Raw genomic sequence first — 55,764 nt, forward strand, 5'->3', positions numbered from 1 at the left:
GCCGGACCGATCAGGCGTTGGACGACATTGTCGGGTTCTTTGTGAACACGTTGGTGTTGCGGGCGGATACGTCGGGCGATCCGTCGTTCGGTGAGCTGTTGGGCCGGGTTCGGGAAGGTGATCTGGCGGCGTTCGCCCACCAGGATCTGCCGTTCGAGCAGCTGGTGGAGAAGCTGAATCCGGACCGGAGTACCGCCCGCCACCCCCTCTTCCAGACCATGCTGGTCCTCCAGAACAACGCCGAGGGCACCCTCGATCTCCCCGGCACCACCATCACCCCCCAACCCCTCGACACCGCCCCTACCAAATTCGACCTCGACTTCACCTTCACGGAGCGGCACGGCGCCGACGGCACCCCCAGCGGTATCGACGGCCTGCTGCACTACTCGGCCGACCTGTTCGAACGTTCCTCCGCCGAGGCGCTGACCCAGCGGCTGCTGCGTCTCCTCACCCTCGCCGGCGCCGCCCCGGACACTCCCCTCGGGGCGATGGAACTGCTCTCCCCGCAGGAGCGTGTCCGCGTCCTCTCCCGGTGGAACGACACCGCCCGTCCGCTGCCGGACGACCGGCTGGTGCACGAGATCTTCGAGGAGCACGTACGGAACAGCCCCGATGCTACGGCGGTGGTCGACGCCGACGGCACCCTGACCTTCGGGGAACTGAATGCCCGTGCGAACCAGCTGGCCTGGCTGCTGATCGGCCAGGGCATCCGGCCGGAACAGCGCGTGGCGACCCTGCTCCCACGGGCCGGCGAGCACATGGTCGCGCTGCTGGCCGCGTTCAAAGCGGGCTGCTGCTATGTGCCCATGGACCCGGAGTACCCCGAGGACCGGATCGCCCTGATGCTGGCGGACGCCGAGCCGGCCTTCCTGCTGACCGACAGGGAGAACACGGCCCGGCTCCGGCCGGGGGCCGAATCCTCGCTCGAGGTTCTGGTCCTCGACGATCCGGCCATGCGCCAGAGCCTCAGCCGGTACGCGTCGGTCGACCCGCGCCGTGCGGACCGGCCCGTACCGCTGCGCCCGGACCATCTCGCCTACGTCATCTACACCTCGGGTTCGACGGGCCGGCCGAAGGGGGTGGCGGTGGAGCACCGCAACCTCAGCAACCTGTTCCACGCCCACTTCGCGGTGTTCGCGCCACAGGTGGCGGCCGCCGGGGACCACCGGTTCCGTGCACTGCTGACCGGGCCGCTGACCTTCGACTCCTCCTGGGAACCGGTCCTGTGGCTGCTGGGCGGCCATGAACTGCATCTCGTGCACGACGAGGTCCGCCGCGACCCGGAGGCGATGGTCGAGTACATCGGCGCCGCGGGCATCGACTACATGGAGATCTCGCCGACGTACTGCCGGCAGCTGATGACGGCGGGCATGCTGTCCGCAGGGCAGCCCTCGCAACCGAGCATCGTCGAGCTCGGCGGCGAGGCCGTCGACCAGGCGCTGTGGAGCGAACTCCGCGCCGCATCCGGGACCGAGGGCTTCAACAGCTACGGCCCGACGGAGTGCACGGTGTACGTCTCGTACTTCGCGGCGGCCGAACACGAGCGGCCGGCGATCGGCCGGCCCATCGGCAACAACCGTATGTACGTCCTCGACGTGGGCCTGCGGCCCCTGCCCGCCGGGGTGGTCGGCGAGCTGTATCTGGCCGGGGCGGGGACGGCCCGCGGCTACCTGGGCAGGCCGGGGCTGACGGCGCAGCGGTTCGTGGCCTGCCCGTTCGGAGAGCCGGGGGAGCGTATGTACCGGACGGGGGATCTGGCGCGCTGGCGCGCCGACGGCGTACTGGAATACGTGGGCCGCACCGACGACCAGGTGAAGATCCGCGGCTTCCGGATCGAACCCGGCGAGGTGGAGTCGGTGCTCGCCGGACACGACGCGGTCCGCCAGGTGACCGTGATCGTCCGCGAGGACCGGCCGGGGGAGCGCAAGCTGGTGGCTTATGTGGTTCCCACGGTGCAGGGCTGGGCGGACGCCCCGGAGCTACGCCGCCTCGCGACGGCGTCGCTGCCCCGCCACATGGTGCCGTCGTCGTTCGTGTTCCTGGACGCCCTGCCGCTGACCTCGCGCGGAAAGCTCGACCGGCAGATGCTGCCGGCGCCGGGTGACGGGGCGGCGGCGGAGCACCGCCGAGGTCCGCGAACCGTGCGAGAGGAGCTGTTGTGCGGGTTGTTCGCGGAGGTTCTCGGGGCGCCCGACGTGGGCATCGACGACGACTTCTTCGCCCTGGGTGGCCACTCGATGCTTGCCACCCGGCTGATCGCCCGGGTGCGTTCGGTGCTCGGCGCCGACCTGGGCATCCGGACCCTGTTCGATGCCCCCACCGTCGCCGGACTCGCCGATCGGCTCTCGCAGGACACACCCGACGACTCCCTCGCCGTCCTGCTCCCGCTCCGCTCCGTACGCCGGGCGGGCACACCGTCCCGCACACGGGGCGCCACGCCGCCTGAGCCGCTCTTCTGCGTCCACCCGGCGGCCGGAGTCAGCTGGGTGTACTCCGGACTGCTCCGCCACCTGACACCCGACCAGCCCGTGTACGGCCTCCAGGCACACGGGCTCACCGAGCCCGATGCGGCTCCGGGGAGCATGGCGGAGATGGTGGAGGCGTACCTCGCGCAGATCAGGTCGGTACAGCCGGACGGCCCCTGCTCGCTCCTCGGCTGGTCCTTCGGCGGGGTGGTTGCCCATGAGATGGCGGTACGGCTCCAGGAGGCCGGACAAAAGGTCAACTCGCTGCTACTGATGGACAGTTACCCGCCGAGCACGGCCGTCGACGGTCACGACAAGGGCCGGGTGACGCGGCGGGGACCCGGGACGGACGGGGGTGACGCGATGGACGCGGAAGTACTGCGGCAGGCCCTGTTCGACTCTCTTGGGCACCAGGCGGACGACGCGACCGGCCCGCTCGCGCTGCTCGGGGAGCAAGGCCTGGCGGCCATGGTCCGGGTGTTCGCGCGCAACAGTCGCCTGGAGAGCGGATTCGCTCCGCGCCCGTTCCGGGGTGATGTGCTGTTCTTCGAGGCCACCGAGGGCCGTGCTCCGGGCATGCAGCGGCCGCAGGCGTGGCGGCCCCACGTGACGGGCCGGATCGCCGTGACACCCGTACGTGGCGCGCACGGCGAGCTGACCCGCCCCGAGCAGCTCGCACAGATCGGCCCGGTGCTGGCCGACTGGTGTGCCAGGCGCCGGGACTGAGGCCACACCCCGCGCAGTTGATCGCGTCCCGCCCGTATCCCAGAGGTGTCCGGGCGGGACGCGATCAGTGACCGACGACGGCCCCGGCGCCCGTATGAAGCCTGAGGAGCCGGTACAGTTCGGCGGCCTTCTCCAGATGATCCGCCGCTTCCCCGTCCTCCTGCGTGGCCCGCACCGCCTGCAGGGCTTTGCCGAGAGCCTGGTGACTGCGCGCCATCAGCAGGTGTTCCTGGAAGAGTTGAGCGCCTTGAAGAGCACGCCGCGCATAATCGACGGCGGCATCGGTGTCCCCGGTCAGCAGGAGTGCCTCGGCGAGCCGGTACAGGCACTCGGTCTCGTTCCGGGCATGTCCGCTGGTCCGGGTCCGCTCCAGCACCTGCCGGTAGAGCGCGGCCGCCTCCGCGGGACGGCCGCCGAACAACAGGGTGTCCGCCTCCGTCGCCCACACCCGGATCAGCCACTTCACGTCATTGCCACAGGTCAGCAGACCGGCCAGCTCCCGGCACTGTGCGCCGATCCGGGCCAGGTCCGTCCTGCTGTCGGGGTCCTGGGCCAGGATCTGGAGCAGGAGGGTACGCCGCCGCGTGACCAGCCCCTGATCGCCGGTGACCGCCGCCATCTCCACCGACCGCTCCGCATGGGCGCGGGCCGAGGCGAAGTCGGCGCGCATCACGTCGAGTTGGGCCAGCATCGCATGGGTGAAGAGAACCGTCAGGAAGGGCCGGTTGCCATCGGCGGGTGCGGGAGAATCGCCGAAGATCTCCAGCGCCTTCAGCAGATGCGCCCGTGAACGGTCGATGCAGTCGAGCGAGGAGTGCTTCTTGAGGATCACTCCGGCCGCGTAATGAGCGGTGCCCACCACGTCCTCGTCGCAGTGCGCCACCGCGGCCCGGACCAGAGCGGTGGCCGCCGGCGCCAGCGTCCCGAGGGGCACGGTCTCCTCGAAGCAGGGCATCAGCATCAGCCCGTCCACGGCGAGCGCCACCGCCTCCGGGTCTCCGCTGCCGGCCGCCTGCTCTGCCACCGCGGCCACGGTGGGCAGCGCGCCCCGTATCCACCTCACCGCCTCCTGACCGGTCCCCACGTCCTCGCCCGCCGACCGCCGCGGTCGCAGTTCAGCGGTCAGCGGGCTGCCCAGCGGCTGGGACGCCAGGACCGCTCCGGCGACACTGGCACACATGAAGTCGGCCGCGCGACACACCACGTGGCGGCGCTCCTCCTCGGTCAGCTCCACTCGGGCCGTCGCCCGCGCGTACGCCCCGACCAGATCGTGATAGCGGTAGCGGCCCGGTGCGCGGGTCTCCAGGAGCACGGCGTCGACCAGGGCTTCCAGGACGTCCTCCGTCTCCCGCTCCGGCAGTTCGAGAACCGCGGCGGCGCCGTTCACACCGAACTCGACGCAGTGCGGAAGGGACAACTCCAGAAACGCCCGGGCCCGCTGCGGGGAGAGTTGCGCGTACGACTGCTCGAACACCGCCTCGACCGTCAGCTCGCCCACCCGCAGTTCCCCGAGCAGCCTGGCCTCGTCGGACATCCGGGACAGCAGCGTGGCGACGGGCCAGGCCGGCCGGAGTGCGAGTCGAGCGCCGATCGCCCGCAGCGCCAACGGCAGGTAGCCGCTGGCGGCGGCGAGTGCCGCGACGGCGTCCGGCTCCTCCTCGATCCGCCGGGTACCGGCGACCTTGCCGATCAGGTCCATGGAATCGTGGGGTGCGAGGCCCTTCAGCGACACCTTGACGGCGGCCGGCAGCGCCGCCAGGGCGCGGGCGGTGACCAATACCGCGCACTGGTCGGCGCCGGGCAGCAGCGGTTCCACCTGGGCGACGCTGGAGGCGTTGTCCAGCACTACCAGCACGGCACGGTCCGACAGCAGGGTGCGGAACAGCGCCGCGCGGTTGCTCACCGAAGCGGGGAGGCGGTCGTGCGGCACGCCCAGCGCGGTCAGGAAACCGGCCAGAACTTCGGCCGGGTCACCAGGAGATCCGCACGGTGTGCGCAGTTCGGCGTACAGCTGGCCATCGGGGAAGGCCCCCATGACCGCATGCCCGGTGCGCAGTGCCAGTGAGGTTTTGCCGATACCGCCCATCCCGGTGATGACCGCGACGGGGTGCGGGGTATTCCCGCTGAGCGCGGCGACCAGCGTGCAGACCTCGTCGTGCCGCCCGGTGAAGTCGCACGGTACGGCCGGCAACTGGGCAGGCACCCCCAGCGCCGGGACGGCCCGCCGTACCGGCACGTCGGCCGGGGCGGCAGCGACCCTCGCCGTATCAGGAACCGCCAAGAGAGTCCGGTCACCCGCCAAAACCGCGGCGTGCAGCTCGTCGAGGGCAGGGCCCGTATCGATGCCCAGCTCGTCCGCGAGTACCTGGCGGGCGCGATCGTAGGCCAGCAGCGCATCGGCGCTCCGCCCTGACCGGTACAGGGCCAGCATCAGCGCACCGTGCAGCCGCTCCCGGTACGGATAGGCCTCCAGAGCACGCAGGATCTCCGGCACCACCTCCTCATGGCGCCCGCACGCCAGCGACAGCTCCAGGTGGTGCTCTGTCGCCGAGGCCCGCTGTTCGGCCAGTGCCCGGCGCTGTTCCTGTGCGTAGGGTCCGGGAAGCCCGGCCAGCGCCGGGCCCTGCCACATACCGAGCGCCCCCTGCAGGACGGATGAGGCGTATGCGGGATCGCCGTCTGCGGCCTCGCGCCTGGCCTGCAGGGCGAGTTGGCCGAAGCGCAGAGCGTCGATACGCTCGGCCGGCAGCCGCAGGACATAGCCGTCCGCCATGGTCCCGATGACGGTGGCTCCACCGTCTCCACCTGCTTGGGCGCCGCCCTCCCCGCCCGCGGTGTGCGCGCGGTCGAGGTATGTCCGCAGCCGATGGACATAGTTCACGATCACTCGGCGGGCGGAGACAGGCGGATCTTCGTCGTACAGACCGTCCACCAGCTGGTCGATCGTCACCAGGGTCCCCGCACGGAGTGCCAGCGCCGCCAGCACGGCCTGCGGCCCCGGCGCTCCGGGCCGTCCGGCCGTTCCGTGAGCCGAAACATATTCGACAGGACCGAGCAGCCGGAGATGGGCCACTCCGTGCAGTGCGGATAAGTATGACATTGCTCCTGTATACCAACTAACCGGTAAAAAACTTGTGTTGGCATACCAGCGCTCACGAGTACGGCCAATTGCCTACCGGAATACCGATCTTCGGCGGTGGCGGTGGCGGTGGCGGTGGCGCCGGCCAGGGCGGTGGCGCTGATGCGGGATGTGCGCATGCTGAGGTCCCCCGTGTGATCGTGCGGGGCGTGCGGAGTCGCTTTCCTGCTGTGAGACCAGCCTGGCCGGACCCGCTGGCGATTGGCTTACGCGCGGCTGATGTCTCGCTAACGACCGGGCCCGGGACGTTGCGGACTCAGCCAGTCGATGGAGCCCGTCGGCTTTGATGACCTTGGGCTTCTTGGACACTGAAGTCGGCAGAGCGTTGGTCCGTGCATGGTCCGGATCTTGCCTTCAGCTAACCGCATGCTGGGGGTAGGTAACTCGCGTTCAAAGATCTGGATGCTTCGTCGCCACCTGGTAGTACCCCGAGTGGAACACCAGAGGGGTGCCGCCGTCGGCCTCGTACTGTTCGACCTCGCCGAGGAAGATGATGTGGTCGCCCGCGTCGAGGCGTTGGACGGTGCGGCATTGGAAGCGGGCGACCGCGCCCTCCAGGAGGGGGGTGCCGGCGATGCCGGGGGTGGTAGGGGTACCGCGGAATTTGTCGTCGGCCGGGGTGGCGAACTGGCGGGAGAGGTGGTGCTGGTCGGCGGCCAGTATGTGGACGGCGAAGTGCGAGGCGTCGGTGAAGTCCGGGAGGCTCTGGCTGTTTTTGCCGGGGCACCACAGGACGAGGGGCGGGTTCAACGAGACGGAGGTGAAGGAGTTCGCAGTCATGCCGACGTTGCGGCCGTCGGGGGCGCGGGCCGTCACCACGGTCACTCCGGTGGCGTACTGGCCCAGCGCACGGCGCAGTTCGCGGCCGTCGAAGCGGGCGGCGTGCTGGGCGCGCTTCTCGGCGAGGAAGCGGTGCGCCTCGGCCTCCTCGAACCACCAGCGGTAGAGGGTGCGCGGGTCGTCGAATCCCGCGGCGAGCGCACCGGCGACAGAGGGGATTTCGCCCGCCGCTGTCAGGAGGTCGCGATGGTGGGGACTCAGTTCGGTCAGGAGGGAGTTGGTCCAGCCGACGGCCCATTGAGCCCAGCCGCGCCAGAAGTTGTCGAAGGTGCGCTGCATCCACTGCGGGGTGAATTCGTCGGTGCCGTGGCGGAGGATGCTGTCGAGGTAGTGGGTCGCGGCCTGGGCCGCGTTGTTCGAACCCTGGCCGGTGATGGGATCGTTGAGGACGACGGCGTCGGCCATGCCGAGGACGTGCCGGCCGGAGGCCAGGCGGGCGACGGGGTGCCGGACGGTCGGAGTGAGCCTGCCGCGCAACACACCGCCGCTGTCGGTGAGTCGGGAGTGCCGGTAGTGCTCGTATGCGTCGGGGAAGAACCGGTGGAGGATTTCCAGTGAGCGGGCGAGGTGGCCTTCAGACGTGCGGATGTCGTCCCAGCAGTCCATCGGGCCACCGGGGACTCCTTCGAAGACCATGATGTCGCAGGGGCCGGTGGTGGTGAGTGCCGGGAAGGAGAAGAATTCGCCGACGCCGGGGACCAGGCGGTAGTGGACGGCGTTCTCCCCCTCCCGCGGTGCCGTTCCCGTGACGTACGTCAGAGCCAGCGCACGGCGCGGCCGGTCGTACGGGGAGAGTTCGGAGTTGCGCGGGAAGAGTTGGCTCAGCTCGCCCTTGCCCGTGGAGACCACGACGAGATCGTGCGTACGGGCGTACCATTCGAGGTCGTTGACGCCCGCCTCGTGCAGCACGACCTCGCCGCGGCCGCCGTCCGCGAACTGCTCGATCCAGGCGGCAGACTTCACCCGCTGGTCGACGGAGTGCGCAGGGCCCTCCAGCGGCGCGCGCCAGGTGACGTCCGGAGTACCGTGCGGACCGATGAGAGAGAACGCGATGCCGGAGATGTCCGGGGCCTGGTCCTCCCAGTGATGCAGGCCGAGATCGCGCTCGCTCTGCAGCGCGGTGTCGAACATGCACTGGCTGGACATGACCGGGCCGCGACGTATCTCATCGGGGTCGCGGTCGGTGACCAAGGTGACGTCATAACCGTGCGCCTGGAGTCCCAGGGCGAGTTGGGCACCCGCCTGCCCGGCGCCGACCACCGCGATCCTTCTCATGTCCTGCTGTCCTGCTCTCGTGACGTATCTATCGCTGATTTGGCGTCCGTTTGCTGTGGTCCGCTCTTGACGGCCGTTCAGGCGCCGACCTCGGTCAGATAGTTCTTCGCGGCGACCGGGTCCATGAACCAGCGGAGCAAGTCGCGCGGGTCATCGAAGCCGTTGACGAAGCGGGCGGCGATACGGGAGTTGGCGCTCGCCGCGCCGAAGATCTCCAGGACGTGCTGCGGCGGGGCGCCGAGCATCGCGTTGGTCCAGGCCGTGGCGGACTCCGCGTTGTCCCAGAAGCGGCCGAAGGCCAGCTCCATGAATGCGGCGTCGTACGGGCGCTCGCCGTGGTCCAGGATGGTGGCGAGGTAGGAGGCCGCGCACTTCGAGGCGTTGTTGGACCCCTGGCCGGTGATCGGGTCGTTGAGGACGACGACATCGGCGAGGCCGAGCACCTGCGCGCCGGAGGGCAGCGTGGCGACGGGCTTGCGGACGGTGGGCGCGAAGCGGCCCGCGAGGGTGCCGTTCCCGTCGGTGAGCGTGATATCGGTGCAGCGCTCGGCCTCCCACGGAACGTACGTCCGCAGCAGCTCCTGGAACTTCGCCAGCTGCTGGTGGGGGGTGAGCCCGTCGAAGCAGTCGAGCGGGCCGCCCGGGATGCCCTCGAAGAACATGATGTCGCAAGGGCCGCTGGTGGTGAGGCTGGGCATGGTGAAGTACTCACCCACACCGGGGATGACGTTGAAGCTGACGCCGGGGCGGTCGGGCAGCGCTGCCATGCCGGTGACGTACGCCAGGGCCAGCGCGCGCTGCGGAGCGTCGTACGGGGAACGCATGGCGTCCCGCTCGAACAGCCCGGCGATCTCGCCCTTGCCGGCCGCGACGATGACCAGGTCGGACTCGGCGGCGTAGCGCTCCAGGTCCTCGATGCCGGCCTCGCAGAGGTCCAGACGGCCGCCGCGGCGCGCGAACTCGCCCATCCAGAGCGGCATTTTGACGCGCTGGTCGATGGAACGGGCGGTGGCATCGAGGCGGGCGTCGAAGGAGAGCGCCCGGCCACCCTGGCCGTCGGCGATGCTCACGCCGAGACCGGCAATGGACGGGCAGGCGTCGCCCCAGAAGTCGAGGCCGAGGTTGCGCTCGTGGGCCAGCGCGGTGCCGAACATGGCCTGGCTGGACATGACCCGGCCCTCGCGGATCTGGTCCCCGGTGCGGTTGGACACGAGGGTGACGTCAAAACCGTGGTTGATCAGGCCGATGCCGAGCTGGAGACCGGCCTGGCCGGCTCCGACGATGGTGATCTTGCGCATGAGGGGGATCTCCGGGGGTTGGGTGTGCGGTTTCTTGAGCGGGGCCGTGCAGTGCCGTGCGCTGTGCAGCGTTTCGGCACGTGGCGGCGTCAACGAGCGGGCGGCGGTGGTGTGGAATGCGGCTGCCCGCCGGAGGGGGGCCGGCGGGCAGCCGTGGGAGGCCGGGTCACCCGTAGGACCGGGGGATGGGCCCGGGTAACCCGGCCGGCTAAAGGGGCCCGGCCGAATCGGCGAGCCGGGGCAGCAGAGGCAAGGGTGCCGCGACGTGCGCGGGTACGGCAGAGGCGGCCCTCGCCGCGCCAGTCGCGCGTAATACGCGCAGCACGCATGCGACGGGCTGTCCACTGGGCGTGACTCCGCCTCTGACGAGCGCAGTCCGGCCCGGCACTCCCTGCATTGCTGATTCCCAGGATTTTCTCGGGGTCCGCGGTGGTCAGGGCTCAATCTTGGTATGGCAAGATCACCGTCGCTATCCGGATCACGCGGGTTGCTGTCCCGATCGCGCATCTCGGCGGTGGAGGTTTACATGCCCGCTGAAAAGTCCCCCCTCGCAAATCACCAGCGGTTCCATACAGCGGACATTTGGGAGGCACGGGCCGAGGTCGGCCGTGCCTTCTGTCCGCATGAGCTGCGCATCATGCGGCGCTCGGCGACGCTCGACGCCCGGCTGCACGGCGCACCCTTCGATCGGACAGGTCTCTATTACCTCGATTACGGAACGGAAGTCCGGATCACACCGGGCGATCTGGAGAGCTTTTTCCTCGTTCAGATCCCGCTCGCCGGTTACGCCGAAATCACCTGTGGCCGCGAGGAGATCATTTCCTCCCCAGAACTCGCTTCTGTCCCCTCTCCGACCGGAAAGTTGGACATGCGCTGGGGTGACGGCAATCCGCAGCTGATCGTGTGGTTCGACCGATCGTCACTGGAATCGCACCTGGGCAGTTTGCTCGGCCGCACCGTGCGCCGCCCGCTCTTCTTCTCGCTCGGCATGAACCTCACCACGCCGGGCTCCCGATCCTGGCTCAACATCGTCGACCTCATGCGCCGGGAGGCGGAGGGGCCTGGTGGGATGACAAGCCAGCCCCTCGTGACAAAGCAACTTGAATCACTCCTCATGACCCAGCTGCTGATGGCCCAGCCCAACAACTACACGTCGGCGCTGCTGGGCGAGCAGCCGCGCGTCGCACCGCCCGCGGTCCGCCGCGCCATGGAGGTCATCGAGGGACACGCCGCCGAGCCGCTCACGGTCGCAGAGATCGCGGAATGCGTCGGCGTCGGCGTACGGGCCCTTCAGGAAGGCTTCCGCCGGCACCTCGACACGACACCGCTCGCGTACCTGCGCGAGGTCCGCCTGGACCGCGTACGCAAGGAACTCCTGGCCTCCGACCCTGGTGCCGCGACCGTCACGGCCGTCGCCTCCCGCTGGGGCTTCCTGCACCCGGGTCGATTCTCACTCGCGTACCGCCACCAGTTCGGGGAGTCGCCTTCGGAGACGTTGCGGTCATAGGAGAAATCGATGAGGTCTTCCCGGCCCCGGGGCTGCCGGACAGCCGGTCGAGGTCGTGGCAGATGACGCATCGACTTTGACCCCGCTGCCAAGCGGTGGCGTCGCAACAGGCACCATGAAATCCGGGAGCCGGGCGAACGCCGGCTCCCTTTCGTACCGGTGCGCACTCGCCGACCTGGTGGTCACGGCGTCAAGTCGAGAAATTCCCAGTGCGCTTGGGGTTGCGCGCCGCTGAGCCATTTCCCGCAGTTCTGCAGGACCGTGGGGCTTGAGGTGATGTGCTGGGTACCGGTGCCGAGATCACGCAGAAACCGGTCGATCGGCCCGCGCCGGATCGCCGCCGTCCCCGCCCATCGGTGCACCGTCTGACCCACGTCCTGCACGGTCCACGTCGCGTGGTTGAGCGCCAGCCTGAGCAGAGTGTCCTGCTCGGTACTTGGCAACTCCCCTGCATCCAGGGTGCCTTCGATATCTCGCCATACCTCCATCGCCCACGCCCGTGCCGAACGGAGCTTGGCTTCGGCGGTCGCGTACGCCGCGTGGAACTGCGTGGTGTCGACGGCGGCGTTACGTGTGCCGGATTTGGCCGCGGCGACCAATTTCAGTTCATCGAGCAGGCGCCGCCCGACACCGAGTGCCCAACCGGTGTGTCCGATGGCGGACATGTTGACCAATCCGAGGCGGTAGATCGCGCCGCCGTTGGCCGGGTTCGTCGTCGTGGCGAGATAGGTGCACGTCGCCGGGACAAGCACATCGGCGCAGTGGTAATCAATACTGTGCGTCGCACGCAGCCCGAGCACATCCCAGTTGTCGACGAGTTCCACCTGCGACTTGGGCATCGCCAGCACCCGCAGCTCCCCGGTGCCCTCGACCTGGATCGCACTGTGGATATGGGTGGCGTGCGCCATACCGGAGGCGAACTGCCAACTGCCGCTCACCAGATAGCCACCCTCCACCGGGACGGCCCGGCCGGGCCGGGTGCCGTGCCCGGCCAACAACGCGTGGTCCCCACCCGCGACATCCGGGAACAAGTCGGCCGCCGCAACGGTATCGAGATAGGCCGCAGTGGTCCCGGTCATCAACTGCAGCGCCATCATCGTCCAACCGGCCGCGGAATCGTGGTAACTGACCCGCTCGACTGTCTCTATCAATTGGCGTGGGGAGAACTCGTAGCCGCCGAGGCTCTGCGGCAGTGCGGCCCCCACGACCCCAGCACCCAGCAACGCCCGCCCGATGTCCTCGGTGAGTCTGCCGAGTTCCTCGGCCGCTTCCGCCTCCGCCTCAAGTACCCCGCCGAGAGCGTCAATCCGCTCGAGCATCGCGGGAAATTCCGGGCTGACATGCAATCCGATCGAGACCGCCATGGATGGTTGCTCCTCGCTATCAGTATTGAGTCAGCGTCACCATAAGGGAGGAGGAGCCGCACAGTTCCTCGACCTGGCCAAGGAATTCGCGTACCGAGGCGAGGTGTTACCGCTCGATCTGCGCCGTGAGCCGCCGTTCGAGGTACGTGGCCAAACTCGGTGCCCGTGCGGTCCAGGTGGTCCAGGCCGGGGGTGTAAGCGCAGGAACTACCTCACGACCGACCCGAAGAACGTCGACCCGGTCCCCGGGTTCACCCGGGACGTGCCGGGACTCGGCCACCACGGCACGGGCAGTTTGGAGGTGCGGTTGGGGACCTGGAGGGAGCCCAGGACCTGTTCCGGCCCAGCTATGGCGCGGTGTAGCGGTGGGCGTTAGACCGCGGCGAGGAAGCCGCGGACCGCAGTCGCGAAGCAGGCCGGGTCGTTGGCGTATACGAAGTGGTCGGTCTCCAGCTCGACGAGGTGGGTGCCGGGGCGTCGGGTGACCATCTGTGCTGCCTGCTCCGCTGGCAGCACGCCGCCCCTGGCGCCACGCACCAGCAGCGCCGGGCAGGTGGAGCCGGTCCAGTCGGCCCAGTGGTCGCCGTGTACTTGGTCCTCGGAGTCGTAGATGTCCTGGGGGCGGAAGTGCAGGCCCCAGGTGCCGTCCGGCCGCTCGCGGACCGCTGACTCGAAGTGCGGTGCGAGCGGGCCGAGTTGCGCGACGAACGCCTCCCGGTCGGGGGCGCTGCCCTCCGGCAGGTTCAGGACGAACGCCAGCGGATTGCTGCCGTCCAGGCCGAGTTCGGCGCATCCCTCGGCATTGATCAGCGCGGTGACGCGCTCGGGGTGGCGGGCTGCGAACTGGTAGGCGTTGATCGCGCCGAGCGAGTGGCCGAGGAGGGCCGCCCGGTCCAGACCCAGGTGATCCATGAGGGCTTCCAGGTCGGCGAGGTAGCCCTCCCGGCTGTAGTCGGCCGCCCGGTCGGACTCGCCGTGGCCCCGCTGATCGGGGGCTACGACTCGCCACTCCGGGGCGAGACGGGCGGCGAGGTCGGCGTACGACAGGCCCTCGGACATATGCCCGTGCAGGGCGAGCAGCGGGCGGCCGGGGCCGCCGAAGTCCACGTAGGAAAGGGCGCGGCCGTCGACGGTGAGCGCGGAGCGCTTGGCGATGTCGGTGTCCATGGCTTCACCGTAGAGTAGATCTATACGCACGTACAAGACGCACGTACAAGACGCTCGTGTGAATCTCGGTGCGCCGCGCACACGCCGCCACCTATCGCGCTCGACTCGCCAAGCGCCGCGCTAATCCGCCAACTGAATTCCACATCAACCTCGTTGCGCGGAATCCGGCGGAGCTCCATCCCGTTGGAAGGCCCGCGTCGCGCGGGGATCCGCAATGCGGGCCCTCGGAACGCACCCCGAGAGTGGGGTGGCGTGTAGTCGGCGTCCCCCAGGCCGACGGCTGGGGGGTTGTTGCCGTCAGCAGCGGGTGGGGCTCTCCGCGGGTACTCTAGACCGAACGGATCGGGAAGCCAGACTGGGCCTCGATGGCGGATGCGTCGACGAAGCCGAGGGGCTGAGGGGGGCGACGACGTCGACGTCCCAGTTCGCTTCCTGGGCGGACGTGATCAGCTTGCCGACGGCGGCGGCGATTCCCGCGGCGCACACGACGATGTAGAGGGAGGGTTCTTCGCCACCGCTGGGAAGACCGCCCCACCCGCGCCCCTGACACGTACCTGGACCCCGACCCCGTACCTGGACCCTGACCCCGTACCTGTCCGAGCGAGCGCTTAGCCACCGGAGATGTCTCTCCTACGGGCCGTCACCCGTGGATGTACTGGTCGGCCCAGGCGCTGATTATGTGGGCGGCTCGCTGTGCTTGTCCTCGGGCGGTCAGGAGATGGTCTGCGCCTTCGAGTGAGACGAAGCTTCGCGGGTGTCGTGCCTCGCGGAAGATCTCCCCGGCGTTGGCGATGTCGACGGTGTTGTCGGTCGGCGAATGCAGGACGAGCAGCGGCAGGTCCAACTCGCCGATCCGGTCCCGCAGGTGAGCACGGCGGACGTCTTCGACGAAGGCGCGCTTGAGGACCAGGGTCCTCCCGCCGACGAACCACTCGTGCGACCCTTCGCTGAGCACGCGATCCACGACCGCGTCGTACTGTCGCTCGACGTGGCTGGGATCGACCGGCGCCCCGATCGTGGCGACCGCGCGGACGCCGGTTGCCTCGGCCGCCGCGGCGAGGACGGCGGCGCCTCCCCATGAGTGCCCCACCAGTAGGTCTGCCGGAGTCCCTCGCTCCGCCATCATGGCTGCGGCACGGATCGTGTCCTGGACCTTGACGGTGAAGGAACCGTCCCCCCAGTCGCCGTCGGAGTCCCCGATCCCGAGGTTGTCGAAGCGCAGCATTCCGATCCCCTCGCGTGCCAGCTGCTTGCTGACGCGCGACGCGGCCGGCGAGCCCTTGCCGAGCGTGAATCCGTGCACGAAGATCCCCCAGCCGCGGATCTCGCCGTCCGGCAGGTCGATCGCGCCGGCCAGTTCGGGGCCGACGACGCTCGGGAATCTCACTTTTTCGCTCATGTTGTGATCACCTAGGCAGGGGCTGTTCGTGGAGCAGGGAAGACGAGGGTGACACAGGCCGGCGCCACGCGCGCGCTCCGGGCAGGGGAGCGGCGAGCGCGGTGCCTGCCGTGATCGGTGCGTCAGGCGGTCGGCGTCTGATCGGAGGACTGCTCGGCGGTGAGCAGCGCGGTGATCTTCGCGGCGAGGTGCGGGCCGAGCTCGCCCCAGCCGTCCTTGTAGCCGTAGACGCCGGCCAGGGTGCGGGCCTCGTAGTCGCCGTTCATGATCTCGATGTCGGTGGCGGTGATGAGCGCCGGGTGGGCGACGCCGACGGCCGCCGAGACCTTCTTCAGCTCCTTGCGGAGGGTGCGCAGGTAGACGGCGGCCCGGGTGGCCTTCGAGGTCGGGTCGAGGCCGCGGGCCAGCCACGGGCTCTGGGTGGCGATGCCGGTGGGGCACTTGTCGGTGTGGCACTTCTGCGCCTGGATGCAGCCGATCGACAGCATCGCCTCACGGGCCACGTTGATCATGTCGGCACCCAGAGCGAAGGCGACCGCGGCGTTCTCGGGCAGGCCGAGCTTGCCGGAGGCGATGAAAGTCAGGTCGTCGGTCAGCCCCAGCTCGGCGAAGGCGCCGTAGACCCGGGAGAAGCCCATCCGGAAGGGCAGCGACACCGAGTCGGAGAAGGTGAGCGGCGCCGCCCCGGTACCGCCCTCGCCGCCGTCGACGGTCACGAAGTCGACACCACGGTCACCACGCGCCATCAGCGTGGCCAGCTCCTGCCAGAACTCCATCTCTCCCACCGCGCTCTTGATCCCGACCGGCAGGCCGGTCTCGGTGGCGAGCAGTTCGACGAAGTCGAGCATCGAGTCGACGTCGCCGAACGCGGTGTGCCGGGACGGGGAAGCGCAGTCCTCGCCGAGCGGGATGCCACGGATCTCGGCGATTTCCGGGGTCACCTTCGCGCCCGGCAGCATTCCGCCCAGCCCGGGCTTGGCACCCTGGGAGAGCTTGATCTCTATCGCCTTGACCGGGGCGCCGGCGACCACATCCTTGAGCTTGTCGATGTTGAAGCTGCCGTCCTCGTTGCGGCAGCCGAAGTAGGACGTACCGATTTGCAGGACGAGGTCGCCGCCGTTGCGGTGGTACGGCGAGAGACCGCCCTCACCCGTGTTCTGCAGGGTGCCCGCCAGCGCCGCCCCCTTGTTGAGCGCCGTGATCGCCGCGCCGGAGAGCGATCCGAAGCTCATCGCCGAGATGTTCACCACGCTCGCCGGTCGGAACGCCTTGGCGCGCCCGCGCGGCCCGCCCAGCACCTTGGCTGACGGCAGTGGGGCCTGCGGGTCGTCCATGTCGGGCAGCGTGCCGGCGAACGTGCGCTGCTTCAGGTAAGCGTGCCCCTGCATGTGTTCAACGTCGTTGTCGGTGCCGAACCCGAAGTAGTTGTTCTCCCCCTTCGCCGACGCGTAGATCCAGGTGCGCTGGTCACGACTGAACGGGCGCTCCTCGTCGTTGGAGGTCACTATGTACTGCCGCAGCTCAGGCCCGATCGTCTCCAACAGGTACCGGGCGTGACCGAGCACGGGGAAGTTCCGGAGCAATGCGTGCTTCTTCTGGACAAGGTCACGAGCGGCCACCAGTGCCAATGCTGTTGCGGTGGCCGTGGCGATGGTCCGGGCGCGCATGAACGTTCCTCTCCTCGGTGCTCGACTCCATTGCCATGCGGTGGAGTCGTCGTGCCGGGCGTTGGGCGGCGAGCACGACCCAGCAGGCGGCAGCGTCCGTCGGAGGACGCCAAATGATATTAGGGGCTCGCCCGGATAGAGGGTTGTCTGGGGGAGTCCGCACAGCCGGTGAGAGCGGTGTGAGAGCACACGAGACGAGCAGGCTTCGCCGCGGAGTGCTCCGGTGGGGCCTTTGCGCCCGGCGGGCTACGACGGCACGCCACCGTGACCGGCACGTTCAACATCTCCGGGCCGCACCCGTTTCACCGGGAGGACGGCCTTGCCCGTCACCGCGATGGAGAGGGCCGTCACCGGCCACGGCGCCTCGACCACCACCGGCGCGAAGAACGACCAACAGAATGAGGGTGTCGTCTTTCGCGGGGGCAGCCGGTCGTGTGTCAGTGATCGTTGCTCGCGTCTGGCAGCCGCAAGGCGATGGTGTGGGATCCCGGTGTGAAGCCGACGATGGCGTGTTGGCCCCGGCCTCCACCCTCGGAGGCCGGGGCTCGGGGCTGTTCGGGCGCGGACAGAACAGCACGCCGCACCGCAGGATCACCTTCGCGTACGGCGTCGCGTCATCGAGCTCGGTCTCCTGTCAGCCTTTCGGCCATGATCGGCGGCTCGCCCGCGGACGGGCTGTCGTGGCTTCGGTCAGCCGGAGCAGGAGGAGCAGGAAGAGCAGGAGCAGCAGGACCCGACCCTCACGTTGTCGATCACCGGACCGTAGGCGCCGCCGGCAGTGGTGCTGGCGAACGACAAGGTCGTGGAGGCACCGGTGGCCACGAACGTCACCTGACGTCCCACGTAACCCATCCGGGCAAAGGTCTTGCCCGTGGTGTCGAACGAGAAGTTCTGGAAGTTCTGTCCGTCGATGAGAACCTGACCTGTCTTCACGCCCTGATTGCCCGCCGGGTTGCCGGCCAGTGCGTAGGACACCGTGTACGTCTTGCCCGCTGTCGTCGTGAAGGTCTGCGACACCTTGCCCGGGCCCTGGCCGTTGAGGTCGACGGACTGCTCCCTGTCAGCCGCCTGCCAAAAGCCGCTGCCGATCAGGTCCACCGAACCGCTGTCGATCGTCCAGGGACCGATGGACTGCCCCGCCGTCAGCGCACTGAAGGAGTTCGCAGGGGCGGTCGGGTATTCGAAGCTGCCGTCATCGAGCGCGACCGGGGCCGCCAGCGCGGTACCGGGCATGAGAGCCAGCAGGCCGGCAGCGGCAACGGTTGTGACGCATGCGCGTAAGGACACCATGAGTTCCTCCAGGCGAGAAGGCATTCGGGCGTACTGGTGGAGCACACGAAGTCTGTAGCGCGGGCCTCGCCAGGGACAGATCGCGAAGACGGCGCCCGGGGGTAATGGCCCTGGTGAGTTTCCCGTCGCGCGCCGCGCTCGCGCATCAGCGCGCCGATAAAAATCAGCCAGCGCCGGCCGCGGGCACGTCACCAGATGCGAGTGGCCGCTGACTGATCCAGAGGCCATTCCGCTCGTTCCACGTCTTCCGCCACTCGTCAGTCCCGCGCCGTGCACCACCGGTACCGGGCGGCCGGGCTTCAGTAGCGTCGTGGCCAGCCACAAACTGGCCGCCGCCACCACGACCAGGCCAAAAGCCACCACGTACCCGGTCATTGGCACGAACGTGATCACCCGATGCCAGGTCTCGGAGCGGGCCACGAACCACGGCTTCACGACCCAGCACGAACCGAGCAGCAGGAGAGCCGAGAGGACGCCCGAGCAGCGGAACAGTGTCGGCGAAGTACTGCCCAGCGCCACAACCGGGTTACTTGGCCGCCGCGGGCATAGCGGGGACCTCGAAGTCCTCCCAGACGGTGGGGGCTGCTGTTGGCACGATGTCGGCTCCTGGTGCTCGGTGGCTCCCGATACCGGGCACTCTCCGCCGAACTCAGGGGTTTGGTGGTGCCGTGGATCCGCTGTAAGATCCGCGGCCGCTTCCTGGATACTGATCACCATGCGCATTGATTTTGATCCCGCTGCCATGTCCCGCAACGAGTTCTACAAGCTCCTGACCGCGACGGTGGTACCGCGGCCCATCGCCTGGGTCTCGACGATCAGCCCTGATGGTGATTCTGCGAACCTGGCCCCGCACTCTTTCTTCACGATCGCCAGCGTCGCGCCGCCCGTCGTGCAGTTCAGTTCCATCGGGCGCAAGGACACCTTGCGCAACGTCGAGGCGACCGGACAATTCGTGGTGAACCTCGCCCCGGAGGGGCTCTTCGAGCAGATCAATGACACGGGTACGGATTTCCCGCACGGGGTGAGTGAGTTCGAGGCGGCCGGGGTGGGTTCCGAGCCAAGTCTGCGGGTCAAGCCGCCGCGGGTGGCGGCCTCGCCGGTGGCGTTGGAGTGCGAGGTGCACACCACGCTGGGAATTGGGGACGCCACCATTGTGTTCGGGCGCGTGGTGCATGCGGTCGTGTCGCAGGACGCGCTGGTCGAAGGGCACCCCGAAATCTCCCGGATGAAGCCTCTGTCACGGCTGGGGAAGGACGAGTGGGGGACGATCGGCGACGTACGGGAGATCTCCCGCATTCGGCACGCGGACTGGCGGGGGCCGGCGGGCGATCGATAGGGAAGAGGGCGGAGGAGCTGGTGTCCCCGGTGTCGCGGCGCGCCACGATCAATACGTACTCCGCGCACGGTCAGTTTCCGAGCGATCACCTACCGGTTCAGACGCTGGTCGATTGTGGATCGTGACTAGCGGTGCGCGAGTCGTAGCGTTGGTGCGCGGTGCGCGGTGCGCGGTGCGCGGTGCGCGGTGCGCGGTGCCCGGTGCATGGCGGCGCGGGCGGTGGGCAGTGGGGCAGGGGCAGAGGCTGCATCGGCGGGTGTGCAGGGCGGGCTGAGGGCTGCCGGTGCCGGTGATACTGCTGCTGCTCAGGAGTGCGTGTGCCGGCGGGCGGCGGAGCCGCGGATCTGCAGGCCGTCGAGAAGTTCCTGGGTCGCGGCCGCCACGGCGTCCACGGCCTGGTCGAATACCTCGCGGTTGTGTGTGGCCGGGGCGCGGAATCCGGAGACCTTGCGGACGTACTGCAGGGCTGCGGCCCGGATGTCCTCGTCGGTGACCTCGGGGGTGGTGGGCGGACGGAGCGTCTTGATGCTGCGGCACATGAGTCCAGTGTGCCTCGTGGTGCCGGAGTCAGCCGTCGAGTCCGGTCACCCGCATCGTGATGTTGAGGCGGCCGCCGGACAGACCGGACGCCGGGTCGCCGGTGCCCGGTCGGACCTTGGGAACGCCGTGGTAGGCGAAGCGGGACGGTTCGCCGAAGACGAAGAGGTCACCGGAGGCCAGCTCGATATCGGTGTACGGCTTGGTACGCGTCTCGGTGTTGCCGAACCGGAAGACACAGGTGTCGCCGATGCTGAGGGAGACGACCGGTGCGCTGGAGCGCTCTTCCTTGTCCTGGTGCATGCCGAGCTTCGCCTGGTCGTCGTAGAAGTTGATCAGTGCGGTGTCCGGTGTGTAGCCGTCGCCCGCAGCGGAGTCCTGATACGCCTCGACCAGCGCGCGACGGCCCAACTCGACCATCCAGTGCGGGAATTCGGCCACCCGGGCGCCGTTCACATCGTCGGCGGTGCGGGTGTACGCGTACGGCTGCCAGTGCCAGCCGATGCACACCGTCTGGACGGACATCACTCCGCCACGCGGGAGCTTGGTGTGCCGGATCGGAGCCGGGCCGCGCGCCCAGTCACGGCACGCCGTGACCAGCTCGCGCTGCTGGGCCATGGGCAGCCAGCCGGGTACGTGGACGGCACCGGGGGCAATTTCTTGCCGGCTGCCGGTACGGGTACGGCTCTGGGCGGCCACCGGGGAGCGGAGGTCTCCAGGCCCGCCGGATTCTCCCGCTCCGCCGGAGCCGTACGAACCTCCAGGTCCTCCGGGGACATCCGGCAGACCGGACCCTTTGGTGCCCGCAGGCTCCCCGAAGTCCCCGAAGTCCTCGAAGCCGGGAAGTGGCGTACTCATCTGCTCCTGCCTCATCGCTAGCTGCTTACAGCGTGCCACGGGGATGCAGCGGTGGCGTACGGGCCGGTAGCTGCTGGGTGACCCAGCCACGGTCGATGGCCCAGGTGCCGCCGTCCACCGTGGCACCGCGCATGCCCTGCAGCGTTGCCGGGCCTGCCAGGGCGGGGACGCGGGAGTCGCCGAGTGCCGCAAACCCGAAGGTGCGGGCGGGGTCCCAGTCGGTGCTGTGACGCAGCCGGCGGCTCATCTGGGCCCAGCCGAACGCCGCCGCGGATGAACGCGACGCGGAGTCCCGGCTGTGCCCGACGACCACCGTGGATATACGAGTACGCGGGGCGGTCAACAGGTAGAGGAGGGCGGAGAGTTCTGGCTCGGAGTGCGGGGCGGGGGGAGGGGAGGCCACCGTAGGCGGCCACCTCAGCCGGGGGAATGAGGGGCGAGGTCATCGGAGAGGGATACCGGGCGCGGCCGGGCTCAGATGAGGGTGGGTTGGAGGGCGCCCTCATGCGTGAGCAGCGCAATCTTGCGTTCGACGCCCGCCGCGTAGCCGCGCATCGTGCCGTCCGCGCCGATCACACGATGGCAGGGGCGCAGGATCAGCAGAGGATTTGCGCCGATCGCGGCCCCCAGAGCCCGTACGTCGCCCCGCGGCACTCCGACACCGTCGGCGAGTCGGCCGTAGGTGGTCGTAGTGCCATACGGAATCGCTTCCAGGGCTCGCCAGACGCGCTCCTGGAATTCCGTACCAGCAGTGCGGAACGTCAGCTCGAAGCGGGTGAGCTCACCGGCGAAGTAGGCGCGGAGCTGACGGACGGCCGCGGCGAAGGGGCCTGGGTGGCGCCGCCAGTGCGGCTGTACGGTGACGCCCCGCTGTTGCGGCATGGAGAGGGAGGCGAGGGCGGTGCCGCCGGGGGCGGTGGCCGACTCCTCTCCGACGAGCAGGAGCTCGCCCAGGGGGCTGTCTACGGTTGTGTAGCTGGTGGTGACGGTGTTCGTCTCGGGGGAGATCATGGCGCGTCCTCGTTCGTGTCCGCTGCTTTCACTCTTTGAGTCTGCGGCGGCGGGGGCGCGTCGGCTGGCGGAAATCGGACGTGACGGTAGCGGGCTTGCTGGCTGGGTGACGGGTGACGGGTGACGGGTGACGGGTGACGGGTGACGGGTGACGGGTGAGGGGTGACGGTGGCGGCCATTGGCCGGCGGGCGGTGGTTCGGAGGGGCAGTCAGCGATAGGTGATGAGCCAGGCCCGGGAGGTCGGGCCGCCAGCCGGCCTTACCCACCGTGCTCAGCAGCGGTAGCGCTCGACAATCTGCGACGCGACGCCGCCCTCGACGGTGACCCGCACGAGCAGGGCCAGAAGCAGGAGCCGGTGCAGAACCGTCCGCCAACTCCCGCAAGGGGGCCGGGCGGACGTTGCACCGGCATGAGGCCGGGACAGGCCCTTGCCTCCGCCGTCGTGGGTCTAGGCCGCCTCGACGACCTCCGAGCGCACCGCCAACGTCCATATCTCCAGCAGCACCGCATACTCCGCCATGTCCTGAGCCGACCACGCCAGGCCGCGCCGGGCGCGCACAAATCGCCGGATCGATTCGTTCGCCTCGGAAGCAGGAACGGGCACACCTTTAGGGGCAGAAGGAGTTGGGGACATATGAGCAATGCTAGGGGCAGACACTGACAACGCGGCCCCGCTCGCACTGGCCCACGGCCCGCAGCTCCTGCCCGTGCCGAGATTCCGACGGTGCCTCAACTTCCTGACCAGCAAGGACCGTCGGGCTTCCACGCCACCCTCGCTGCCTGCATGTGTCCCTTCCCACACGCTCCGCGGTCACCCGGGTCACCTGCGGTCACGACGGAAGCCCGTATTGACGACAGGCTCCCCCCTCGACACCTCTGCCCATCAAGGGAGGAAGAGGCAGAACGGGTGCCCCGCCGGATCGAGCAACACCCGGACATCCTTCTGCGGTTGGAACGGGGCGCGCGTCGCCCCCGTCGCGACCGCATGGGCCTCGGCGCCGTCAAGGTCATCGACCCGGAAATCAAGATGGAGCATCTTCTGCTGCTCCTCAGGCCGTTCCGGCCACACGGGGGCCTGATATCCGGGCTCGGACTGGAACGAGAGCCCGGTACCGCCATCCGGGCAGCCGAGCAGGACCCAGTCCGGTTCGCTGTCTTTCACCTCCCAGCCGAGCAGGTGCCGGTAGAAGTCCGCAAGTGCATGAGCATCCGGGCAGTCCAATACCACCGTCGCAAGCGAAATCCGAGGTCGCCCAGCCATCATCGGTCCCATCATTCCGCTGCTCCCCACTACTTCGACCATTCCTCTCGGCCCACTGCTTCCATCGCCCCCACGGCTCTCAGCCCCCACATCGACATAGCGACTTGCCAGATCGGCACCTCTCCGTACGGCCCGGCTTCTTTCCTCAGTACCTGCCGAGACCTGAGAACGGATGAAGACTGGGCTGCAGCTGCCCAGGGTGATATCCCGATCGGGTGATTTATCGCGAGCCCCGTTGGCGCCGGTGCGGCTGGGCCGGACGCACGGCGTTACCAAGGGAAGCCCTCTGAGGTTAGCCTCCATCCCCTCATCGAACGCGTGCGGCGGCGATCTCCGGAGACCGGCCCTTGGGCGCGCCGCCGTGTTCCGCCGGCCCGCGTTGTCAGTGGTGCCCCGTACCGTGGTTTCCGTAACTATCCGAGCTGCTGGCGCTCCTCGGACCCGCTCCGCTCCCGTGACAGCGCACGGGAGCGGAGCACATCCGTGTGGCCGAGCGGACCTGGTGACGCTGCTGGAACTGGTGGAGCCAGGCGAATGTCCTCTCTACTCTCCAAGGTGTACCGGCCGAGTCCAGAGCCTTGGGCGGCGCCGCGTCGAGCGATGAGCGGTTTGATGCCGCGCTTCCACATCGGGCACCGGTACTTGTCGTAGTCGTAGTCGCAGTCGTTGTCGTAGCCCCGTCGGCGAACAGTCGCTTCGGCCTGTTGCGCTGGCGACCAGGCAGCCCGGAGATCCGGAGTATTGCTTCCAGCAGGGGTCAACTGGGTGGCGTCGTGACCGGGTCCTGGTCACCGACAGTGCCCCCTCGCAGAAGCCGAAGGCTGAAGCGCCGCTGGGTGAGCCCACGCCTGGCACGAACGACCGCGGCGCCAGTCGTCACAGCGGATCTGCGTGGAGCAGGCCAACGCCGAAAGTAAGCAGTGGCGGGTCCTGCAACGGTTCACCGGACGCTGCCGTCCGGGGCGCCGGTGGCGGCGGGCCGACCGGGCCGGCAGGAGTGGGGCAATGCGGCTCCAAAGGTCATCGGGAACAGGTTCACCAGGCGCTCTGCTGAAGCCGGCCCGGACATCCGGTCAATCGCCAGCCGACATGCCGTCTACTTCTGCGTCGTCTTGGCGGTGGCGTTTCGGAGGCCGACCAGTAGGGCGTCCAGTGCGATGTCGAAGCGGGCCTGGTGGTCGGCTGGAGTGCCGAGTCCGCCCGCGACCGCTTCGGACAGTGTGGGGAACGCGGTGAGGTCCGGGACATCGTCGGTGGGCTGCTCGGGGTGCCCGGGGGTGTCAGCTGCTTCGGCAAGGCAGTGCCCGATCACCAGCGTGGTGACGGAGTTGACGATCCGCATGGCCTCGACAGGTGCGATCCCGGCGCGCCCGAGTGCTGCTGCCGTGTCCTCAACTGCCTGGAGTGCTGCGGGGGACCGCACGGGACGCGTGGCGACCAGCGCGATTACTCCGGCATGCCGAAGCAGTTCAGCTCGGAAGGCGACGGCAAACTCCTTCAGCCGCAGTGGCCATTCGTCTGCCGGCCCGTCGAAGGAGGGGCGCACGGCCGAGACCACCAGCTCGACCAGGCCGTCAAGCAGGGCGGCTTTGTTGGGCAGGTAGTGGTAGAGGGTCATTGCCTCGACGCTGAGCTCGGCGCCCAGGCGGCGCATGGACAGCTTCTCGATGCCGTCCCGGTCGGCGGCTTCCAGGGCCGCGCGCAGCACTTTGTCGCGAGTGAGCCCCACCCGCTTGTTGGTCGTTCCCATTTATCGGCAGCTCCAGTTGACTTTCTTACACCGTAAGGCAAGAGTAGCGCCCAGCCGGAGACTTACGCCGTAAGAGAAGGAGGGGAGCATGTCCACCAACGAGAACAAGCAGCTCGTCAGAGACTTCTTCACCGCGCTCAACCAAGCGCGCGTTGCCGACCTGGGCGACTATCTGGCGGCGGACGTGGTGGACCACAACAAGGTCATCCACGGTGAACCGGATGAGCCCGGCGCAGCCTTCGCGGCCATCGCCACCCAGCTCTCGGCGCTGGCGCCCTACCGGGCGCAGATCGACGAACTGATCGCTGAGGGCGCCAAGGTTGTCGCCCGGATCACCCAGAGTGGCGTCAGCTCCGGTAGTCACCCCCGGATGCCAGTGCCTACCGGCCGCAGCTTTGAGAACGAGGCAATCTTCGTCTTCACCGTCACCGCCGGCCGGATCAGCGAGATCCGTGGTGTCTCCGACCGGCTCGGCCTCTTCCTGCAGCTGGGGTGGGACTGGCCGACCGTCGACTGACCGATCGACGCAGGGCGGCTGCCCATCGGGTGCCCCGGCAGGGCTTCCCGGCAAAGGCCCGCCACGTCCACGCCCGGTCAGGAGGCCTCACCTCTGTGGCCTCCTGAGGCGCCGTGGGCGGGAGTGGGCGACGATGGAATGGCCGAGGTGCAGCGGCGCGCTGAGAGCGGCGCCGGGGAGCGTTGCCGGGAGCACCTGCCCAGTTTTATCGGGAGGCCCTGATGGATTACCCGGAATGCTACGAGCTCGTATTTCAAGCCCCCGCGGTGGAGGACGACGTAGTGATCGTCCATCGCACCGAGCGGGCGGGAGCGGGCGGGTATCCGGTCTACGAGGATGAGTCGGGGATCGTACGCGCAGAGATCAGCGACCGGGGCGAGGTCCGCATGCTGGCCAGTGGGGGGCACCAGATGCTTCGTACGCCGCTCCTGGCGCGCCCCCTCACCCCGTGAGCTTCAGGAGCCCATCCGGCAGCCAGCCCTGCGCATCCGCGCACACACTCTGTCGACCACTGCTTGCGCTGTGTTGCACGATCACGACTGCGAGGCGCCCTCGCTTCGGTGTCGGACTCCCGGACGTCGACCGGCTTCGGTGACCTTCTGCGTTTCGTTCGTTGCGGCATGTGCGGCATGTGCGAGGTGCGGGTGTGCGCTGAGCGGCGGGCCTGTGCTCCGGGCAGCCAAAGGGTCGAGGAGGAGCGGGAAGCTCTGGACCGAGCTCGATCGCTCGCCCGCCCGGGCCGCACAGGGCGTGCGGCCTGTCGCCGGTCAGCGTTGTCCGGGCCCGTGCCTGGGCTCCGGGCGAATTACTGCCAGGCCGGAGTGCAGGTCCACGGTGCTTCGGGGCGGCGCACCGGACTCGACATCATCACGGAGGGCGAGCCGGCGTTCCTTCTCCTCCCGGACGTGTTGCCGTGAGGGTTGGAAGAGTTCGTCCCATGCGCCGGATGTCGCGCCGCCCGGACGGCCCGGGCGGCCACTCCGGCACGTGGCACCTGAGAGCCGAGACGCCCGCAGGGCCTTGAGTGCTGTTTCCCCACCCGGCTGAACGGATATCAGAGGCCGCGAAGATGGCCTCGGCTCTGAGGTGTGCGTCGGGTGTTGGGCTTTGACGCTTTCTCGCTGACCGCGTTGCTTTGGTTGGTCTCGCTCGCCGTGCCGGCTTCGTCTGCCTCGCCGTTCTCGGCCTCAGCGTTCTCGAGGTCGCTGCTTTCGGCGGTGTCAGGCTCGGTGGCGGGTTCGGATTGCGGTGTGGGGGCGGCGGTGTGGCCTTCGAGCACGGCCATGGCGCGTTCGAGCGTCTCACCGGTGACCTGCATCCGGATCCTGGCCAGTCGTTCTAAGTCGGTACGCGGCACCACGTCAGGGTACCTGGAGTCAGTTCAAACCTCGGCACGACACAAGAATCTGTGGAGAGAGGGAAGTTGGTAAGGGCTATTTCTCCAACCTGGGGTTTCGGCGGACTACTGGAATTACCGGGCCGTGCCGCTACGGGGCGTCAGCGAGAGCGCGGGTGACGGCTGCTTCGGCATGCAGCCGTGTGGTCGGAAAGACCGGGACCGGGCTGTGCTCCGGCCCGATGAGCAGCTCGATCTCGGTGCAGCCCAGCACGATGCCCTCGGCTCCGGCGGCGATGAGGTCCCTGATGACGGCCATGAATGCCTGTCGGGATTCCTCATGGACGATGCCGAGGCACAGCTCCTCGTAGATCACACGATGGACGGTGCTGCGCCCGGTGGCGTCCGGGACGAGTACGTCCAGCCCGTGGCTTTCCAGCCGGCCGCGGTAGAAATCCTGCTCCATGGTGAAGGCGGTGCCCAGCAGTCCGACGCGGCGCAGGCCGCTCGCACGGACGGCGTCGGCCGTGGTGTCGGCGAGGTGCAGCAGCGGGACGGTGACGGCGGCGGCCACTTGGCCGGCGACCTTGTGCACTACTGCGATGCCAGCCAGCCGTATGGGTGCCCCGCCGGCCAGGCGGCCTACTACGGCCGCGGGCCGATACAGCTCAGCTGGAACTTCAACTACAAGGCGGCGGGCGATGCGCTCGGCATCGACCTGCTGAACAATCCCTACCTGGTGGAGCAGGATGCCGCCGTCGCTTGGAAGACCGCCCTCTGGTACTGGAACACACAGACCGGGCCGGGCACCATGACCCCGCATCATGCGATGGTCAGCGGCGCCGGCTTCGGAGAGACGATCCGCAGCATCAACGGTTCCCTCGAATGCAACGGTGGCAACCCCGGCCAGGTGCAGAGCCGAATCAACAGCTACCAGAGCTTTGTGCAGATCCTGGGGACCACACCCGGCGACAATTTGAGCTGCTGACGCGGAGTGCGGCAGCCGCCCCACAGCGGTCGGCGATGGGAGCTTCCCCGGGCCGGCCCTGGCCGTTCGGTCCTGGCGCATCAGGCCGCGGCGTCCGGTGCGCCGCAGGCCTTTGCCGGCAGCCTTCTCGCGACACCGCACCAGGAGCACAGTCAGGCCGGACGGGAGAAGCCCTCAGGCGGTGTGCCCTCGATGAACAGCATCCCCACCCGAACCTTGCCCTCGCGTATCTCCCGGGCCCGCCGGTACGCGGGGGAGTGGTACCACTGCCGGATCCGGTCCATGTCGGGAAACTCGATGACCACGATCCGGGAGGAGTCCCAGGCACCTTCGACGGGCTGAGGTGTGGGGGTCGCGACCAGGTAGCGGCCACCGTGGCTGAGGATGGACTTCTGGGCCACGGACGCATAGGCCAGGCCGGCCTCCTCGTCGAGCACATCGATGTTGACGATGACGTAAGCGGGCATGGGTACTCCCGTTCCCTTGGATACGGCGTGTATTCATTTTGCGGTAGGGACTGTTGACCACCGCTGTCCTGCTCGGCGGGCGCGGCTCCCCGCGCCCGCCGATGACGGCCCGGGCCCGGGTTCGGGTCTTGGGGGCGACGTCTCCCACGCGGGCGGGGTTCTGCACGGGGCGGAACGTCAGGGCGCGTGGGAGCCGACAGCTCCGCCGGTCCTGGGGTGAGCGACAATGCCGCGGTCGTGTGCGTCGGCCGCCGCATCGGTGTGTGTGTGTGAGCGACTGCCCGAGGTTCGCCGAGGCGTGTCCGATGCGTCATCCACGACCCACCGGACACCCCCTAGGGGTGTCTCGCCGATCACGTTCTGAGGCAGACGATGATCTGGAAAAGGCGAGGCGTCCTCACGTACATCTGTGCACACTGGCACGCATGTTGATCGACATCTGGCCGCTCAGGGCGCTGTGTGTGCGGTCGCCCCGTCTTGAGTTGCGGCTTCCTTCCGACGAAGAGCTCGCGGCGGTGGCCGAAGTGGCAGCACGAGGCGTGCATGCCCCTGGCGCGCGTCCGTTTCTGACGCCGTGGACGGATCGTCCGCCGGTTGAGCGTGCTCGACACGTCGTGCAGCAGCATTGGAGCCGCTTGGGTTCATGGTCACCCGAGGCCTGGGCTCTGGATCTCATCGTCTTCTTCGAAGGACAGCCCGTGGGCATCCAGGAGATGCGGGCTGAGAACTTCGGCATCCGACGCGAGATCGTTTCAGGTTCATGGCTGGGGGTTGATCACCAGGGCCAGGGGCTTGGCACCGAGATGCGGGTCGCCCTGCTGCACCTGGCGTTCGTGGAACTTGGCGCAGCGTTCGCCAGGTCGGCGTCCTTCACCGACAATCACGCATCGCTGGCCGTCTCACGAAAGCTCGGCTACGAACCTGACGGCCTGTCTCGCGACGTCCTCGATGGACGGGTCGTCGAGTCTCAGTACTTGCGCCTCTCCCGGCAGGTTTGGAACTCTCAGAAGCATCTGCCCGTGACCGTGAGCGGACTGGCAGACTGTGCGGCCTTCTTCGGTATCGACGATCACGCCACAGCCTCGGATCCCGCCAGGGCGTTGTGATCACGAGCGGAGCCAGATGAGGAGTGCGGCGGCCGTGACGGTGCCGAGGTAGACGTACCGACGCTTGTCATAACGGGTGGCGACGGCCCGGAACTGTTTGATCTTGTTGATCGCTCGCTCGACGGTGTTCCTGGCTTTGTACCGGGTCTTGTCGAAGCCGGGCGGTCGGCCGCCGCCCGAGCCTTTGCGCTGACGGGCGGTTCTGGAGTCGCTCTTCTCGGGGATGACGTGTCGGATGCCGCGTCGTCTCAAGTAGGAGCAGATCAGGTTGTTGCTGTACGCCTTGTCGGCGGCGACGCTGTCCGGCATCCGTCTGGGCCGGCCCGCGCCGAGGCGGGGGACGCGGATCTTGTCCATGACCGGCTCGAACTGTGTGCAGTCCGCCCGCTGGCCGGGCGTGACGATCAGCGAGAGCGGGCGGCATCTGCCGTCCGCGCTCAGGCGGATCTTCGTGGTCAGTCCGCCGCGGGATCGGCCGAGAGCCTCGCCCGCTGCACCGCCTCCGCCAAGAACAGTCGCAGGCGCATGTGCGCGCGCACGTGAACTGATCTTTGCAGGGCCCCCTTTGAAGCGCCGCCAGGTGCCGGTGGCGGATCGGTCGGGGCGCCGGCGGCGTGCTGGTGGGCGCGGATCGAGGTGGAGTCGACGTTGATGTTCCAGTCCAGGTCGCCTGCGGAGTCGGCGACGGCCTGGACATGCTGGACCAGTCGTTCCCAGGCGCCGTCGGCCGACCACAGCGCATGGCGCTTGTGGACGGTCTTCCACGGACCGAAGCGTTCAGGCCGCATCCGCCACTGGCAGCCGGTGCTGAGACGGTGGATGATCCCGTTGATCACCTGCCGTTGATCACGCCACCGGCCGCACCGCTTGTTACTCCTGGGCAGCAGCGGCTCCAGCACCACCCACTCGCCGTCCGTGAGATCCCCCCTGCTGAGCATGACCAGACAACGAGTCTCTGATCGAAGAGACACCCCCTAGCTGTTCCAGCGCACCGGAAGTTGCTCCGTTCCCCGGATGAGCATCCCGGTGCGCCAGGTGAGGTCGTCGACATCGGCGTCCATGGCGAGGCCGGGGCAGCGTTCCAGGAGGGACCGGAGGGCGACGCGGGCTTCCAGCCGGGCCAGCGGGGCGCCGAGGCAGAAGTGGATGCCGTGGCCGAAGGCGGTGTGTCCACGAGCGTCGCGGGTGATGTCGAAGTCATCGGCGGCGGCGAAGTGTTCGCGGTCCCGGGAGGCGGAGACAAGGGCGATCACCACGGTGTCGCCGGCGGGAATCAGTGTGCCGCCGATCTCGACCGGCTCCGCGGCGAAGCGCCAGGTGGCGGTCGCCACCGGGCCGTCGTAACGCAGCATCTCCTCCACGGTGTTGTCGAGAAGGGAGTAATCGGCGCGCAGGGCCGCCAGTTGGGCAGGGTGCTGGAGCAGGGCGCGTACACCATTGGCCAGGAGACTGACGGTCGTCTCATGGCCGGCGACCAGCAGCAGGAACGCCGTGCCGACCAGCTCGTCACGGGAGAGCTGGTCGCCGTCCTCGTCGCTGGTGCGGATCAGGGCGCTGAGCAGGCCGTCGCCAGGAGCGTGGCGCTTGGTTTCGATGAGGTCGACGAGGTAGCCGGACATCGCGAGAACCGCCTGCTGCGCCGCCTGCTCGCTGGTCGGCGCGATGATCTCGTTCGACCAGGCGCGGAAGTCGCTCCGGTCCATGGCGGGGACGCCGAGCAGTTCGCAGATGACGGTCATGGGCAGCGGGAAGGCGAGGGCCTCCACCAGGTCGGCACGGCTCTCCGGGGCGGCGAGCATCGCGTCCAGCAGCGTGTCGGTGATCTGCTGTACCCGCGGCCGGAGTGCCTCGACGCGGCGGGGCGTGAATTCCTTGGCCACCAGCTTCCGCAGCCGGGTGTGCTGGGGTGGATCCGCGTCCAGCATGTTCGTGAACAGGGCCGACTCGTCGCCCGCATCGCTCTGCAGCGCGGCATTGCGCCAGTCCTTGTTGAGGCGAGGGTCGGTGAGCGCGGCTCTGACCGCCTGGTGCCCGACGATCAGCCACACTTCGTGGCCGAGGGGTGCACGCACCCGGTGTACGGGCCCCTGGGCGCGCAGCTTGGCGTAGTACGGGTAAGGGTCTGCGGTGAAGTCCTTACCGTAGGCCCCCAGATCGACAATGTCCCCCATGCGTTCCCTGCCCCTTTCGATGATCCCCGACCCCCGATGATGCACGACGTCCGGCACCGGTCAGACCGTACGCACGGGATCGCTGCGTCAACATCGGCCCAACGGAGGAGTCGCACCGGTCCCTGTCCTCCCTCTGCAGTGCTTCGGCTCTCGTCCTGGCGTCCAGCCGAGGCCCGGAGGCCCAGGGGCCCAGCGGGATGGGGCCCGGCCCGAGGAACGGTGCGCGGCGGCGGGCGGCCGGAGCCGACGGCCGCCACGCTGGGGGCGACCCACGCTGGGGGCGACCCACGGGCCCACACCGGGGCGGGCTCAGCAGCGGGCGTGGGCGCCCGCGCCGACGCCGATCGCCTCCAGGTCCCGCTCGAACGACGTCTGGGCGGCCACCCGGGCAGCGTGCTCGATATCGGCCGGGGTGAACAGCTCACTGGCCGCCACCAGCGCAGCGACATCCACATCGGGCCGGCCGTCCGTATACCGCGACCAGATCGCCGACCGGGCCGCCGTGTCCGGCGTACCGATCGGGATGAGGTAGTCGAACCGGCCGGGCCGCAGAAACGCCGGATCGAGCGAGCGGACGGAGTTGGTCGCGCACACCAGCAGCCGCTCGTCCCGCTCCCGGAAGCCGGGTATCAGCGTGAGCAGCTCATTCGTCACCCCGTGCAGCCCGCCCGGCTGTGCCGGCTCCAGGCGTACCGGAGCGATCTCCTCGACTTCGTCGATGAAGACGAGGACCCGCTCCAGCTCGGCGATCCGGGTGAACGCGCTGCGCAGCGCCGCCGCCAGATTGCCCTCGTCGGCCAGCCGCGACGGCAGCAGCTCGACGAACGGCCAGCCGAGCCTGGCCGCGATACCGCGGGCGAAAGTGGTCTTCCCGGTTCCTGGCGGGCCGAACAGGGCGATGGCGCGCGGCGGCCGTACCCCGTGCCGGGCGGCTCGCTCCAGCTCCACCAGCAGCGCACTCGCCAGCCCCCGCCCACGCCAGGCCGAGGAGATCGCGATCAGCGTCACCCAGCCCCGCTCACCCGCCACACAAGCGAGCGCTGCCCCGATAGGAGCGCCCCTGGTGCACGGCCACCACGGCGGGCTGCCGAGAAGTCAGCGCTACTACGGGAATGGCGGGCGGGGCGCTGGTGTGACCCTCGCGTCCCGCCCGTCGCCTGCCGTGCCTGCCGCGCCTGCCGCGCCGGGCGCCCGAGCAGCCAGCCCGCCCTTGCGCCTCTGACCGGCAGGAATCCGCTGGCTGGCGTGGCTCGCCCGATGGCATGCTGTCCGGCGTGAACGGACCCGAGATCCACTTCAGCTTCGACCCTGCGCTGCACCTTTTCGTCGGTTCAGCGCACAGCACCGCCGGCACGCCCGTGGTGACCGATGGCTCATCGACGCTCGGCCATGTCGTCGAGTCGCTCGGCGTCCCGCTCACCGAAGTCGGCCGGCTTGTCGTGGACGGCGCCGAGGCCCCCGTCTCCCATGTCCCGAAGGCGGGCGAGAGCATCGAGGTGCACGCCGTCGAGCGTCCGCAGCGGATTCCCGGTGCGCCGCTGAGGTTCCTTCTCGACGTACACCTCGGCACCCTGGCGCGCAGGTTGCGGCTGCTCGGCGTGGACGCGGCGTACACGAACGAGGACCCCGGCGACGCGGCACTGGCCGCGCTTTCGGCGGAGGAACAGCGGGTGCTGCTCTCCCGGGACCGTGGGCTGCTGCGACGGCGGGAGATCTGGGCGGGCGCGTTCATCTACAGCGACCGGCCCCATGACCAACTCCGGGACGTGTTGGGACGCTTCGCTCCCGCACTCGCACCGTGGACGCGCTGCACCGCCTGCAACGGCCCGCTCATGGATGCCGACAAGGACTCCGTCCGCGAGCACCTCGAACACGGTACCCAGCGTACGTATGACGTCTTCGCGCAGTGCAGTGCATGCGGCCGCGTCTACTGGCGAGGGGCGCACCACGCCCGGCTGGAGGCGATCGTCGCAGAGGCGCTCCGGGACAGCGCCACCTGAGTGGCGGGGCAGACAGGCCGCCCGATGTTTCACATGAAACATCGGGCGGCCTGTCTGCTGCGCCCGTCGGGCGTATGAATTCCTCAATCAGAGTGAGGGACTCTCGCTATAGGTGTGTACCGGGCCGGCCTTTCCGCATGAACGGGAGACGCCCGACAGGGCGGGAGAAGCTGCCCATGGCCAGGGACCTTGCGGGAGAGGGCGACGCTGGTCACGAGGTCGGCATTCCAGGGTTCGGCATTCTCGTCGGAGTCCGGGCCGGGCGCTGCGCACCATGATGGCTCCGCCCGCACCTTGCGAGGCCGAGCGGACCGGCGACCAGGGCCGCATCCGAACTCTCCCTGGTCGCGAGGTCAGAGCGGACCTCGGTGGTCAGATCCGGGCCGACCAATTTCGGGTGCGTTCAGGGCGTTGTGCCACCGGGGCGCTTCTCGACTCCGCCGATGAGGAGCTGCTTGTCATTTCCGTCGAAGGGGGAGGTGGGATAAGGCCATTGAGGAATGCGGGTCGGCATTCCGTGCGCCGTCGGCCGTCAACAGGCCGCCCGGTGCGGGCATTCCACCGATATGGATCAGCGCGGCCGTGCGGATTGGCCGGAGATGGCTGCCCATTCCGGACCGATTCTGCTTGGTTGTCGGTGGACGAAGGGGCTCTTTCCGTCGGGGAGTTCGTCCGGACGCGGCGCCCGCGGAGTCGTCGCAGTCCGATGGCCCGGGAAGCGACATCCGCGTGAGGGTGGTCGGCGAGTCGGCTCCCGTCGGTGGGCTCACGGGCCCGTAGTTGAGCGCACCGGCAGCCCCGCATGCCGAGGGCCGTGGCCCAGCGGATCCGGCTGGGTGCTGCCGTCTGCCGACGGTCCGGGGCGTGGATATCCGTGTGTGCGCCACCCCACGCGGCGGACCTGTTCAGTCCGTCAGGAACCGTCGGCGTGTCGCGGAAGGCCCCCGTCCGCCGTGCTCGTTGACCGGCGAATTGCCCGCCGCGGAAGGCCGCCGGAGCGCCTCTAGCCCACTCGTTACGCGACACGCCGACGACGCGCGCCGTCCAATGGGTGAATCCGCTGCCTTCCGCCACCCGAAGAGCCCATGCCGTACCTCGAATGCGACGTTCTCCGGTGGTGCGAGGTCGCAATCCGGCTGACGGTGATCACGTCGCCACTGCGATCCGATGAGCCGACAAAGAGTCAGCCTTCGCAGTTGCGCCGAAAGGAACATGTCCCCATGCGCACTGCTCGCACCCTGTTCGCCTCAGCCGCCATTACGGCGGTGCTTGCAATCTCTGCTCCGGCTGCGAACGCCATGATCACGGAGGACATTGCGTCGGACAGCGCTTCCTCCAGCAACCACGACCAGGCCACGAACGGCGACCGCGACCGGGACCGTGACCGTGACCGTGGCAACGGTCGGGACCGCGACCGCGACCGCGACCGTGACCGTGACCACCGTCGTGACCACTGCCGTGACGGCCGTGATGGTCGTGACGGTCGCGACGGCCGCGACGGCCGTGGCAACGGTCGGGACCGCGACCGCGACCGTGACCGCGGACGTGACGGCCGCGACGGCCGCGACGGTCGGGACCACGGACGTGGCTACGGACGTGACCACTGCCGTGACGACCACAGGCCGAGCGGCGGCATGCACACCGGTGGCGGTGCCATGGCCAAGACGACCGTGCTCGGTGACTGGGACCAGAGCGGCGGCTACGGCGACGACCACGACAAGCACGGGCGCGGCGACCGTGACCACGGCCGCGGCGGCGACCGTGACCACGGCCGCGGCGGCTACGGCGACCGCGACCACGGTCGTGACCACGGCCGCGGCGGCTACGGCGACCGCGACGGCGGCGGCTACGGCGACCACCGCAAGCCGCACGGCGGCATCCACACCGGTGGTGGCGGCCTGGCGACCAGCGGCGGGATGGCCGCAGGTTCCGTGCTGATGCTCGGCGGTCTCGGCGCCGGTGCGTACATGCTGCGTCGTCGCAACGCCTCGGGTACCGCGGCTGCCTGATCAGGCACCCGCACGGAGACCGAAGCGCTGTCGCGGCCACCGTTCCACGTGGACGGTGGCCGCGGCGATTGCGTTACCGATGCCCCCCTCACGCCCCGTCGCCTCGTTCATGAAAGGCACCCTCACATGACCGCCCCGCAGTCGCCCCAGCCGAATTCGAATCCCTCCCGGACCGCCCCCGCGTCCCGCCCCGTCGGTCGCGGTCTGCTGTGGTCTGCGGGAGCGTTTCTGCTGGGCTCACTCCTCGTCTACAACTCCGTGGACACCTCGGCAGACCCCAAGCCGCCGTCCTCCGCCGTGGCCCAGTCCGGCGCACCGCACAGCTCCGCCTCTCCGGCGGTCCCCGACCTGGCCCTGCCCCGTTCCGCACCGAAGCGAGTGTCGATTCCGGCGATCGCCGTCGATGCGCCCTTCACCCCGCTGACCATCGGCCCGACCGGGCAGCTCAACGCGCCGCCCGCGGGGGACAAGAATCTCGTCGGCTGGTACAAGGACGGAGCGGCGCCGGGCGAACGCGGATCGGCGATCATCGCCGGTCACGTGGATACCAAGACCGGACCGGCGGTGTTCCTGCAACTTGAATCGCTCAAGCCCGGCGGCACGATCAACATCACCCGTGAAGACGGCATCATCGCCACCTTCAAGGTGGACTCCGTCGAGACCTTCAACAAGGCGAGATTCCCCAGTGACAGGGTCTATGCCGACGCCCCCACCGCGCAGCTCCGCGTGATCACCTGTGGTGGCGCATACGACAGGAAGGTCAAGGACTACGTCGACAATGTGGTGGTGTTCGCCCACCTCTCCTCGTTCAGACACGCCTGAGCGGGGTCTCTTCGCAACTGCGGAGAGCACCCCCGTGTCTCAGACCAGCCCAGGCCGCCGCTCCACCGCCCGGCCTGGGCTTTGTCATGGGCGGAGCCGGGTTCTTGCCGTGCCGGCCGGCCCTTGCACGGCGGGAGTTCGCACGCGGGGATCCCCGTACGCCATCGTCGCCCAGAGGCCGGGCCGGACCGATGCGCTTTCACGAGGCACCCGGTGCACCCGGTGCACCCGGTTCCACTCTGTTGACGGGATGACAATTGACGGCACGGCATGAGCGCTGGACGCCACAGCCGTCGGACCCGCGCAAAAGCAGTCGGCCCCGCGCCGGAGCCGGAAGCCGACCTGCGGCGGCACCTACAACACCATCGGCTTCGCCGCACGATTTTGCTGCTGGTCTGCCGTCCGGTACAGGGGTTCCCCAGGGGCGGGGAATACGCGGGATCGACCACACCCATTGCCGAATCCGCACCGGACACCCGGCGCGGATTCCTCAGCAGCCGGCTCGACTTCGGGCACCTTCATCGGCTACGCGCTCGGCTCCGGACCGGTCACCCCGCTCACCGCCGGGCTCAGGGAGGACGGCCTGGTGGACCGGGGGCGGGTGGCTGCCGTGAGGGTGGCTGAGAGGGCGCTCCGCTGCCTGCCCGTTGCCCCGGCTCACCCGGGCGGCGCAGTCGCGCGGGACCTATCCCCGCACGCTCCCGTCCCAGCGCCAAGTGGTGCGCCGAGGGTGCCCCGGTAGCTCGGCGCGCCCGGTGGCCCACAGCAGGGTGAGCCAGGGATCGGCGGCCTCCGGGACGTCCGGAAACAGCCGGGCGAGCACCTGGGCACACAGGTCGGCGGGCGGGTTCCAGGGGAGTCCGAGGCCCTCCGCCAGGTCCTGCGTGTGCACCAGGGTTTCCACGGCGCCCATCGCGGCGAAGCCCTCCGGGTCCGACACCCCGAACACATGGTGCGCGCGGACCTCCGGCGTCGTCGTACGCACCATCGCCACCAGCAGCGCACCACTCGCCTCCAGGACCTGCAGCAGCCCCTCGGGACCGGCTGCACGGTCCGCATGTACGGCGTTCGCGGGGCCGCCGGCCCGGCGGCTCTCCCACACGAAGGGCACATTTCCCTCCAACGGCGGCTTTCTGGGGCCCAGTTGGACGGCGTAGGCGAAGAGATCGTCGCTGAGGTGTTCGACGGTCTCCCAGCAGTCCCACTCCAGCGAACCGGCTCTGCCGTCCCACGCCGTCGGCGGCGCCTGGCGCAGTACGGACACGGCGAGCTGCACGGCACGGTCCAGATCGTCCGCGGTGACGGCGGACGGCGGGAGCGCGGCTTCGGTGGACCGGGATATTGATCGGGACATGATGGGACCGTACCGCGCAGGAGCGGGAGGGTGCCTCCGCCGGGGCCTGCGGGTGGGCGGCACCGGGATCTGACGGTCTATCGTGGGCCCATGTCCGCCCCAGAACTGATCCGTATCGTCTCCCGCGACTCGCCCATGGCGCTGGCCCAGGTGGAGCGCGTGCGCGCCGAACTCGGCGCGCTGCACCCCGGCATCGCCACGGAGGTCATCCCGGTCAAGACCACCGGCGACCGCTGGATGGGTGCCCTCTCCCAGGTGGAGGGGAAGGGGGCGTTCACCAAGGAGGTCGACGCCGCCCTCCTGGCCGGTGAGGCGGACCTCGCGGTGCACTGCGTCAAGGACATCCCTGGCGACCGTCCGCTGCCGGCCGGCACGACCTTCGCCGCCTTCCTGGAGCGCGATGACGTCCGCGACGCGCTGATCGACCCCGGTGGGCGCACCCTCGACGAACTCCCCGCAGGCACCCGGATCGGCACCTCGTCGGTCCGCCGGATCGCGCAGCTCGCCGCCTCCCATCCGCATCTGCCGTGTGTGCCGATGCGCGGCAACGCCAATCGCCGCATGGAGAAGCTCGCAGCCGGTGAGGCGGACGCCCTCCTGCTGGCCGTCTCCGGTCTTGAGCGCATCGGCCGCACGGACGTGATCACCCAGATCCTCTCCGTGGACGAGATGTGCCCACCCGTCGGGGCCGGCGTGCTGGCCCTCCAGTGCCGTGAGGGCGATACCGACACCATCGACGCCGTCAGCGGACTGGGACACCCCCAGACGTTCCAGGAGACGACCGCCGAACGCATGCTGCTGCACGTCCTGCAGGGGCACTGCAACAGCCCGATCGCCGGCTACGCCAAGACGGACCGTCGCGGCGAACTGTCCCTGCGCGCCTGTGTCTTCACCCCGGACGGCAAGACGGTCCTCAACGCGCACGAATGGGCCGGCCCGCTCACCCCGGAGACCCTCGGCACGTCTGTGGCCGTCGCCCTGCTGCGTCAGGGCGCACGCGAACTCATCGACGGCATCGCGCACTGAGGCTCGCGCCTCCGGAGGGCCGGTCATGCCGGCCGACGGCTGTCACGCTGCTCCCCGGGCCGGGCCCCGGGGCCGGCGGTGCGGCGGCGTCCCTCATCGGCGTCCCGGCGGCCCCGACGCGCCGACCGCTTCCCGGAGGGCCTGTCGGCAGGCCTGAATAGCGGGGTGCCGGTCGCGGCCCCGGCGGATCGCGGTGAACAGTCTGCGGGCCCGCCGGCCGTGCGGGAGCTGGTGGAGGGGGACGGTCGCCGGGCGGCCGTCCCATACGAGGTCCGGGAGCAGAGCAGCGGCGTGGCCCTGTTCGACGAGGCGCAGATGCAGCAGCAGGTCCGTGGACTCGAACCGGACATCGGGCTCGAAGCCCGCGCTGCGGCACAGCGTCAGGGCCCAGTGCCGGGCCGCGGTGCCCTCGGGTTCCAGGACCCAGGGGTGCTCGGAAAGCGTGCGCAGCCGCGCCGTTGGCCCGGCGGCGGCCGTCGCTTCCGCCGGGCCGTCGGTACCCGCCGGAGGCGGGTGAGCCAGCCGCAGCGGGTCGTGACACAGATCCTCCTGCTCCAGCTCGGCCCGCCGGGGATTCAGGTTCCCGGGTACTCCTCGGCGATGACCAGATCGAAATCGCGGGCCAGCAACCCGGGCAGCACCCGTTCCGGCTCCATCTGTGTGACATGCACCCGCAGCCGGGGGTGGGAGGCACGCAGCAGCGTGAGCGCGGGCGGCACCAGGGCGAGGGCCGCGGTCTGGAAGGACGCGACGCGCAGGGTGCCGGTGAGTTCGGTGAGTTCGGTGAGGGAGGTGGCGATCTCCGCCTCGGCACGCTCCAGACGTTCGAGCACCGCCTCGGTGTGGGTGACCAGAATCTCCGCCTGCTGGGTCAGCCGCACCCGCCGTCCCACCGGCTCCAACAGCGGCACCCCGACCTCCGTCTCCAACTGTGACAGCTGCTGCGAGACGGAGGACGGGCTGTACGAGAGGGCGGCCGCGACGGCGGCGAGCGTGCCGCGGTGCTTGAGTTCGCGCAGCAGGCGGAGACGGTGGAGGTCGAACGTCGGCGGGCCCGGCCTTCCCAGATCCTTCGGCCTTTCTGACGAATATAGAGGGGAAACATTCGCTGGACCGAGCGATGGGAGGCACCGCACGCTGCTCAGGTGACTGAGACTCTTTCCTCCCTCCCCGCACCCTCATGGTTCGCGCACCCCGGCGCCCGTACCTGGACCTGCCCGCCCGCCCCCGCCGATGTGCACGGCTTCCACGCATCGTTCCCCGGCTACGCCCCGACTCCGCTCACCGAACTCCCCTCCCTTCCCGCTGAGTTGACAGTCGGCCGGGTCTTCGTCAAGGACGAGTCGTGCCGCCTCGGCCTGCCCGCTTTCAAGGCGCTGGGGGCCTCCTGGGCCGTTCACCGGGCTCTCGCCGAACGGGCGGGCAGCCAGGAAGCCGGCGGTCCGCTCACGCTCGTCACCGCCACCGACGGCAACCACGGCCGAGCCGTGGCCCGTATGGCCCGCCTGCTCGGGCAGCGCGCCCACGTCTTCGTCCCGGACGGTGTCCATCCGGCCGCCACGGCAGCCATCGCCGCCGAGGAGGCGCGGGTCACCGAAGTCGCCGGAAACTACGACGAGGCGGTACGGCAAGCGGCCGACGCGGTCGCCGGCACCCCGGCCGCGGTCCTCATCCAGGACACCGCCTGGCCGGGCTATGAGCGGATTCCGGGCTGGATCGTCGAGGGCTATGCGACCCTGTTCGCCGAAATCGACACACAACTGGCCGCGGTGGAAGCCGGATTGCCCGATCTCGTCGCCGTACCTGTGGGGGTGGGTTCACTTGCCCAGGCCGCCGTCACCCACTACCGAAGCCGCCCCGCAGGCGCGGCGGCCCTGCTGTCGGTCGAGCCCGACAGCGCGGCCGGCGTCCTGGCGAGCCTCACCCGGCAGACGCCGGTCACCGTGACGACCGGCGCGACCACCATGACCGGCCTGAACTGCGGCACCCCCTCCACCCTTGCCTGGCCCTATCTCCGTGACGGCCTGGATGCCGCCATCGCCGTCACCGACGCCGCCAGCGCCCGAGCCGCCGATGACCTCGCCGCCCTCGGCGTCCCCTCCGGCCCCTGCGGCGCTGCCTCGCTCGCCGGCGTCCGTGCCGCCCTCACCGGCGACGGCGCCGCCGCCCGCCGCACCGCCCTGGCCCTCGGCCCCGCCTCAACCCTCGTCCTGCTCAGCACCGAAGGCACCGCCGCCAACCCACACCACCCCGAGAACCCTTCATGACCGGCCCCGACCTGATCACCGTCAACGGCGAGCGCCTGTGGCAGTCCCTCAATGCACTTGCCCAGATCGGTGCGTACGAGGACCGGCGCACCGGCCTGCGCGGCGTGAACCGCCTGGCGCTCACCGACGCGGACGTGGCCGGGCGGCGCCTGGTCATCTCCTGGATGGAGCAGGCAGGACTGACCGTCCGCATCGATAGGGTGGGCAAAATCTACGGCCGCAGGGAAGGCGCCGACCCCGCTGCCCGTCCCGTGCTCACCGGCTCCCTCCTCGCGGCGGCTCACCTGATCGTGCAGCTGCGTGCCATGGTCGTCTCCGGCTCGTACGGCGACCTGCGCGCCACCGTCGGACACCCCCCATCGTCTACCCGGACCTCACCAACATCGTCCCGGCCCGCGCCGAGCTGACCGTCGATCTGCGCAACCCCGACGACGCCGACATGGCACGTGCGGAAGGGGACCTCGCCACCTATTTTCAGACGCTGGAGCGAGGGCAGCGCGGCCTCGCCGTCACCAGCCGCCGGATGGTCCGGACTGCCCATGTCCCCTTCAGCGACGGCTGGGGTCCGGCGCTGGACCGGAGCCGGGTCGGAGGTTGGGGGTGGGACGGCGCGCCCCACCCCCAACGGCCGCCCTCGGCTCAGCCCTTCAGTCCTTCAGTCGTTTGACGGCCGGTATGGGGTCGCCTACTTCCGCGATGCTGGCGGGCTCAGAGATCGGTGCCTCTGGCCACATCTCTTCTCCCTTCTGACTGGGCTTGGCGGGAATCTATGTCGCGATATAGCGTTAGTTCCTCACCACGCCGCTGACCCCAAGCGCGAAGACCTTCACAGGATCCGGAGGGCAAGCATGTCGGGAGAGATCTCGTCCGCTGGGCAGAGCCCTGGCCGCGGCTCGCTGCCCGAGCTGCGGGCCTCGCATATGGACCGGGACCGGGTGGTCGACGTCCTGCGAGTCGCGGCGGGCGACGGCCGACTGACCGCGGCCGAGCTGGACGAGCGCCTGGAGGCTGCTCTGTCGGCGCGGACGGTCAGCGAGCTGACCGTACTTACCGCTGACCTGCTGCCCGTGGCTGCGGCGGAGGTCAAGGATGTACTCCGGATCGACCAGAAGCACAGTGTGGTCGAGCGGGTGGGGCGCTGGGTGGTGCCGCGACGGCTGGAGCTTGCGACGGAATTTTGCGAGGTGACGCTCGACTTCACGCAGGCCGTGATCGCACAGGACACCTTGCGCATCGACATGAACATGCGCGGCAAGAACCTGACACTGATCACCAAACCAGGCATCGTGGTCGATACCGATGCTCTGAACCTGGCGTTCAGCAAGGTCACGAACCGTCAGGCTCCGGGCCCCGACAGGCCGGTCACGCTTCGCGTGGAGCTGGTCGGCAAGAAGACGTACGGCCGCGTCGTCGTACGACCCCCGAGGCGGACAGTCGGCCAGTGGTTGCTGAGGAAGCCCACGCCCCTGACTCCCGACAACTGACCTGCCGAAGTGGACAGATGCAGCCCGGATGGGTGGACAAGCACGCGAGGCTCCTGGCAGAGAAGTTGCTCTGGCCGACAATCGACCTACCAGGAGCTCCGCTGCTTCGTCGCATCAACCTCCCTGCCTCGCACGGAGGTTGGAAAGGGCTCAGTGCAGTGCCTGGCGATCAGTCCGGTCAGTTGCTGAGATCGACCCGGAACGTCAGCAGATTTGTCCCGAACGCTCGGACCGCCGTGCTGTTCAGCCGCGGCAAGGTTTTGAGCCGTGCACGGGCGTCGTCCTCCGGGACCGGATGGGCGGTACCGGCATGCCATCGCCCCTTGATCCGGACCCGGACCTGCGGATTCGCCTGGATGTTCCGCACGTACTGCGACTTGTCGCCGTACTCGGAGACGAACCAGAAGGCACGCCCGATGCGGCGTCCGCCGACCGGTGTCCGCCGGGGCAGTCCGGACTTCCGCCCCGTCGTCTCCAGAAGAGTCTGCTGCGGAAACCGAGAGAGGATCGGATTGCCGATCCTCCGCTGGAACGACGTAACGGCCCGGAACTTGATCTCGCGATAGCGCGACATCCACAGCCCTTTCTTTCGCTTCTTTCGCTGTTGTTCGTTGCTGGTGGTGCTCGCACTGCCGTACCGCTGCGGCGCGAGGATACGGCGCTGCCCGACCCGTCGTGAGTATTGAGCTCAATCCCAGTGAAAGTCGGAAGGAACTCGGGCCCTCGAATGACAATCCCGCGCCCGTCCTGCCCCGTCCTGCCCCGTCCGGCCCGGTCTGCCCCCGACCGGCCCGCCCCGCGCCCGATCTGCCCGACGTCGAGCGTCTGACCATAGGGGCGTCACATCCGCGCAGTCGGTTCATCGTCGCCGGGTGGCATCGTCTCCGTTCAGGGCGGTTCCCTCCTCCCATGGCACGACAACGACCTGCACATCATCCTCGTAAACAATCCGTCCGGGGGCTGTGGACTCGACCCGTTCGCAGGCCACTTCATGGGCGGCCAGGATCTCCCAATAGCCGTCCACCCGCTCGATGAGATGCACAGCAGTGGCTTTGAACCATGCCACCGCCCCCGGATTCAGGTTGTGGTCGTAGACGCTGGGGTCGGCGTGCGACGGATCGGGATAATTCGCGTCGTACCAATCGTTGCCGGCGCGCCAGAACCGGTACTGCTCGTCACTCAACTTGCCTTCCCGCGCAAGGCTGTTGGCGAGAGCGAAAACGCCGGGGAAGTGGCCTCGCGGGCTTCGCTTATCCCCCTGAAACCGCACGTACAAGGCCGCACTCATGAATCGCCTCCTGCTGCTGACAAATCGATATGGGATGGTCTCTGGCACGGCGGTGAATCGAATGCCGTAGGCGGAGGCCTTACCCGGGAGCCGGGAGCCGGGAGCCAGGACCCGGCGGCCTGTAACTCATGTTCGTCGTACCGGCCCACTCGACGTCGCGCTCTGCTTGCCATCGTCTGACGATCAAGTGCGTGTGTCGGCAGGCCCGTTGCACTGTCAACCCGAGTCGACGCCCTTCAGCTGGCAACCTACGGTTGCCTCGTGGTGCGCTCATTGTCCTCAGCAGACACGGCTGCGGTGGCGGGCACGAACACGCTCAACCGATGGGTGGTCGGCTCGACCAGGCGCCCGCAGAGCGTGTCCACGCGGGTCATTGACCAGTCGATCTGCTCAGGCTCGGCGCGGAGGCGCCGCATGTGGGCCCGCAACTCTGACTGGTCCTGGGTCTCGACGAGCACTTCCCAGCGGCCCGCATCTGCAGCGAAGCGTGTGGCCGTCCGCTGCTGAAGCTCCTGCTGGCGCCGTTTCCTCTTCCGCTGGCCTGGCATCGGCCCAGGATCGCGGACTGCCGGTGCTGCAGCAAGATTCTTTCCCCTGCGGCTTCGGCTCTCGCATCGATGAATCGCTGACCAGGAGGGTCCGGAGGCAGGCGCAGCCCTGGCGGTACAGCCTGCCGAGGAGCCGGTCGACGAGGTGGTCGCTGTCGCTCGGTGGGAGCGATCGAGGAGCGATCCGGGAGCGGGTAGCGCGCTTCGCGTGGTGGCGTCGGCGGTTGCGGGGTCTGGGATGATCTTTTGCGTGCTCGCCGCGCACATGACACGATGTCCAGCGCCGCACGGGGGAGCGGCACACGTGTGGGGACAACCTCCCTTTGCGCACCGCGTTCCACCGTGGTGCTCCCTTCTTCCCAGGGCGGCGAGAACCTACCAAGCCGCAGCACAAGGAATCACAAGGGAACGGGACCAGACATGACGACTTCCACACGCCCCTCCAGCCCCACGCCGATCTACGAAGAGCTCGTCGAGGAGCACGGAGACATTCTCGCCGAGGCCCGCGAGGCCGCGGAGCGGTCGCAGCTGACGGCGTCGCAAGCGCTGGACTGGAGTGATCTGCGCCGCCGGGACTGAGTTCTGCGCTCACCCGCGGTGGGGCGTCCGCCTGAGTGCGATGCCGCCTGCCCGATTTCGCCGAGAAGGGCGTCGGGCGTCAATGGCATCCATCGACGGTTCAGTCGCTCCCGGGGAAAGTATCCACCAGCCGTGTCGGTGCAGCCTGCTTCCATGAGTCCACGAGGATGTCCCGCAGCTCGGTCATGTCCTCAAGCTCGGCCAGTCGCACTCTCACCCAATGGGAGCTTGCCTCGTGCGGCGGCACCCAGAACTTTTCCGGTTCCGCTGCAATCAGCTCCTTTCGCTCATGAATGGGGCATCTCACGGCGAATGACGTCTCATCGTCGGGGATCGTGACGAACATCTTCCCGGCGACCCGGAAGGTGGGCATCTCCCAGGCTTCCTTCTCCACTGTCTCAGGCAGGGAGAGGGCGATACGGCGGACGTCAGCGGAATCGATCACGGTCACTACTTTAGACGCGCGGCGAACTACGCGAACAGGTGTTCCCTGGCCTCTCCGTGTGTGTGGAGATCCCGGTCGCTACGCTCCCCGTCGCTGCGTTCGCTTCCGCACGGCACCGAGGTGGCATTCCGCATTGCCTCCTGCCTGCCCGCGATGCCCGAGGCGGCGTTGGGCGCCCGCAGTCCCGTGTGGTCCGCACCCCGAGGCCGCCCGGCGCCCGCCCTTGCTCAGGAGGCGGAGTGTGTGCCCTTGTCCCGGATCAGATTCTCGACGTGATCGAAGCGCTCGTGCAGCGTACGCAGCTCCGTACGAAGTGCCTCCGCGTCCTCGCGGGCATGGCTCCCCACCGCTTTGCTCAGGCGGATCATGTCCTGCTCCGCGTGGCTGACGAACCAGGTGGCGAGGGCTGCTGTGATGACCCCGAATGCCGTAATGGCGCTGAGCATCAACAGGGCGGCGATGATGCGGCCCCACAGAGTGACGGGATAGAAATCCCCGTACCCAACAGTGGTCGCCGTCTCGATCGACCACCACAACGCCTTCGGATAAGACGTGATATTCGCGTGTGGTGCACCGGATTCGGCGACCACCACCAGAGCGGCACCGGCAAGAAGTACCGCGGTCATGACCACGGTGACCCAGAGCGCCGCTTGTGCGTGCAGCCGGCGCCATGCCTCATTACGGAAGAGGCGATTCAGTACGGACAAGAGAAACGACGGCACCAACGGGCGTCACCTTCCACTGCGGCCTGGTGGACAACCGGCCTTCCGCCATCGCTGACATTAACAGGAGCCAACGCCAGGGCCGTATATGCCGGTGGGTGACCGGTCGCAGTGTGGCGGTGGTGAAGGAGCTGCTTCACGTTCGCTCTTTCACCACCGCTCCTTCACCATCGCTCTTTCGCGACGGCTGCTGCCTTACGACTGTTACTCCGCTAATCCGCCGCCCACTATTCCGTACCCGCTACCCGCTACCCGCTACCCGCTACCTGCTCTCCGCGATCACCGTGAGGAATCGTCCTGGCGCGGCGTGGCAGGTGGATCGCCATGGACGGCGTGCAGATAGAGCGCCAGGGTGTCGGCCGTGAAGTACGAGCTGTAGGAGACGTCCGGGAAGTCACCGCCCGTGTGGTAACCGCCGATGACGCCGATCAGGGCGTAGCCGGTGAAGTCCCGTACCAGGAACGGTCCGCCGGAGGTGCCGCCGATATAGCCCGCGCAGGCGATCTCCAGGAAATCGCCGGGGGCGGCCGGATCGGTGCTGGTGTATCGGTGCGTGGAGGAGGTGCAGTCGAGCGGCTTGGGGTGGGTGGTGTCCTTGTTGCCGGGGTAGCCGATGAGCCGTACGTTCCGGTGGTCATAGCCCGGGTACGGCAGGAGGCCGAAGCCGCCGGTCACCTCCTCCACCTCGGCACCGTCCTCCCGCGCCCCGAGCCGCACGACCGCATAGTCCCAGCGGGCGCCCGCGTTCGTGCCGAGGTCGTAGTACCGCTGGTCGAGGTAGCTGCGCTCGATGGGGTAGATCCCGTGCGGCTTGCGTCCGTCGTGATACTGCGGCACGAACGACAGATGTCGCTTCGGGTCGGGGGAGCGCAGGCAGTGGGCGGCACTGACCACCAGATTGCGGTGCGGACTGCGGACGACCGTGCCGCCGCAGAACCGGCCGGTGTTGCTGCCGTCCGTCCAGAAGAACGTCCCCACCTGGGGGAGTCCGTCGAAGGGGTGGCTCGGCGGGGTTGCGGCCGTCGCCGGGCGCGGCGCCGCCGAACTCTTTCTCGCGGCGGCCGGTCGTGCTGCCCGCATCCGCTGCGGAGTCCAGTACGTGTCGGCCGGCTCGGCGGCGAGGCGTAACCCGTGCCCGTGCCCGTGCCCGTGGCCGTGCGGGGCATTCGCGGCGTGCGCCGGTGGTGCCGCGGCGAGGGTGGGCGACAGTCCGAGCAGCAGCGTGGTGAGCAGCAGGGCGTAGCGGCCGCGTACAGCAATCGGTCTGCTCATGATCCGGGTCCTCCCGAGGGCCGGCGTACGGAACGAGAGACATGCGCGAGGCGAGCGTGCCATGGTCCTACGGCCCGGGAACGTAGGGCGAGAGGCCGGGCCGAATTCGTAGCACATGGCATACCGTCAAGAGCCAGGGAACAACTGCACCCAGGTACGGACAGGGCCTCTCCGACGCCTTCGACGCATTCGGCGGATTCGGCGGGCTCGGCGGAACTGGCGGGCTCGACGGTGTGACGAGCCCAAGGATCCGCGCCGTCGGACAGGCCCCCGCCCGTCAGCTTGTGGGCAGGTGCCGGGCGAAGAACGAGAGCACGTGATGACGCACCAGGGGAACCGACACCGCCGGGTCGAGCGTGCCGACCAGCTTGATCCGGTTGGCGGTGGTCATCAGCCCGGCAGCCTGCAACTGGGGCGCAATGGCGGCGTAGTCGGTGAACACTCCGTGCGCGGTGTGGTCGAGCAGCCGGCGGCCGGTGCGTCCGTGGGGGTGGGCGAGCATCGCCGACCAGGAACGCTCCAGCTCCTTCCCGTAGGGGAATCCATCGGTTCCCAGTAGGAGCAGCGGCCGGTCCGTGCCGTACTGGGCGATCGGGAAGAGCTTCCCTTCCTGGCCGGGGGACTCCGGTGGGTGGTCCAGAAAGCCTTCCAGGTTGATCGCGGCGTGGATACGGCGGTCCTCGTACATCGTCTCGGCCGCGGTGGTGCCGCCGGCCGAGTGGCCGTAGATGCCCACCCGCCGCAGATCCAGCGCACGACCGAGGTGCTCCGGCAGCGGGCGTCCCGCCGCGTCCGGGTTCCGTCCGGCTGCCAGCGCTTCCAGCTGGTTCAGCACGAACCGGGTGTCCGCGATCCGGGTGTCGATCACGGTGCGGAACATCGTCGGATCGGTTCGGGGGTCTCCCCTGAAAACCGTTTCGCGGACCTTCTTTCTCCCCGCCCTCGCGTGGGGAAACTCGACCTCACTGCCATCGCCGGGGTGGTCGACGGTCACCACCACGTATCCGCGGCTCGCCAGTTCTTCGGCAATACCGGTGCCGAGGGTGCGCGGGTCGCCGCCTCCAGGGCTGTACAGCAGCACCGGCCGCCGCACGGCCTGCGCGGTTGCGCCCGTGTGTGCATGGGTCCTGGTGGCCGCCCAGTTCACCCCTTTCACCGGCAGCCCCTCATGGAAGAGGGGATCGATGAACGGCACACGCTCCGCGGCGCCCCTGGTCATCTGCGGTGCGACCGGACAGCCGCGGACGGTACGGGCCGGATAGCACACCGTCGCCATGACTTCCCGAACGGGGAGGGGCCCCCACGGGTCGCGCCTGGTGCGATCGACCAAATGCAGCGTGGTGACCCCGATCCGGTACGGCCCGGTCGGCGCCGGCAACCGTACGGTGAGGTCCTTCGCGGTGCGGGCCTTCCCGGGCTGGGCCTGCGCGACGCCGCCGCGCGCGAGCAGCATCGTGGCCGCCAGCGCGGCCGACTTGGTGACGGTCCGACGGTTCACTCCCGTCACACTTTCTCCGCCGGGCACGCCGTCAAGGCCGCGCTCAGGCACAGACGTTCGGCCTGCTGCCTCACCCTCGTTGATGCTCCTGCGGAACATGGCTCTCCCCTTGTGCCTCTTGTGCCTCTGTGACGTCGGTCCTTGTGCCTTCCGGCGGCCCCCTGAGTGAATGAAGGGGGCATGACCTGGAGGGTGGCGCCCAGCGGGGAGGGCGGACCATCGTTCAGGCCCTGCCCTGAACGATGGCGATTCGCCACCAGGGAGAGTAGTGATCCGGATCCAGTTCGAGGCTGCCGACTTCGCCCAGGTCCGGTTCGCGCCCCGGCCGGCCCCGCTGCAAGAGCTGAACGTGGCCCTCATGAAGATGTGCTCCCGGGACGGCGAGTTGCTGTTCGGCCGGTGGCGACGACGGTTGCTCCAGTCCTTGCCGCCGGCCGTCCAGCCGCTGGGTGACCTGGTTCCTGCCGCCGTGGCCCCCAACTTCCTCGATGTCTTCAGCGACACGCTGAAGGAGGGACTGGACACCGTCCGAGCGTCGCGCCCGGAACTGGTCCGCACCGAGATCGAGCGGGTGTACGCCCGGCAGCCGTCCCCGGCTCCGCTGTGGCTCCGCGATCTGTACCGGGGTGACGGCGCCGCCTGGCACCTCCTCCGCCGCGCACAGCATGCGGCGTTCGAAACGGCTCTGCGTCCTGTGTGGCCCTTGGTGCAGGACCTCCACCAGGCGGAGTTCACCCGCCATGCCGTGGCCGTCGCCGAGCACGGCATCGGCGCCGCACTCACTGAACTCGTCCCGGGCGCCCGGCTGCACGAGAACGTCTGGGCATTCGAGGCGCCCTACGACGACGACATCGAGCTGCGCGGTCGCGGTGTCCTGCTGCTGCCCACCTTCCACTGGACCGGCCATCCCCTCATCTCCGACCTGCCCGATCGCCCTGTGGCCGTGACCTATCCCGCCGGACCGGGGCTGCCGCTCTCGCCGGCCGAGGCGGCCGGCTCGGACGAGGCGCTCGCCGGCGTGCTCGGACGAACCCGTTTCGGCATCCTGCTTCTCCTCGCGGAGGAACACACCACCAGCGCACTGGCCCGGCGGCTGAAGGTCAGCAATGCCACGGCTTCCACCCACACCGCCGCACTGCGCGGCGCCGGCCTGATCACCACGGCCCGCGCGGGACGGGCGGTTCTGCACCGGCGCACTGCTCTGGGGAGCCTGCTGGTGCAGCGCCGCGGCCGATCGGGGAGCGAGCGCGGCTGACGCTGGGGCTTGGGCGCGGCGGTGCACTTGTGGGCAGTGGCAGTGGCAGTGGCAGTTGCAGTGGCTGGGCGAGCGGTGCCGGGTCAGGCGGTCCAGGCGGTCCAGGCGGTCCTCTGGTGCGCCGCCGGAGCCGCCTGCCCTGTCACGGTGAGTGACCGAGGTTCATCGTAGGGGTGAGGGGCGGCAACGGTCGTGGTCCGGCCGTTGGTCCGTCCTCGCGACGGGTGACGTCGTGGCGTCCGCCCCGGCATGGCGCGTCCCGTCCCCGCGGCGCGCCCCGTCCCCGTCCCCGTCCCCGTCCCCGGCTCCGTCGCTTCGCCCCGAAGCTGCTCGCTCGCCGCCCGCATTCCCCGGGAGGTAATCTGAATTCACTGCATCTTCTCCCCAATGCCGGGGAGGGCATATGACCGCCGGTGTGAGCCTCCGTCCCAGCAAGGCGGACGCACTCCGCTACACCCCCATCGCCGAGCACGGAATGATCGGCGATATGCGTACCGCTGCGCTCGTCGGTACCAACGGCACCATCGACTGGTATTGCTGCACACGATTCGACGCACCCAGCGTCTTCGGATCGCTGCTGGACGCCGATCGCGGCGGGGCCTTTGAGCTGGCCGCGGATGTGCCCGCCCGGACGAAGCAGTTCTACTTTCCCGACACCAATATCCTGATCACGCGGTTCTTCGCGGACAACGGTGTCGGTGAGGTCCAGGACTTCATGCCGATTGTCGACGACTCCCGCGAGGCGGACCGTCATCGGCTGATCCGGCGGGTGCTCTGTGTACGCGGGTCGCTGCCATTCGTCGCACGGGTGGCTCCCCGCTTCGATTACGGGCGAAGTGTGCACACCGTGAGCTCCCAGCAGGGCCAGATCGTGTTCGACTCCCCGGCGCTTTCGCTGGCGCTGTCGTCCAGCGTTCCGGTCGAGATCGACGGTCCGGATGCCCGGTGCTCGTTCATGCTGGACGAGGGCAGCGCCGCGGTGTTCGCCCTCGACCGCGTCGGTGACGGGGTGGCTCCACGGGCCTGTCCGCTGACCGAGGCAGAAGATTTGTTCGGCGCCACGGTGCGGTATTGGCGCAGCTGGCTGTCGCGCTCCCGCTATCGAGGGCGCTGGCGGGAAATGGTGCACCGCTCCGCGCTCACCCTCAAGCTCCTCACCTACGCGCCGACCGGCGCCATCGTGGCCGCTCCCACGACCAGCCTGCCCGAACAGATCGGCGGGGAGCGGAATTGGGACTATCGCTATGCATGGGTGAGGGACTCCGCGTTCTGCATCTATGCGCTGCTCAGACTGGGTTTCACCGATGAGGCCAAGGCCTTTGTGCACTTCCTGTCCCAGAACATCTGCCTCACGGACTGCGCCCACGGCCCGCTGCAGATCATGTACGGCATCGACGGCCGCAGCGAACTGCCCGAGGAGGAACTCCTCCACCTGGAGGGCCATCTGGGCTCAAGCCCTGTCCGGATCGGCAACGACGCCGTCAACCAGCTCCAACTGGATATCTACGGGGCACTTATCGACTCCCTCTATCTCTATGACAAATGGGGAGAGCCGCTGTCCAGCGACCACTGGGACACCATCGGCATGCTCGTGGACTGGGTCTGCGACAACTGGGACCAGCCGGACGAGGGCATTTGGGAGACCCGCGGCAAAACCCAGAACTTCCTGTACTCGCAGCTGATGTGCTGGGTGGCGCTGGAACGGGCGATGCGGATCGCGGTGCACCGGGGCCTGCCGGCGGACATGATCCGCTGGGGAGGGGCCCGGGACGCCATCTATCGGCGGATCATGGCGCGTGGCTGGTCCAGCGAGCGAAAGGCATTCGTTCAGCACGAGGGAGACGACGTTCTCGATGCCGCCGTTCTGATGATGCCGCTGGCCAAGTTCATCTCCCCGACGGATCCGAAATGGCTTTCCACTTTGGACGCATTGGGGGAGGAGCTGGTGTCCGACTCCCTGGTCTACCGCTATGACCCCCGCAGCAGCCCGGACGGGCTGCGCGGCGAGGAAGGCACCTTCTCGATCTGCTCGTTCTGGTATGTCGAGGCGCTGTCCCGCGCCGGCCGTGTGGACGAGGCCCGGCTCGCCTTCGAGAAGATGCTCACCTACGGAAATCACCTCGGCCTGTACGCCGAAGAAATCGGCCGCACCGGCGAACAGACCGGCAACTTCCCCCAGGCCTTCACCCATCTGGCACTCATCAGCGCCGCATTCAACCTCGACCGTGCCCTGGGCTGAGGCCGGCAGGCGAGGCCGCTCTGCCCGGTGAGCGAGAATCCCGTGGCTCGGCTGGCCCGGTGGGCACAAGCGGAGGGTGCGGATGGCGTCGTGTCACCCCGGGCGCCCCGTACGGCGTCCCCACATGGCGTGGTGATGCGCGCGGCTTTACCGTCGGCTGAGAACCCGTCCCGATGGCGGGGAAAGGCTGAGGCGCACTGCCCTTCGCACGTCGGTGCGCCCCAGCCGCTTTTTTCGAGTGAATTCGGAAACCCTTCGCCTGCACCGGCCGGTGCGAATTCAGCGCCTGGGGCGGCGGCTCGGATCCGGGCGGCCGAGGTGGCCGGGTTCGCGTTGTGCCTCGCCCAGCCAGAGGTGCGGCGGGGCGTACTGCCGGACCGCCGCTGTCACCTTCTCCTGGCTGCCGGGCGTTACCGGCAGCCGGTAACGCAGACGCGGCAGGCCGGGGCCGATCGGCTCCTCGTCGCGGACCAGGGCCCAGAGCACCGGATCACGGTCGTCGATCGGGCCGCTGGGGCACAGCTCGATGGAGTACTGCTTCACCCGCCGTCCGAACTGGCTCCACTGCATACCGACCCCGGCCAGCACCTCCCAGGGGATGATCTGCCGCGCCCTGCCGTTGTCCAGCCACACACCCGCGCGGTCGACAATGACCGCCGCGCGCCTGCCGTGCCAGGCCGGGATGCCGAAGAGCACACCGAGCGCGCCGAATACCAGCATCATCACCAGACCGGCCACGCCGGGCGCGGTGACCTCGCCCTGCGCCGTGCCCGTGGCGAGCATGATCAGCCCCACCACTCCAACCAGGCCCAGTGCGACCAGGATCAGACAGATGGGGAGGGCGGTCAGTGCGCCGCGGCGTCCGGTGCGTACCACGATCGCGTCCGGGGCCGGAGAATTCTGTGGCAGGGACATGACGCCGGAGTTTACGCACGCCCCGTCCGCCTCGCCTTCGGGGCCCCTCATAAGCTTCCGGCCATGACCGGAAGCGAAGACAGGGCCACCCGTGCCGAGCAATTGCGTGCAGGGTTTCAGCAGCAGGGCGTGCCGGGCCTTGCCGAGGACGAGGTGCGCAAGGAACGGCAGCGGCGGTTGGTCTACACCGTGCTGGCGGCCGTGCTGACCCTCGGCGGGCTGTCGCTGCTCGTTGTCCGGCTCCTGCGCGGCGACCAACTGGGTGCCTGGGCCGCCTTCTACGCGGCCGGCGCCGTCGTCACGGCTGTGGGCGGGGTACTCGCCAGGCGTATCTCCACTCGCCTGACGTTCACGGTGGTGCTCCTCGGCGTGGCGGTGATGTCGTTCGGTGACGCAGTGAGCCGTTGAGGCCGTCCCGCTCGGCGTGCGGTGACACCTCCTGAACGCGGAGAAGGCAACGGGCGAGGCCTCGGGGACCTTGGTGTGGCCAGGCCTCAACTGGTCTAAGGCATCTGCTACTTGATGAACAGTCAGTCCAACCCGCGGGCCCCGGCAGGGCGACCACCAGCATGGTGATCAACAGCAACCACACCCTCATCGATCACACCTGGGTCTGGCGGGCCGACCACGGGGACGGTGTGGGCTGGTAGACGAACCGGGCCGACTACGGGGTCCGCGTCAACGGTGACGACGTCCTGGCAACCGGGCTGTTCGTCGAACACTTCAACAAGTACGACGTGGAGTGGCGCGGCGAACGGGGACGTACGGTCGTCTTCCAGAACGAGAAGGCCTACGACGCGCCCAATCAGGCCGCGATACAGAACGGCGACATCAAGGGGTACGCCGCGTACAGGATCTCTGATGGCGTGACCACCCACGAAGGGTGGGGGCTGGGCAGCTACTGCTACTACAACGCGGATCCCACCATCCGCCAGGACCACGGCTTCCAGGCTCCCGGCGCACCGGGCGTGAAGCTGCACCATGTGCTGGTGGTCTCTCTGGGCGGCAAGGGGCAGTACGAGCACGTGATCAACAGCGTCGGAGCTCCTACCTCGGGCACCTCGACGGTGCCGTCCACGGTGGTTTCCTTTCCGTGACCCGTCCGAGAGCTGTCACCCGTGATTCCTGGTTCGCGGTTCCGGTGTGCACGAGTGCCGCCCCCGCTCCATGATCCCTGCGACGTGATCCCAGGTCTGTGCGCACGTGCGTGGTCCCCTGCGACCGGCTCGGCCGCCGTACGGTAACGGCGGCGGCGGCGGTGCCGTGCCAGGGGGCCGTGACGGGCGGGCCGACTGTCCGGCCTACCGTAGGGCGCATCTGTTGATGCCTGGAGAGTCATGACCATCGAAGAATCCGCCTTCCGAGGGCGGATGCCTGCCCGGCCCGGCGACCTGGCGGTCGAACGGCACGGAATCGGGCCGGTGCCCGAAAGCAACCGCTATGGAAGGGCTGCCCGTCTTTTCACCGTGTGGTTCGCCCCCAACCTCACCATGACCGGCGTGTTCTCCGGCACGGTGGGCGTCTCGCTGGGGCTGGACTTCTGGACGGCCTTCACCGCCATGGTGCTCGGCACGGTCGTCGGCGCGGTCCCGGCCGCATACCTGGGCACGTGGGGCAGTCAGACCGGAACCGGTCAGCTGCCGCTCTCGCGGCTCGCCTTCGGGCGCGGGGTGGCTCTGCCCGGCATCATGCAGTGGCTCTCCTCCGTCGCCTGGGATGCGCTCATCGGCCTCTTCGGCGGCGAGGCGCTGGCTCAGCTGCTCGGCTGGCCGTTCTGGCTGGGGGCGCTGGTGATCCTGCTGCTGCAGGGGGTCGTCGGCGTCTTCGGCTACGAGGCCCTCCATCAGCTCCAGACGGTGATGACCTTCGTCCTGGGCGCCGCGTTCCTGGTCCTCAGCGTGCAGCTGCTGTCCGGTGTACCGCTCCCCGTATCGGGCTCCGCGCACGGCGCCGATCGTCTGGGTGCCATTGTCCTGACCAGCACCATCGCGCTCAGCCTGGCCATCTCGTGGGCGCCCTACGCCTCGGACTTCAGCCGCTATCTGCCCCGTACGACGTCCCGGCCCCGGATGTTCTGGTACTCCCTGCTCGGCATGGTGCTCTCCTTCGCCTGGGTCCAGGCGCTGGGTCTGTGGGGAGCCGAGCTGTTCACCGACCAGACCGCCGCCGGGGTGCACGGGCTGCTGGGCGGAGGCGTCCTCGGCGCCTTCGGGCTGCTGGCCATTGCGGCCGCGGCGGTCTGCAGCAACGCCATGAACGACTACAGCGGCTCGCTGGCCCTTCAGGCGGCCGGCGTACGGGTTCCGCGGCCGCTCGCCGCGGCGGCGGCTGCCGTGCTCGGCTTCCTGCTCGTCCTCTGGATGCATGCCGAGGACACCACGCTCCGCTTCCAGAACCTGCTGCTCTTCGTCGGCTACTGGATCCCCGGGTTCGTGGGCATCGTGCTGGTCGACGCGCGGCTGCGCGCCAAGGCCCGGCGCGGCGCGCCGGTCGACGTCGAGGCCGAGTTCGGCCGCCCCCAGCCTTGGTGGCCCGCTTGCGTCGCTTTCGTCGTCGCCTTCGCCG

Annotated in this window: 47 protein-coding genes and 11 pseudogenes (1 of these 58 only partly in view); 22 read left to right on the forward strand and 36 right to left on the reverse strand. The window is 69.0% G+C overall.

Translation table 11 applies throughout. The features are described 5' to 3' along the window. Positions 1-3,191: amino acid adenylation domain-containing protein (locus AB0C46_RS22935; RefSeq protein WP_362829902.1), on the forward strand; the 3,191-nt coding region annotated here is incomplete at its 5' end. A gap of 64 nt (positions 3,192-3,255) precedes the next feature. Here the strand turns inward: AB0C46_RS22935 and AB0C46_RS22940 are convergent. The 3 genes from AB0C46_RS22940 to AB0C46_RS22950 all read right to left on the reverse strand — a co-directional run bounded on the left by AB0C46_RS22940 (position 3,256) and on the right by AB0C46_RS22950 (position 9,743). Continuing rightward, a complete protein-coding gene (locus tag AB0C46_RS22940; RefSeq protein WP_362829903.1) occupies positions 3,256-6,291 on the reverse strand; it encodes a BTAD domain-containing putative transcriptional regulator in 3,036 nt (1,011 codons plus the stop codon). 429 nt (positions 6,292-6,720) lie between these two features. Next, complete coding sequence (locus AB0C46_RS22945) at positions 6,721-8,445, reverse strand: flavin reductase (protein ID WP_362829904.1); 1,725 nt, start codon at positions 8,443-8,445, stop codon at positions 6,721-6,723. Positions 8,446-8,522: 77 nt separating this feature from the next. Continuing rightward, positions 8,523-9,743, reverse strand: coding sequence for a styrene monooxygenase/indole monooxygenase family protein (locus AB0C46_RS22950; protein WP_362829906.1), 1,221 nt, complete (start codon positions 9,741-9,743; stop codon positions 8,523-8,525). Between the two features lie 514 nt (positions 9,744-10,257). On the opposite strand from AB0C46_RS22950, the gene AB0C46_RS22955 reads away from it, so the two are divergent. Beyond that, positions 10,258-11,250: an AraC family transcriptional regulator gene (locus tag AB0C46_RS22955; protein WP_362829908.1), complete on the forward strand. Its 993-nt coding sequence runs from the start codon at positions 10,258-10,260 to the stop codon at positions 11,248-11,250. A 182-nt stretch (positions 11,251-11,432) separates the two neighbouring features. Here AB0C46_RS22955 and AB0C46_RS22960 read toward each other — a convergent pair whose 3' ends face one another. Then, complete coding sequence (locus tag AB0C46_RS22960; protein WP_362829910.1) at positions 11,433-12,614, reverse strand: acyl-CoA dehydrogenase; 1,182 nt, start codon at positions 12,612-12,614, stop codon at positions 11,433-11,435. A gap of 208 nt (positions 12,615-12,822) precedes the next feature. On the opposite strand from AB0C46_RS22960, the pseudogene AB0C46_RS22965 reads away from it, so the two are divergent. Continuing rightward, positions 12,823-12,977 (forward strand): annotated as a pseudogene (locus AB0C46_RS22965) (transporter); the annotation flags it as partial. Positions 12,978-12,986: 9 nt separating this feature from the next. On the opposite strand, the gene AB0C46_RS22970 reads toward AB0C46_RS22965, so the two are convergent. The 5 genes and pseudogenes from AB0C46_RS22970 to AB0C46_RS22990 form a co-directional block, all read right to left on the reverse strand. Next, positions 12,987-13,781 (reverse strand): alpha/beta hydrolase, encoded by a 795-nt coding sequence (locus AB0C46_RS22970; protein WP_362829911.1) that lies wholly within the window; start codon positions 13,779-13,781, stop codon positions 12,987-12,989. Between the two features lie 334 nt (positions 13,782-14,115). Beyond that, positions 14,116-14,273 (reverse strand): annotated as a pseudogene (locus AB0C46_RS22975) (flavoprotein); the annotation flags it as partial. 148 nt (positions 14,274-14,421) lie between these two features. Further along, a complete protein-coding gene (locus AB0C46_RS22980; protein WP_311624425.1) occupies positions 14,422-15,180 on the reverse strand; it encodes an alpha/beta fold hydrolase in 759 nt (252 codons plus the stop codon). Between the two features lie 122 nt (positions 15,181-15,302). Continuing rightward, positions 15,303-16,847, reverse strand: coding sequence for an FMN-binding glutamate synthase family protein (locus tag AB0C46_RS22985; protein ID WP_362829914.1), 1,545 nt, complete (start codon positions 16,845-16,847; stop codon positions 15,303-15,305). A 690-nt stretch (positions 16,848-17,537) separates the two neighbouring features. Then, positions 17,538-18,137: a choice-of-anchor C family protein gene (locus AB0C46_RS22990; protein WP_362830077.1), complete on the reverse strand. Its 600-nt coding sequence runs from the start codon at positions 18,135-18,137 to the stop codon at positions 17,538-17,540. A gap of 715 nt (positions 18,138-18,852) precedes the next feature. On the opposite strand from AB0C46_RS22990, the gene AB0C46_RS22995 reads away from it, so the two are divergent. Further along, a complete protein-coding gene (locus AB0C46_RS22995) occupies positions 18,853-19,473 on the forward strand; it encodes a flavin reductase family protein (RefSeq protein WP_362829915.1) in 621 nt (206 codons plus the stop codon). Between the two features lie 305 nt (positions 19,474-19,778). Here the strand turns inward: AB0C46_RS22995 and AB0C46_RS23000 are convergent, their stop codons facing one another. From AB0C46_RS23000 to AB0C46_RS23040, 9 genes and pseudogenes are all read right to left on the reverse strand, one after another. Continuing rightward, positions 19,779-20,012, reverse strand: coding sequence for a DUF2277 domain-containing protein (locus tag AB0C46_RS23000; protein WP_362829917.1), 234 nt, complete (start codon positions 20,010-20,012; stop codon positions 19,779-19,781). 28 nt (positions 20,013-20,040) lie between these two features. Next, on the reverse strand, positions 20,041-20,868 hold the full coding sequence (locus AB0C46_RS23005) for an alpha-ketoglutarate-dependent dioxygenase AlkB (RefSeq protein WP_362829918.1): 828 nt from the start codon (positions 20,866-20,868) through the stop codon (positions 20,041-20,043). A 25-nt stretch (positions 20,869-20,893) separates the two neighbouring features. Beyond that, entirely contained in the window at positions 20,894-21,271 is a 378-nt protein-coding gene (locus AB0C46_RS23010; protein ID WP_362829919.1) for a hypothetical protein, read from the reverse strand. A 71-nt stretch (positions 21,272-21,342) separates the two neighbouring features. Next, complete coding sequence (locus tag AB0C46_RS23015; RefSeq protein WP_362829920.1) at positions 21,343-21,879, reverse strand: methylated-DNA--[protein]-cysteine S-methyltransferase; 537 nt, start codon at positions 21,877-21,879, stop codon at positions 21,343-21,345. A 449-nt stretch (positions 21,880-22,328) separates the two neighbouring features. After that, positions 22,329-22,484 carry a hypothetical protein gene (locus tag AB0C46_RS23020; RefSeq protein WP_229838261.1) on the reverse strand — a complete coding sequence of 52 codons (156 nt, stop codon included), beginning with the start codon at positions 22,482-22,484 and terminating at the stop codon, positions 22,329-22,331. A gap of 279 nt (positions 22,485-22,763) precedes the next feature. Further along, the gene (locus AB0C46_RS23025; RefSeq protein WP_362829921.1) at positions 22,764-23,156 is read right to left on the reverse strand and encodes a VOC family protein; all 393 of its coding nucleotides are present in this window, start codon (positions 23,154-23,156) and stop codon (positions 22,764-22,766) included. A 475-nt stretch (positions 23,157-23,631) separates the two neighbouring features. Further along, positions 23,632-23,898 (reverse strand): annotated as a pseudogene (locus AB0C46_RS23030) (hypothetical protein); the annotation flags it as partial. 178 nt (positions 23,899-24,076) lie between these two features. Continuing rightward, positions 24,077-24,172 (reverse strand): annotated as a pseudogene (locus AB0C46_RS23035) (IS5/IS1182 family transposase); the annotation flags it as partial. Positions 24,173-24,237: 65 nt separating this feature from the next. Further along, on the reverse strand, positions 24,238-24,891 hold the full coding sequence (locus AB0C46_RS23040; protein WP_362829923.1) for a TetR/AcrR family transcriptional regulator C-terminal domain-containing protein: 654 nt from the start codon (positions 24,889-24,891) through the stop codon (positions 24,238-24,240). 88 nt (positions 24,892-24,979) lie between these two features. Between AB0C46_RS23040 and AB0C46_RS23045 the strand changes: the two genes are divergently transcribed. Both AB0C46_RS23045 and AB0C46_RS23050 read left to right on the forward strand, forming a co-directional pair. Further along, the gene (locus tag AB0C46_RS23045; protein ID WP_362829924.1) at positions 24,980-25,408 is read left to right on the forward strand and encodes an ester cyclase; all 429 of its coding nucleotides are present in this window, start codon (positions 24,980-24,982) and stop codon (positions 25,406-25,408) included. Positions 25,409-25,629: 221 nt separating this feature from the next. After that, complete coding sequence (locus AB0C46_RS23050) at positions 25,630-25,860, forward strand: DUF6296 family protein (RefSeq protein WP_042153157.1); 231 nt, start codon at positions 25,630-25,632, stop codon at positions 25,858-25,860. A gap of 315 nt (positions 25,861-26,175) precedes the next feature. Here AB0C46_RS23050 and AB0C46_RS23055 read toward each other — a convergent pair whose 3' ends face one another. The 3 genes and pseudogenes from AB0C46_RS23055 to AB0C46_RS23065 all read right to left on the reverse strand — a co-directional run. Then, positions 26,176-26,466, reverse strand: coding sequence for a DUF6191 domain-containing protein (locus AB0C46_RS23055; protein ID WP_362830079.1), 291 nt, complete (start codon positions 26,464-26,466; stop codon positions 26,176-26,178). Further along, a complete protein-coding gene (locus tag AB0C46_RS23060; protein WP_362829926.1) occupies positions 26,463-26,765 on the reverse strand; it encodes a hypothetical protein in 303 nt (100 codons plus the stop codon). Before AB0C46_RS23060 ends, AB0C46_RS23055 begins: the two co-directional genes overlap by 4 nt. Positions 26,766-26,895: 130 nt before the next feature. Beyond that, positions 26,896-27,339, reverse strand: a pseudogene (locus tag AB0C46_RS23065) (amino acid racemase); the annotation flags it as partial. Between AB0C46_RS23065 and AB0C46_RS23070 the strand changes: the two are divergent. After that, a pseudogene (locus AB0C46_RS23070) lies at positions 27,337-27,732 on the forward strand (chitinase); the annotation flags it as partial. The pseudogenes AB0C46_RS23065 and AB0C46_RS23070 overlap by 3 nt on opposite strands. A 152-nt stretch (positions 27,733-27,884) precedes the next feature. On the opposite strand, the gene AB0C46_RS23075 reads toward AB0C46_RS23070, so the two are convergent. Beyond that, the gene (locus AB0C46_RS23075; protein WP_362829928.1) at positions 27,885-28,199 is read right to left on the reverse strand and encodes a DUF1330 domain-containing protein; all 315 of its coding nucleotides are present in this window, start codon (positions 28,197-28,199) and stop codon (positions 27,885-27,887) included. Positions 28,200-28,624: 425 nt separating this feature from the next. On the opposite strand from AB0C46_RS23075, the gene AB0C46_RS23080 reads away from it, so the two are divergent. Then, a complete protein-coding gene (locus tag AB0C46_RS23080; RefSeq protein WP_362829930.1) occupies positions 28,625-29,305 on the forward strand; it encodes a GNAT family N-acetyltransferase in 681 nt (226 codons plus the stop codon). On the opposite strand, the pseudogene AB0C46_RS23085 reads toward AB0C46_RS23080, so the two are convergent. From AB0C46_RS23085 to AB0C46_RS23095, 3 genes and pseudogenes are all read right to left on the reverse strand, one after another. After that, positions 29,306-30,243, reverse strand: a pseudogene (locus AB0C46_RS23085) (IS5 family transposase). A gap of 36 nt (positions 30,244-30,279) precedes the next feature. After that, complete coding sequence (locus tag AB0C46_RS23090) at positions 30,280-31,476, reverse strand: cytochrome P450 (RefSeq protein WP_362829931.1); 1,197 nt, start codon at positions 31,474-31,476, stop codon at positions 30,280-30,282. A 330-nt stretch (positions 31,477-31,806) separates the two neighbouring features. Continuing rightward, a pseudogene (locus AB0C46_RS23095) lies at positions 31,807-32,578 on the reverse strand (bifunctional GNAT family N-acetyltransferase/ATP-binding protein); the annotation flags it as partial. A 172-nt stretch (positions 32,579-32,750) separates the two neighbouring features. Between AB0C46_RS23095 and AB0C46_RS23100 the strand changes: the two are divergent. Beyond that, positions 32,751-33,476, forward strand: coding sequence for a Mut7-C RNAse domain-containing protein (locus tag AB0C46_RS23100; protein WP_362829933.1), 726 nt, complete (start codon positions 32,751-32,753; stop codon positions 33,474-33,476). A gap of 1,247 nt (positions 33,477-34,723) precedes the next feature. Here AB0C46_RS23100 and AB0C46_RS23105 read toward each other — a convergent pair. Continuing rightward, positions 34,724-35,080, reverse strand: coding sequence for a hypothetical protein (locus AB0C46_RS23105; protein WP_362829935.1), 357 nt, complete (start codon positions 35,078-35,080; stop codon positions 34,724-34,726). A gap of 51 nt (positions 35,081-35,131) precedes the next feature. On the opposite strand from AB0C46_RS23105, the gene AB0C46_RS23110 reads away from it, so the two are divergent. The 3 genes and pseudogenes from AB0C46_RS23110 to AB0C46_RS23120 form a co-directional block, all read left to right on the forward strand. Then, positions 35,132-35,485: a hypothetical protein gene (locus tag AB0C46_RS23110; RefSeq protein WP_362829936.1), complete on the forward strand. Its 354-nt coding sequence runs from the start codon at positions 35,132-35,134 to the stop codon at positions 35,483-35,485. A gap of 126 nt (positions 35,486-35,611) precedes the next feature. After that, positions 35,612-36,307: a class F sortase gene (locus AB0C46_RS23115; RefSeq protein WP_362829937.1), complete on the forward strand. Its 696-nt coding sequence runs from the start codon at positions 35,612-35,614 to the stop codon at positions 36,305-36,307. Positions 36,308-36,659: 352 nt separating this feature from the next. Next, a pseudogene (locus tag AB0C46_RS23120) lies at positions 36,660-36,905 on the forward strand (MFS transporter); the annotation flags it as partial. An 87-nt stretch (positions 36,906-36,992) separates the two neighbouring features. Here AB0C46_RS23120 and AB0C46_RS23125 read toward each other — a convergent pair. Beyond that, entirely contained in the window at positions 36,993-37,661 is a 669-nt protein-coding gene (locus AB0C46_RS23125; protein ID WP_362829938.1) for a maleylpyruvate isomerase N-terminal domain-containing protein, read from the reverse strand. A 90-nt stretch (positions 37,662-37,751) separates the two neighbouring features. On the opposite strand from AB0C46_RS23125, the gene hemC reads away from it, so the two are divergent. Next, positions 37,752-38,687 (forward strand): hydroxymethylbilane synthase, encoded by a 936-nt coding sequence (gene hemC, locus AB0C46_RS23130; protein WP_362829940.1) that lies wholly within the window; start codon positions 37,752-37,754, stop codon positions 38,685-38,687. A 93-nt stretch (positions 38,688-38,780) separates the two neighbouring features. Here hemC and AB0C46_RS23135 read toward each other — a convergent pair. After that, positions 38,781-39,754 (reverse strand): annotated as a pseudogene (locus AB0C46_RS23135) (LysR substrate-binding domain-containing protein). A 78-nt stretch (positions 39,755-39,832) separates the two neighbouring features. On the opposite strand from AB0C46_RS23135, the gene AB0C46_RS23140 reads away from it, so the two are divergent. From AB0C46_RS23140 to AB0C46_RS23150, 3 genes are all read left to right on the forward strand, one after another. Beyond that, complete coding sequence (locus AB0C46_RS23140; protein WP_362829942.1) at positions 39,833-40,954, forward strand: diaminopropionate ammonia-lyase; 1,122 nt, start codon at positions 39,833-39,835, stop codon at positions 40,952-40,954. Continuing rightward, positions 40,951-41,361, forward strand: coding sequence for a hypothetical protein (locus AB0C46_RS23145; RefSeq protein WP_362829944.1), 411 nt, complete (start codon positions 40,951-40,953; stop codon positions 41,359-41,361). Before AB0C46_RS23140 ends, AB0C46_RS23145 begins: the two co-directional genes overlap by 4 nt. Positions 41,362-41,802: 441 nt before the next feature. Further along, positions 41,803-42,438 (forward strand): DUF1707 domain-containing protein, encoded by a 636-nt coding sequence (locus AB0C46_RS23150; protein ID WP_362829945.1) that lies wholly within the window; start codon positions 41,803-41,805, stop codon positions 42,436-42,438. A gap of 178 nt (positions 42,439-42,616) precedes the next feature. On the opposite strand, the gene AB0C46_RS23155 is transcribed toward AB0C46_RS23150, so the two are convergent. From AB0C46_RS23155 to AB0C46_RS23165, 3 genes are all read right to left on the reverse strand, one after another. After that, positions 42,617-43,012: a nitroreductase/quinone reductase family protein gene (locus AB0C46_RS23155; protein WP_362829946.1), complete on the reverse strand. Its 396-nt coding sequence runs from the start codon at positions 43,010-43,012 to the stop codon at positions 42,617-42,619. A 285-nt stretch (positions 43,013-43,297) separates the two neighbouring features. Further along, a complete protein-coding gene (locus AB0C46_RS23160) occupies positions 43,298-43,726 on the reverse strand; it encodes a hypothetical protein (protein WP_362829948.1) in 429 nt (142 codons plus the stop codon). Positions 43,727-43,974: 248 nt separating this feature from the next. Beyond that, positions 43,975-44,274: a hypothetical protein gene (locus AB0C46_RS23165; protein WP_362829949.1), complete on the reverse strand. Its 300-nt coding sequence runs from the start codon at positions 44,272-44,274 to the stop codon at positions 43,975-43,977. 420 nt (positions 44,275-44,694) lie between these two features. Between AB0C46_RS23165 and AB0C46_RS23170 the strand changes: the two genes are divergently transcribed. Further along, positions 44,695-44,853: a hypothetical protein gene (locus AB0C46_RS23170; protein WP_362829950.1), complete on the forward strand. Its 159-nt coding sequence runs from the start codon at positions 44,695-44,697 to the stop codon at positions 44,851-44,853. A gap of 100 nt (positions 44,854-44,953) precedes the next feature. Here AB0C46_RS23170 and AB0C46_RS23175 read toward each other — a convergent pair whose 3' ends face one another. From AB0C46_RS23175 to AB0C46_RS23190, 4 genes are all read right to left on the reverse strand, one after another. Then, complete coding sequence (locus AB0C46_RS23175; protein ID WP_362829951.1) at positions 44,954-45,298, reverse strand: MmcQ/YjbR family DNA-binding protein; 345 nt, start codon at positions 45,296-45,298, stop codon at positions 44,954-44,956. 227 nt (positions 45,299-45,525) lie between these two features. Continuing rightward, positions 45,526-46,020 carry a potassium channel family protein gene (locus tag AB0C46_RS23180; RefSeq protein ID WP_362829953.1) on the reverse strand — a complete coding sequence of 165 codons (495 nt, stop codon included), beginning with the start codon at positions 46,018-46,020 and terminating at the stop codon, positions 45,526-45,528. Positions 46,021-46,299: 279 nt separating this feature from the next. After that, positions 46,300-47,292, reverse strand: coding sequence for a trypsin-like peptidase domain-containing protein (locus AB0C46_RS23185; RefSeq protein ID WP_362829954.1), 993 nt, complete (start codon positions 47,290-47,292; stop codon positions 46,300-46,302). A 277-nt stretch (positions 47,293-47,569) separates the two neighbouring features. Beyond that, positions 47,570-48,799 (reverse strand): alpha/beta hydrolase, encoded by a 1,230-nt coding sequence (locus AB0C46_RS23190; protein ID WP_362829955.1) that lies wholly within the window; start codon positions 48,797-48,799, stop codon positions 47,570-47,572. 259 nt (positions 48,800-49,058) lie between these two features. Here AB0C46_RS23190 and AB0C46_RS23195 point away from each other — a divergent pair, with 259 nt between their 5' ends. Both AB0C46_RS23195 and AB0C46_RS23200 read left to right on the forward strand, forming a co-directional pair. Continuing rightward, positions 49,059-50,045: a winged helix-turn-helix domain-containing protein gene (locus tag AB0C46_RS23195; RefSeq protein ID WP_362829957.1), complete on the forward strand. Its 987-nt coding sequence runs from the start codon at positions 49,059-49,061 to the stop codon at positions 50,043-50,045. Positions 50,046-50,448: 403 nt separating this feature from the next. Beyond that, on the forward strand, positions 50,449-52,284 hold the full coding sequence (locus tag AB0C46_RS23200; protein WP_362829958.1) for a glycoside hydrolase family 15 protein: 1,836 nt from the start codon (positions 50,449-50,451) through the stop codon (positions 52,282-52,284). 279 nt (positions 52,285-52,563) lie between these two features. On the opposite strand, the gene AB0C46_RS23205 is transcribed toward AB0C46_RS23200, so the two are convergent. Beyond that, the gene (locus AB0C46_RS23205; RefSeq protein ID WP_362829960.1) at positions 52,564-53,199 is read right to left on the reverse strand and encodes a hypothetical protein; all 636 of its coding nucleotides are present in this window, start codon (positions 53,197-53,199) and stop codon (positions 52,564-52,566) included. A gap of 63 nt (positions 53,200-53,262) precedes the next feature. Here AB0C46_RS23205 and AB0C46_RS23210 point away from each other — a divergent pair, with 63 nt between their 5' ends. The 3 genes and pseudogenes from AB0C46_RS23210 to AB0C46_RS23220 all read left to right on the forward strand — a co-directional run. Further along, complete coding sequence (locus AB0C46_RS23210) at positions 53,263-53,607, forward strand: hypothetical protein (protein ID WP_362829962.1); 345 nt, start codon at positions 53,263-53,265, stop codon at positions 53,605-53,607. Positions 53,608-53,741: 134 nt separating this feature from the next. Continuing rightward, positions 53,742-54,296, forward strand: a pseudogene (locus AB0C46_RS23215) (coagulation factor 5/8 type domain-containing protein); the annotation flags it as partial. Positions 54,297-54,536: 240 nt separating this feature from the next. Then, positions 54,537-55,764 carry the 5' portion of a cytosine permease gene (locus AB0C46_RS23220; RefSeq protein ID WP_362829963.1) on the forward strand. Its footprint extends 191 nt past the window's final position, so 1,228 of the gene's 1,419 nt are visible here — the first part of the coding sequence; the start codon lies at positions 54,537-54,539; the stop codon falls past the right edge of the window.

This window comes from Streptomyces sp. NPDC048637 (genome assembly GCF_040650675.1).
Taxonomy (GTDB): domain Bacteria; phylum Actinomycetota; class Actinomycetes; order Streptomycetales; family Streptomycetaceae; genus Streptomyces.

What these genes read in the sequence shown, in the direction of transcription:
- AB0C46_RS23005 (WP_362829918.1), bottom strand. Translation starts at nt 20,868, where the DNA reads ATGAGTACGCCACTTCCCGGCTTCGAGGACTTCGGGGACTTCGGGGAG.
- AB0C46_RS23145 (WP_362829944.1), top strand. Translation starts at nt 40,951, where the DNA reads ATGACCGGCCCCGACCTGATCACCGTCAACGGCGAGCGCCTGTGGCAG.
- AB0C46_RS23050 (WP_042153157.1), top strand. Translation starts at nt 25,630, where the DNA reads ATGGATTACCCGGAATGCTACGAGCTCGTATTTCAAGCCCCCGCGGTG.
- AB0C46_RS23115 (WP_362829937.1), top strand. Translation starts at nt 35,612, where the DNA reads ATGACCGCCCCGCAGTCGCCCCAGCCGAATTCGAATCCCTCCCGGACC.
- AB0C46_RS23090 (WP_362829931.1), bottom strand. Translation starts at nt 31,476, where the DNA reads ATGGGGGACATTGTCGATCTGGGGGCCTACGGTAAGGACTTCACCGCA.
- AB0C46_RS23170 (WP_362829950.1), top strand. Translation starts at nt 44,695, where the DNA reads ATGACGACTTCCACACGCCCCTCCAGCCCCACGCCGATCTACGAAGAG.
- AB0C46_RS23150 (WP_362829945.1), top strand. Translation starts at nt 41,803, where the DNA reads ATGTCGGGAGAGATCTCGTCCGCTGGGCAGAGCCCTGGCCGCGGCTCG.
- AB0C46_RS22960 (WP_362829910.1), bottom strand. Translation starts at nt 12,614, where the DNA reads ATGGCGGTCTCGATCGGATTGCATGTCAGCCCGGAATTTCCCGCGATG.
- AB0C46_RS22990 (WP_362830077.1), bottom strand. Translation starts at nt 18,137, where the DNA reads ATGGTGTCCTTACGCGCATGCGTCACAACCGTTGCCGCTGCCGGCCTG.
- AB0C46_RS23015 (WP_362829920.1), bottom strand. Translation starts at nt 21,879, where the DNA reads ATGATCTCCCCCGAGACGAACACCGTCACCACCAGCTACACAACCGTA.
- AB0C46_RS23025 (WP_362829921.1), bottom strand. Translation starts at nt 23,156, where the DNA reads ATGATGGGACCGATGATGGCTGGGCGACCTCGGATTTCGCTTGCGACG.
- AB0C46_RS23205 (WP_362829960.1), bottom strand. Translation starts at nt 53,199, where the DNA reads ATGTCCCTGCCACAGAATTCTCCGGCCCCGGACGCGATCGTGGTACGC.
- AB0C46_RS23165 (WP_362829949.1), bottom strand. Translation starts at nt 44,274, where the DNA reads ATGCCAGGCCAGCGGAAGAGGAAACGGCGCCAGCAGGAGCTTCAGCAG.
- AB0C46_RS23080 (WP_362829930.1), top strand. Translation starts at nt 28,625, where the DNA reads ATGTTGATCGACATCTGGCCGCTCAGGGCGCTGTGTGTGCGGTCGCCC.
- AB0C46_RS23110 (WP_362829936.1), top strand. Translation starts at nt 35,132, where the DNA reads ATGGCCAAGACGACCGTGCTCGGTGACTGGGACCAGAGCGGCGGCTAC.
- AB0C46_RS22950 (WP_362829906.1), bottom strand. Translation starts at nt 9,743, where the DNA reads ATGCGCAAGATCACCATCGTCGGAGCCGGCCAGGCCGGTCTCCAGCTC.
- AB0C46_RS23125 (WP_362829938.1), bottom strand. Translation starts at nt 37,661, where the DNA reads ATGTCCCGATCAATATCCCGGTCCACCGAAGCCGCGCTCCCGCCGTCC.
- AB0C46_RS23200 (WP_362829958.1), top strand. Translation starts at nt 50,449, where the DNA reads ATGACCGCCGGTGTGAGCCTCCGTCCCAGCAAGGCGGACGCACTCCGC.
- AB0C46_RS22970 (WP_362829911.1), bottom strand. Translation starts at nt 13,781, where the DNA reads ATGGACACCGACATCGCCAAGCGCTCCGCGCTCACCGTCGACGGCCGC.
- AB0C46_RS22995 (WP_362829915.1), top strand. Translation starts at nt 18,853, where the DNA reads ATGCGCATTGATTTTGATCCCGCTGCCATGTCCCGCAACGAGTTCTAC.
- hemC (WP_362829940.1), top strand. Translation starts at nt 37,752, where the DNA reads ATGTCCGCCCCAGAACTGATCCGTATCGTCTCCCGCGACTCGCCCATG.
- AB0C46_RS23155 (WP_362829946.1), bottom strand. Translation starts at nt 43,012, where the DNA reads ATGTCGCGCTATCGCGAGATCAAGTTCCGGGCCGTTACGTCGTTCCAG.
- AB0C46_RS22985 (WP_362829914.1), bottom strand. Translation starts at nt 16,847, where the DNA reads ATGCGCGCCCGGACCATCGCCACGGCCACCGCAACAGCATTGGCACTG.
- AB0C46_RS22945 (WP_362829904.1), bottom strand. Translation starts at nt 8,445, where the DNA reads ATGAGAAGGATCGCGGTGGTCGGCGCCGGGCAGGCGGGTGCCCAACTC.
- AB0C46_RS23045 (WP_362829924.1), top strand. Translation starts at nt 24,980, where the DNA reads ATGTCCACCAACGAGAACAAGCAGCTCGTCAGAGACTTCTTCACCGCG.
- AB0C46_RS23210 (WP_362829962.1), top strand. Translation starts at nt 53,263, where the DNA reads ATGACCGGAAGCGAAGACAGGGCCACCCGTGCCGAGCAATTGCGTGCA.
- AB0C46_RS23075 (WP_362829928.1), bottom strand. Translation starts at nt 28,199, where the DNA reads ATGCCCGCTTACGTCATCGTCAACATCGATGTGCTCGACGAGGAGGCC.
- AB0C46_RS23160 (WP_362829948.1), bottom strand. Translation starts at nt 43,726, where the DNA reads ATGAGTGCGGCCTTGTACGTGCGGTTTCAGGGGGATAAGCGAAGCCCG.
- AB0C46_RS23000 (WP_362829917.1), bottom strand. Translation starts at nt 20,012, where the DNA reads ATGTGCCGCAGCATCAAGACGCTCCGTCCGCCCACCACCCCCGAGGTC.
- AB0C46_RS23040 (WP_362829923.1), bottom strand. Translation starts at nt 24,891, where the DNA reads ATGGGAACGACCAACAAGCGGGTGGGGCTCACTCGCGACAAAGTGCTG.
- AB0C46_RS22940 (WP_362829903.1), bottom strand. Translation starts at nt 6,291, where the DNA reads ATGTCATACTTATCCGCACTGCACGGAGTGGCCCATCTCCGGCTGCTC.
- AB0C46_RS23185 (WP_362829954.1), bottom strand. Translation starts at nt 47,292, where the DNA reads ATGAGCAGACCGATTGCTGTACGCGGCCGCTACGCCCTGCTGCTCACC.
- AB0C46_RS22980 (WP_311624425.1), bottom strand. Translation starts at nt 15,180, where the DNA reads ATGAGCGAAAAAGTGAGATTCCCGAGCGTCGTCGGCCCCGAACTGGCC.